Below are 57,671 nucleotides of genomic sequence, written 5' to 3'. Positions count from 1 at the left end.
GCCGTCGGCCTCGAGCACGTCGTCGGCGGCGACGCCGGCATCCCCGTCGTCCTCGGCGTCGTCGCGGCCGTCTGCGCGGTCATCTGGTGGCTGTCGCGCCGCGCGGCTGTCGACGCGCACAACGTCACCGCCGACTGGGACGGCGGCACGCCGGCACCCGCGACCGCCGGTGCGCGTGACGCCGCGGGTGCCGTCGCCGCGTCCGGCGCGACCGCGACCGCCCGGTCCGCGAGCGACGACGTCGTCCCACCCGCCCCGACGCCCGTCGCCGTCTGAGCGCCCAGGAGCACCCCGTGATCGTCACCGTCCTCACCGTCCTCGGCCTCAGCCTCGTCTTCGGCGTCGGCATCCCGGCCCTCGTCTCCGTCGCGGCCCGCGTCGCTGCGCCCGCCGTCATCGGCCCCGACGGCGCAGCCGTCCCCGTCGGCGGCAACCGCACCGCGCGCCTCGGCGTCGCCGTCGCGGTACTCGTCCTCGTCGCCGCCGTCGTCGCGTTCGCCGTCTGGCTCGTCGCGACCGGCGGCACGAAGTAGCGCCACGGCGCGACCCGGCGGCCGCGTCGCGCGCGGACCGACGCTGCGGCGTCTCATCCCAACCGCCCAGCGTGCCGATCCGTTCTAGTGCACGCAGGTGCCCGGGACGATCGAGGAGGCGCGCGTGGCGCGGTGGGAACCGCTGCTCGACGAGCTGGTCCGTGAACGACGACGCGCGCTCCTCGCGCGGGCCGTGATGCTGACCGGAAGCCAGGCCGACGCCGAAGACCTCCTGCAGGACGCGCTCGTGGCGACGTTCGGCAGCCGCGCGCGGTTTAGCAGCGTCGCCGCGGCCGAGCAGTACGTGCGCCGCGCGATCGTGACGCGCTCGATCGATGCCGCCCGGTCCCGCGCGAGCGAGCGTCGGGCTGTGGACCGGCTCGGCGGGATGGCGTCCGCGACCGTCGAGCTGCCGCTCGTGGGCCTCGAGCGCGACCTCGTCGCCGCCCTGCAGAGTCTCACCGCACGGGAGCGGGCGTGCGTCGTGCTGCGCCACGTCGAGGACCTGTCCGTGGCCGAGACCGCCGCGACGCTCGGGCTCAGCGCCGGCGCCGTCAAGCGCTACACCGCGGACGGGATCGCCCGGCTCAACGCCGTGCTCGGCACCACCGGGCCGCAGGCCGACGACCGCGAGCCGGTGGCCGTGGTCGGCGCCCCGAAGGGAGAGGCGCGTGCGTGACCTCGGAGAGCTCCTCAGCAGCGCGGAGGGACACCTGGCCCGCGCGACCGGCACGGCGGCCACGGCAGGCGACGGGGTGCCGCCGCGCACGCGGTCGCTGATCCGACGGCGACGCGCCACGCGCCACACGTTCCAGTCCGTCGCGGGCGTCCTCGTCGTCGGGGCGGTCGCCTCGGGCGCCTGGCTCGGCCTGCGCGGCCCGGACGCACCGCCGCCCGCAACCGTGCCGTCGGCCACCCCGTCGTCCTCACCGTCGTCCTCGCGCTCGTCGACGCCTTCTGGCACCCCGACCCAGGACGTCGCCCCCGTCGTCCTCGACGAGCTCCCCGGACTCCCTCCGACGCAGCCCCTGCCCGCCGGACTCCTCGAACGGACCACGCCCGGCTGGGTCCTCACCGTCTACCGGTCCCAGCCGTACCCGGGGTTCGACGAGGAGCCCGTCGTCGTGCGCCACACCGTCGTCCTGGTGTCACCGGCAGGCGAGCGGTACCGGGTCGTCGACCTGCCGCCCACGTCGTCCGTCCAGGTCGTCGACTGGGTCGCGGGCCAGACCACCGCGCTGGTCCACGTCGTGGCCTCGGACGGCGAGCCGAGCGGAGCCGCGCGCGGACGGGCCGTGCTCGACCTGCGCACCGGCACGGTCACCCCGGCCGGGGCGGGCGTCGGCGCGGCGGACGACACCTACCTCGGACGCAGCGCCGACGGTGCGGAGATCTGGACGAGCTCCGCGGGGCTCGCGAACGACGTCCACCGGGTCGACGACGGCAGCGCCCGACGCATCGGGGTCGTCGGCCAGTGGCCCTCCCTCGACCCGACGGGCCGGTGGCTCGTCGCGACGGCCCCGGGCACCGGGTCGAGCGCCGGGTCGTTCACCCTGCTCGACCTCGGCGGCGACGGTGGCGGCGCACGGGAGACCGGCCTGGCGGGTCTCGGGTGCGACGTCGTCGGGTGGCTCGACGCCGCGGACGTCCTGCTCGTGTGCTCGGACTCCACGACCGACGAGCTCCCGACGTCCGAGTCCGCGCATCCCGCCCTGTGGCGCTGGGACGTCGTGGCCGGCGGCACGCCGGAGCACCTGACCGACCTGCGCACCGGTGACCCGTACCCGTGGCCGGGTGGCTCCTGGGTCCGGCCGGGCGCCCTCGCGCTCGGGGCCGGTGAGGTCGGGACCGACGGCTGCGGCGTCGGCGCCTACACGTGGGACGGCTCGTTCACGCTGATCCAGGCGCCGACCGACCGGCTCGAGAACACGTTCCTCACGCGGTCCCAGGGCGGCGACACGTACGTCGAGTCGAGCCCCGGCTGCTCGGGAGACGCCGCACCCGCCGAGGTGACCCTTCACCGGGCGGACGGGACGTCGAGCGTGCTCGCACCGGTCCCCCCGACGACGACCGACGTGACGCAGTGGGCATCGGGCGTGGTGACGTGGGCGGTCGCGCGGTGAGGCCGTGCGGGTGAACGCGCGCACCGGCCCCTAACCCCGGTCGACGTCCCGTCGTTCTCCTGGTGTGAGCGTGACGGACCGGCCCGGTCGTCCGGGAGACCGCGACGGACGACGCCACCGTCGTGCGGCGGCTCACCGCACCGCGCACCGGGGAGACGTGGCACGCCCCCGAGCCGGCGCCCGACGCCCCCGCGTTCCTCACCGTCCCGCAGGACACCGAGTCGCTCGTGCCCGTGCGCGTCGGCGCACGCGGGGACGCGACCGTCTACGCCGTCTTCCAGAACGGCTTCTTCTGGGACAGCCGGGTCGTCGGCCTGTTCGAGGTCGACGCTGCCGGTGTGCGCTGCATCGCGTGCCCCAGCCCGCGCGCCGACGACCCGTGCGTCGAGCCCCCGAGCTCCGAGTGGCGCGCCCTCGCCCCGGGCGTCGTGGTCGACCGCGACACCTTCTACGACACGCTCGGCGTGCCGTCCGCCGTGGACCTCGGCGGCGGCTATGTCGTCCGCACCACCGCGACGACCTCCGACCTCCGCTCGCAGGGCTCGGAGAACGAGCCCGGCCGCCTGCTGCTCGGCAACGCCTGGCTGCTGCGCGACTCGTCGGGGCAGCCCGCCGCCCGCACCTCGACGAGCGCCGTGGCACGGTTCGGTCCGGCCGGGCTGGTCGAGGTGCGCTCGAAGGCGCACGTGGCCGGCCTCGTGCCGATGTTCCACGCGTGGCAGACGCCGCTGGGCACCACGATCCGGCTCCTGGGCGGCGACGTGCCGGGCGGCGACTTCAACGCGATCGCCTGGACTTCAACGCGATCGCCGGGGACGACGGCGTCGACCGCGACCTCGGCGACGAGCAGACGTGGAACGGCGTGGCGCAGGTCGCGTCCCCCGGCGGGCAGTCGTGCATACCGTCGATGCTGTCCGTGGACACCGCGTTCGACCCGGCGGCCTGGCGTGCGGCGGGTCGCACCGCGGAGGGGCTGCGCGTGCTCGTGCCTGTCGCCGGGGGGAACGAGCGGTCCCGGGCGGTCCGGGCGTGGCACGAGGCGGAGTCGTGGATGTGGGACGGCGTCACCGATGAGGACGTCACGGGGGCCGTGGTCTACGCGGAGACGGGTCGGGACCGACCAGGCGTTCCTCGCCGCGAACGCGCTGTTCGCGGTCGAGCACCAGGACGGGGAGCGGCCGCTCGGCATGATCCCCAGCGCGGCCTCCCGGGTGTTCGCCGATCGCTCGCGTGGAAGGTGCGTCGCGCCAGATGCGACAGACCTTCCACACGCGGTCTGGCGTGGGGGGTCATGGCGTCAGGGTGCAGTCGCGGGCGCAGCGGCGGGGTCGGCCCTGCCAGCCGCGGGCCGTGAGGGCGGCCGCGACCTGAGCCGCCGTTCGGCACGGATGCGCGACGACGTGACGCCAGCGGTACCGCAGCGTCAGCTCCGAGCGCTCCACGGCGACGGCGTTGTCGCGCCACACGTCGTCGTCGGTGCGCCCGTGCGGGTGCGCGAGCTGACCGTCGAGCTCGACGCGCACCCCGAGCCCCACGTGCACCCGGTCCGCCCGGATCCATCGGCGGCCCACCCGCTGCCGCTGCTGCGCCGCCGCGGGCGGCAGGCCGTGCGCCCGCTCGACGTCCCGGAGGTAGCGGTGCTCGAGCGGTGACTCGACGCCCTGGTCGACCAGCCCGTCCGTGCCGAGCATCCCGACGAGCAGCCCACGGTGCCGCAGCGCCCGACGGTCCTCCGCGTGCAGCAGCACGACGCCCGGCCGCACACCGGCGCGGACCACCTCGCACACCAGACCCACCACGTCGTCGGCGGTCGGGAGCGCGTCGACGAGGTCGAGCACCGTGACCTCCGCACCGACGGCCCGCAACCGGCCCGACGCGAACGGCATGCTCCGCCGTCGGTGCACGACCAGACCCGGCTGTGCCGTCACCCGCCGGCCGGCCGGGACGCTCACGTGGACCGTGCGACCCGGCTCCGGCAGGATCCCGTGCGCGAAAGCGGCCGACCGGTGCGACAGCGCCGCACCGGCCCCCGCGTAGACCAGGGCCGCACGAGCCTGCTGCCGCCACGTGAGAGGCCCGGGATGGACGACGAGGACCCCGGGGAACGCGCGGGTCCACTCGCCGGAGGCGACCCGGCGGCTCATCACCGAGCGACTCACCCCCCAGCGGGCCAGGTCCGCGGCCGTCGCGACCAGGTCGTCCCGCGCGAGAGTCGCGCGCGCGGCCGCGGCGGCGTCGCGAGGGAGCCGGACGGGTGCTCCCGATCGAGCCGGCGCCGGGCGCGCCGGCCGGCCGGGGCGTGGAGGGGTTCGCGGGGCGCCGGTGACCATGCCGTCAGCATGGCGAGACGCCCGCGACGACGTCGGCCCCCCTGTGGACGAAGCCCCCTGCCCGTCCCGATGTACGTCCCAGCCGCCGACGCCGCGCACCCGTGGTGTGGAAGCTTCGTCGCTCCTGGCGCAACACCCCTTCCCACCGAACGGATCGCGCCGGCTCCGATGCTGTGCGGTGGGTGGTGTGGAAGGTTCGTTGCGTCTGGCGCGACGTACGTTCCACGCCAGATGGATCGTGGGCGTAGCGCGAGGGGCCGGACGCTGATGCGTCCGGCCCCTCAACCTTCGTTGCGCTCCAGGTCAGCGCTCGACCTCGCCGCGGATGAAGGACTCCAGCTGGGCGCGGCCCTGCGTGTCCTCCATCTGCACGGGCGGCGACTTCATGAAGTACGTCGACGCGGACAGGATCGGACCGCCGACGCCGCGGTCCTTGGCGATCTTCGCGGCGCGCAGGGCGTCGATGATGATGCCGGCCGAGTTCGGGGAGTCCCAGACCTCGAGCTTGTACTCGAGGTTCAGGGGCACCTCGCCGAACGCGCGACCCTCGAGGCGGACGTAGGCCCACTTGCGGTCGTCGAGCCACGCGACGTAGTCCGACGGGCCGATGTGGACGTTGCGGTCCTCCTTCTTGCCACCGAGCGGGCCGGTGAGGTTGGAGGTGACGGCCTGCGTCTTCGAGACCTTCTTGGACTCCAGGCGCTCGCGCTCGAGCATGTTCTTGAAGTCCATGTTGCCGCCGACGTTCAGCTGGTACGTGCGGTCCAGCACGACGCCGCGGTCCTCGAAGAGCTTCGCGAGGACGCGGTGCGTGATGGTCGCGCCGACCTGCGACTTGATGTCGTCGCCGACGATCGGGACACCGGCGGCCTCGAACTTCGCGGCCCACTCGGGGTCGGACGCGATGAAGACGGGGAGGGCGTTGACGAACGCGACGCCCGCGTCGATCGCGGCCTGCGCGTAGAACTTCGCGGCGGCCTCCGACCCGACGGGCAGGTAGCAGATGAGGACGTCGACGCGGGCCTCGCGCAGGGCGGCGACGATGTCGACCGGCTCCGCGTCCGACTCCTCGATCGTCTGGGAGTAGTACTTGCCCAGGCCGTCGAGCGTGTGACCGCGCTGGACGGTCACGCCGGTCGGCGGGACGTCGGCGATCTTGATGGTGTTGTTCTCGGAGGCGACGATCGCCTCGGACAGGTCGAAGCCGACCTTCTTCGCGTCGACGTCGAAGGCCGCGACGAACTCGATGTCACGCACGTGGTAGTCACCGAACTGCACGTGCATGAGACCCGGCACGGTGCCGTTCGGGTCGGCGTCGGCGTAGTAGTGCACGCCCTGGACCAGCGACGCGGCGCAGTTGCCGACGCCGACGATGGCGACGCGGATGGAGGTCATCCTCGCTCCTTCTCGGTGGTGTTCGCCGTGTCGACGGAGTCGGACGGCACAGCGGTGGTGTCGGCTCCGGCCGGGCGGCCGGTGCCTGCGGTACGCGCGCGACGGTGGCCGCGCTCGTTGTCGATGAGCCCGTCGAGCCAGCGGACCTCTCGCTCGACCTGTTCGAGGCCGTGCCGCTGGAGCTCGAGCGTGTACTCGTCCATGCGCTCGCGGGTGCGGGCGAAGGACTGGCGGATCGTCTCGAGTCGTTCGGTCAGGCGGGTGCGCCTGCCCTCGAGGATCCGGAGCCTGGTCTCGGCGTCGGTCTGCCCGAAGAAGGCGAACCGGACGTCGAAGTTCTCGTCCTCCCAGGCGGACGGCCCGGACGACGCGAGCACCTGCTGGAGGTGCTCCTTGCCGTCGGCCGTGAGCTGGTAGACGATCCGCGCGCGCTTGCTGCCGACGCCGTGAGCGGCGCCGGGGGCCGACTCGGTGCCGACGATCCAGCCGCGGTCGACGAGGGACTTGAGGCAGGGGTACAGCGACCCGTAGGACAGCGCGCGGAACGACCCGAGCACGAGGTTGAGCCGCTTGCGCAGCTCGTACCCGTGCATGGGGGACTCGTGGAGGAGCCCGAGGATGGCGGGCTCGAGCACGTCGGAACGACCACGCACGGCGCTACCTCCTCGGGGCTTGGTACGGTCCGGGGCGCGGGGAGCGCACCGGGGCGAACAGGACGACGTCCGGACCGCTTCGTCGGGGCGGGTGTCCGTCGATGTATCAACTCGATACATCCGGAGAGTATGTCGACGCGATGCCTCCGGACAAGTCGTGCGCGCCACGGCGCCGCTCGAGGCGCGTCGGGACGCCTTCGGTGGCGCGTCAGGACGCGGCGTCACCTGCGACGTCGTGACCCAGGCCACACAGGAAGAGCCCGACGCGGGGGAGCGCGGGGCACCCCGTGCCGATCGTGTGAAGGGTCCGCCGGGAGGGCACTCCCCTCCCTGGGCGGACACAGCGCGTGCCCCCATACTGGGCTCCGCGGTAGACGTGCGTCCGGATCCGGCCGACCCCCTGGCCTTCCGGGACGACGTCCCGCGGACCAGTCGTCGTCAGGAAGGCACCGCCTTGGCAGGCACGAACCGGCGCGCCGCGCCCGCACGGTCGCGGCGCGGTACGCGCACCCGTCCGGCGTCCAGCGCCACCACCGCCTCCACGGGCGCCGCAGGCGTCGCACCGCGCAAGCGGAAGTTCTTCGACTACCCGCGCTCGGGCTACACCGGCCTGCACCGCTGGCTGCCGTCGTGGCGCTTCGTGCTCGGGTCGTTCGTGACCCTCGTCTTCCTCATGCTCGGCGGCGCGGTCGCGGCGTACAACAGCGTGACGATCCCGGACCCCAACGCCGACACCGCGGCCCAGACCACGACCGTCTACTTCGCCCCCGAGAGCGCCGACCAGCCGCACGGCGAGGTCATGGGCACGTTCGCGGTGCAGAAGCGCACGATCGTCGGGCTCGCGACCCTTCCCGAGTACGTCGGCAAGGCGGTCATCGCCGCGGAGGACAAGACGTTCGAGACGAACTCCGGCGTCGACCCCGTCGGCATGGCGCGCGCGTTCCTCAACAACGTGCGCGGCGGCAAAACGCAGGGTGGCTCGACGCTGACGCAGCAGTACGTCGAGCGCTACTACTTCTCGACGACGACCGACTACGTCGGCAAGGCCCGTGAGGCCCTGCTCGCGTTCAAGCTCGCGCGGACCGAGGACAAGAGCAAGATCCTCGAGCGCTACCTCAACACGATCTACTTCGGCCGTGACTCGTACGGCATCGAGGCGGCCGCGCAGTCGTACTTCGGCAAGAGCGCGAAGGACCTGAGCGTCTCCGAGGCGGCCGTGCTCGCCGGGATCATCCCGTCGCCGAACAACTGGGACCCGGCGGTCAGCCCCGAGAAGGCCGAGGCCCGCTGGAACTACGTGCTCGACAACATGGTCGAGATCGGTGCGCTGCCCGCGGCCGAGCGCGCGACGCTCGTGTTCCCGTCGGCCACGCTGATCCCCGAGCAGCCGTCGCAGTCGAAGATGGGCCCCAACGGCCTGCTCCTGCAGATGGTGAAGAAGGAGCTCGGCGGTGCGCCGTTGAAGATGTCCGAGGACGACATCAACCGCGCCGGCATGAGCGTCGTGACGACGATCCGCAAGCCGCTGCAGGACATGGCGGTCGCGACGGCCGACGGCTTCCGGGCGGGCACGCTCGAGGGCCAGGACGGCGCGGTGCCGGGCGAGCGGACGAAGTACTCGATCACGTCGATCGACCCGCAGACCGGCGGGATCGTCGCGCTGTACGGCGGCCCGAACAACGAGACCGACCAGCGCAACCACGCGACGTTCGAGAACGTCCAGGGCGGCTCGACGTTCAAGCCGTTCGCCCTCGTCGCCGGGCTCGAGAACGGCATCCCGCTGAAGAAGACGTACAACGGCCGTTCGGGGCAGAAGTTCCCCGAGTGGGACGGCGGCAACACCCCGGTCCGCAACTTCGACGGCGACAACTTCGGCAACATCGACCTGGTGAAGGCGACGGAGGCGTCGGTCAACACCGTCTACGCACAGCTCAACATCGAGGTCGGGCCCGACAAGACGGCGGACGTGGCCGCCCGGGCGGGTGTGCCCGGGGTCAGCCCGCAGAACGTCTCGAACGTGCTCGGCACCGACGCGATCCACCCGATCGACCTGGCGCACGCGTACGCGACGTTCGCGAACCAGGGCGTGAAGTTCCCCGTCCACGTGGTCGCGGTCGTCACGAACCCGGACGGCAGCACCGCGTACACGTCGCCGAGCGAGGGTGAGCGTGTCTTCCAGGCCGACGTCATGGCGGACACGAGCTTCGCGATGCAGCAGGTCGTGCAGAGCGGCTCGGGCAAGACGTGGATCAAGCCGCTCGGGCGCCCGATCGCCGGCAAGACCGGGACGACGAACGACAACAAGGCGGCGTGGTTCGCCGGCTTCACGCCGAACGTGGCGACGGTCGTGTCGATGTCGCAGAAGGCACCGGACGGCACGTCGGACGAGTCGATCTCGCCGATCGGCAGCATCAAGTACGTGACCGGCTCCACCTGGCCGGCGTTCATCTGGCAGTCCTACATGAAGCAGGCGTTCACGCTGCCGCAGTACGCCGAGGTCCTGCAGTTCCCGCCGCGCGCGAACGTCGGCGGCAAGGCCACCGCGACGCCGATCCCGACGGAGACGGCCACGGAGGCGCCCGCGACCGAGGCCCCGCCGGAGCCGACCGTCGTCGACGTGCCGAACGTCGAGGGCAAGCTCGAGGCGGACGCCACGGCGACGCTCGACGCGCTCGGCCTGGTCGTCGTCGTGCAGAAGGAGTCGTCCGACACCGTGACGACGGGCCGGGTCATCCGGGCCGACCCGCGCGGCGGGCAGGCTCCGGCCGGCAGCACCGTGACCATCGTCGTCTCGACGGGTCCGAAGCCGCAGGCGACCCAGCCGCCGCCGACCCAGCAGCCCACGCCGCAGCCCACGCAGCCCGCCAACGCGGGCGGCAACAACGGCGGCGGTGGAGGCAACGGCGGCTGACGCCGCCGACCGCACGTCCGGGCCTGCCGGCCCGTCGTCGACCCGCGATTTCGGCGGTCGGCGGCGGGCCGGTAGGCTTAGCCCTTGCTGTGCCTGTGCCCGGCGGCCGCCGATCGGCCCGTCGAGCACGCGCAGCGACGCACAGAACCCTCCTGTCACGGAACGACCGTGACCGCCGAGACCAGAGGAGGTGGGTATGAGCCTGCGTCAGTACGAGATCATGATCATCCTCGACCCCGAGATCGAGGAGCGCACCGTCGCCCCGTCGCTCGACAAGTACCTGTCGGTCGTCAAGACCGACGGTGGCACCGTCGACAAGGTGGACATCTGGGGCCGTCGTCGCCTCGCGTACGACATCAAGAAGAAGTCCGAGGGCATCTACGCCGTCGTCGACTTCACCGCGGAGCCCGCGACCGCCAAGGAGCTCGACCGTCAGCTCGGCCTCAACGAGGTCGTCCTGCGGACGAAGGTGCTGCGCGCCGACGCGTGAGTGTCGGTCGCCGCGCGTACCGTGCGGAACCGACGTGCGGTCCCCAGGACCGTTTCCGACTGATCGAACGAGCGAGGAGCTGGCATGGCTGGTGAGACCACCATCACGGTGATCGGGAACCTCACGGGGGACCCCGAGCTCCGCTTCACCCCGTCGGGTGCGGCGGTGGCGAACTTCACCGTCGCGTCGACGCCGCGCACGTTCGACCGCCAGAGCAACGAGTGGAAGGACGGCGACACGCTGTTCCTCCGCTGCTCGATCTGGCGGGAGGCGGCCGAGTCGGTCGCCGAGTCGCTCACCAAGGGCACCCGCGTCATCGTCACCGGCCGGCTCGTGCAGCGCTCCTACGAGACCCGTGAGGGCGAGAAGCGCACCGTGTACGAGCTGCAGGTCGACGAGGTCGGCCCCTCGCTCCGCTACGCCACGGCCAAGGTCACCCGGACCCAGCGTTCGGGTGGCGGCGGCTTCAGCGGTGGCGGCGGCGGTGGCGGCGGCTACTCCGGTGGCGGCGGTGGTTTCGGCGGCGGTGGCGGCGGCGGCCAGCAGGACGACCCGTGGGCGACGCCCGCGGGTGGTTCCGGTGGCGGCGGCTACTCCGACGAGCCCCCGTTCTGACCGGCGGGTCCCCAACCCCCAGACATCCCATCCCCGGGTCCGGCAAAGCCCGGGGCTCCGAACGAAGGAGCACCACGATGGCCAAGGCCGTTGTTCGCAAGCCCAAGAAGAAGCAGAACCCCCTCAAGGCCGCCAAGATCGAGACGGTCGACTACAAGGACACCGCCCTGCTGCGGAAGTTCATCTCCGACCGCGGGAAGATCCGCGCGCGTCGCGTGACGGGCGTGTCCGTGCAGGAGCAGCGCGCGATCGCGCGTGCCGTCAAGAACGCCCGCGAGATGGCCCTGCTGCCGTACTCGTCGTCGGCCCGCTGAGAAAGGAGACCTGACATGGCGAAGATCATCCTGACCCACGAGGTCACCGGTCTCGGTGCCCCCGGCGACGTCGTCGAGGTGAAGGACGGGTACGCCCGCAACTACCTCATCCCGCGCAACCTGGCCACGCCGTGGACCAAGGGTGCCGAGAAGGACGTCACCGCGATCCGCAAGGCCCGCAAGGCCCGTGAGATCGCGACGCTCGACGACGCGAAGGCCGTCCGCGACTCGCTCGAGTCGAAGGCCGTCGTCATCACCGCCAAGGCGGGCGACTCGGGTCGCCTGTTCGGTGCCGTCACGACCGCCGAGATCGCGGACGCGGTCAAGGCGTCGGGCGCCCCGGCGATCGACAAGCGCAAGGTCGAGATCGGCCAGCCGATCAAGGCGACCGGTGAGTACAAGGTGTCCGTCCGCCTGCACGCGGACGTCGCCGCCAAGGTGACCGTCAAGGTCGTCGCCGGCTGACACCCGCTCCCGCACGACGAAGCCCCCGGACCGACGGTCCGGGGGCTTCGTCGCGCGTGCCTCAGTAGTGCATCACGTCGTGCTGGGGGAAGTACGGGTCGCCGGCGCAGTAGGCCACAGGGCCGAAGTAGCCCCGGAAGAAGTTGATGTGGTCACGCGTCTCGTTGCCGTACAGGCCGTCGACCTGGATGCCGAGCTGCGCCTGCACGTTCTTCAGGGCGGCCATCGTCTTGTCGCCGTAGTAGCCGTCGGCGCTGATGTTCTGGCCGTAGCAGATGACGAGCGACCGCTGCAGCAGCAGGACACCCGGGCTGTACCCCATGTTCTTGTACATCCGGCAGTCGGTCATGTGCCCGCCCTCGGGGATGTAGGGGTTGTTCCTCGAGGGCACGCGGTGGTTGTCGAACCCCGCGAGGCCGAACGTCGAGTTGCACGGGTCGTTGGACGTGGCGGAGCTGGGAGCCGCGGGGCCGACGGCGGCGACCACGGCGAGGGCCGCGACGACGAGCAGGGAGCGCGCGCGAGACAGCTTCGGCATGCGGGAGAACTCCTTCAGGGTCGGGAGTCGGCGGGCGGCGCGTGCCGGGTCGCCGGACGTCAGTTCTGGCCGTCGTTGATGTCGTTGTTCGGGTAGTACGGCTGCTTGGCGCAGTTCGCGACCGGTCCGAAGTAGCCCATGAAGAACCGCAGGCTGTCGCGCGACTGGTTGCCGTACATGCCGTCGGCCGAGATGCCGAGGCTCGCCTGCACGGTGCGCAGCCCGGCGGCGGTCGCCGGGCCGAACGAGCTGTCGATCGCGACCGACGTCTGGCCGTAGCAGATGCGCAGCGACTGCTGGAGCGCCTTGACGCCCTGTCCCGTGATGCCGGCGCCCGCCTTCATGTAGCAGTCCGTGTAGTGACCGCCGATCGGCACGTACGGGCCGCCGTTGGCCGGCACCTTGACCTCCGTGCTCGACAGCGTCCCCCAGGCGGTGGTGCAGATCCGACCGCTGGTCGCGGTGGCGGAGCCCGCCGGCACGACGATCGCGGCGACGACGAGCGCGAGGGCTGCGGCGAGGGTGCTGAGGCGGGTGGTGTGCGGCATGCGGAGCATCTCCGATCTGTGGCTCCGGCGGGCTCCGTCGGCCACGTGGCATGCCACAAACTATGACAAGCGCACCTCGTCCGGGGCCGGTTTGGCACACCGGATCTGCGCCACGAGCGACAGTGTGGTGGTCCGCATGCGGTTGGAGGTGCCCCTGAACTGCGCCGACGGTCCGTCCGGGCGCCCCGGCGCGCGTCGGGCTGAGGTCACCGCGCAAGTCATGGCACGTCCCACCCAAGGGGTGTGGACATGTCACTCGTGGGACTCCGGTCAGCGGTGAGCGAGCGTCGAGCGGGTGGGCGGGTGCGCAGGTGCGGGCACCGGCGCGGGTGGGTCTTCGGTGTCGGCGAGCGTCGTACGAGCGTGGGCAGGGGAGGGCGACGGGGAGCGCGGCGGTCGTCCGCACGAGCGTCTGCCCTGCGCGGATCCGCCCACGGCAGACGTGGGGCCGACGCGGGCGGTCGCGGTGGCAGCGTCGAGCGCATCGTCCCGCCGCCCGAGAGGACCTCACCGTGACCGACACCGTCCCGACCACCGCCCGCACGGCGGCCCCGCCGACCCGCCCGTTCGACGACGACCTCGCGACCCGCCTGCTGCACCAGCGCATCGTCGTGCTGGGGCAGGAGGTCGACGACGCCGTCGCGAACCGCGTGTGCGCGCAGCTGCTCCTGCTGTCCGCGGAGGACCCGCGCCGCGACATCGCGCTCTACGTCAACTCGCCCGGTGGCTCGGTCAGCGCGGCGCTCGCGATGTACGACACCATGCGGCTCATCCCGAACGACGTCGCGACCCTCGCGATGGGGCTCGCCGCGTCGGCGGCGCAGTTCCTGCTGAGCGCCGGGACGCCCGGCAAGCGGTTCGCGCTGCGGCACGCGCGCGTGCTCATGCACCAGCCGTCGGGCGGTATCGGCGGCACGGCCGTCGACATCGCGATCCAGGCGCAGAACATGGCGCACGTGAAGCGCACCATGCAGGGCCTCATCGCCGAGCACACCGGCCAGACCGTCGAGACGATCGAGCGCGACTCCGACCGGGACCGGTGGTTCACCGCGGCCGAGGCGCTCGAGTACGGGTTCGTCGACAAGGTCGTCGAGCACCTCGACGACGTGCGGCCCGACGGTGCGCTGCGGAAGGCGGGGCTCTGATGGCCGGCCAGTACACGATCCCGTACGTCGTCGAGCAGCGGCCGACGGGGGAGCGCACGTCCGACGTGTTCTCGCGGCTGCTGTCCGACCGGATCGTCTTCCTCGGCACCGAGATCGACGACGGCGTCGCGAACGTCGTCATCGCACAGCTGCTGCACCTGCAGTCGGACAGCGCCGAGCTGCCCATCCACGTCTACGTGAACTCGCCGGGCGGGTCCCTCACGGCGCTGCTGGCGGTGTACGACACCATGCAGTACGTCCGGCCGCCCGTCGCGACGTTCTGCCTCGGGCAGGCCGCGTCCGCGGCTGCCGTGCTGCTCGCCGCCGGGACGCCCGGGCAGCGGCACGTCCTCGAGCACGCGCGCGTGCTGCTGCACCAGCCGTCCGGGGGAGCCGAGGGGACCGCCGCCGACCTGGAGATCCAGGCCGCCGAGATCCAGCGGCAACGCGCGCAGGTCGAGCAGATCCTGTCCCGGCACACGGGTCAGCCCGTCGAGCGGCTGCGCCGGGACACCGACCGCGACCTCATCCTCACCGCCGAGCAGGCCGTCGCGTACGGGCTCGCGGACCGGGTCGTCACGACCCTCAAGGAGGTGCCTGCTGCACTGCCCGCGGCGTGACCGCGCGTGCGGTCGGGACCGTCAGGGGACCCGGCCGCACGCCCGGCTGCCGTCGCGGGCACGCAGGCGAGCGCGATCTGGCGCGGTCGGCGCACGACACCCACCCTCGGCGCACGGCCCGGTGTGCGGCGGGTGATCGGAGGCGACGGAGCCGGGTGGTGCCGGGCCCGTCGCGGGCTCAGGCCGCCAGGAGGACGGCGTCGGTCGTCGTGGTGCCGCGTCCCGGGCCTGAGGTGCGGGCGTGCAGGTCCACGACGACGGGCCGCGTCGCGTCCGCGGGCTCCGGGTAGCGCGAGGATCGCCGGGGGTCGGCCAGGTCGACGACGACGCGGCCCTCCGCGCGCGCGAGCTCCGCGTGCGCCGCGCCGACGAGGTCGACGAGCCGCATCCCCAGGGCTCGGCACACCGCGACCAGCACCTCGGACGACGCCTCCTTGCGACCCCGCTCGATCTCCGACAGGTAGGCGACCGAGACGCGGGCGTCGACGGCCACGTCGCGCAGCGTGCGGCCCTGGTCCTCGCGGCGCTCGCGGAGGATCGCGCCGACGAGCCGCCGGAGCAGGGGCTCGACGCGGTGCTCGACGACGTGGCCGGTCGGCCCGGCGCCGCTCCCGGCCGGGTGCGCGACCCGGTGCGGTCGGGCCGTCAGCTCGTGCGTCATGGGGGCTCCCGTCGTCGTCGCGTCTGTCCGCCACGCTAGACCCGGGTCGCCGGCGCGCGGGTGGGTGTCGTGTCTGCCCTCAGCGGACAGGCGCGAGCGGGTCCGAGGGGAGGTCCGTGGAGACCGTCGGATCAAGGACTCAGACGGCGACCGTCGCCCGCCGGCCGAGCGCCGCGAGGGCGCGCGTCTGCCGGTCCGCGTCGGGCGCCACCTCGAGGGCCGGCCCGCAGACGCCGCTCGCGTAGATCATGTCGCCCATCGCCGCGACCACGCCCTCGATGACGTCGAGGTCGGCGTCGTCGAACGCGTAGGCGCGGCCGTCAGCGGCGGTGACGTCCCAGCGGTGGGCGATCATGTCGAACCCGTAGAACATGTCGACCGTGGCGCCGACGGTCGTCGTCGACCCGAGGCTGTCGTACTCGCGGTCGACGAAGCCCGGTCGGGCGAGGACGTCGCGCACCTCGGCCGTGTGCGTGCGCCACGCGGCGGCCGGGTCGGCCAGGTCGGGGCGCGTTCCGAGGTCGGCGCCGTGCGTCGTGAGGAAGTCGCGCTGGGTGTCGACCAGGTGGGCGACGACGTCGCGTCCCGTCCACCCCGCGCAGGCGGAGGGGGTGTCCCAGGACGACGGGGCGATCGCGTCGAGGGTCGCCTGCATGCCGTCGGCGTGGCGGGCGTAGGTCTGCAGGGTGGCGTTGTCGGTCATGACTGCGACGCTAGGCGGCGAGGGGAGGGGTGGCTTGATGAAACCCGACAGCGGGACGGGCGGTGCAGCGGGGCCCGCGGCTCGTGCGGTCGGGGGCGCGGCCGTCGACGAGGTCGAGCGCGCGCACCTCGTCGACCCGGCGGACCGGTCGTTCCGCATCGGACGGTGGGCGCCCGAGCCCGACCTCGCGGACCTGGTGCGGCGGTACTGGGTGCCGACGTGGCACGTGCCCGGCGGCGGGTCGGCCGTGCAGCAGGTGCTGCAGTACCCCGTCTGCCTGATCGTGGTCGCGGACGAGTACGCGCGGTTCTACGGGGTGGCGCCCGGGCTCTCGACGACGACGCTGACCGGCAGCGGCTGGGCGGTCGGCGTGCTGCTCCAGCCATCGGCGGGCGCGCTGCTGACGGGCGGGACGGTCGCGGCGTGGAGGGGCCGGCACGGTGACCTCGGGCCGGCGTTGGCGACGACGACCGCTCCGGCCGACGCGGAGGCGCTGGTCGCGCGCGTGCGCGCGGAGATGACGCCCGACCCGGCGGACGAGTCGCGGCAGGGCGCGGCCACGGACCTGGTCGGGGACTTCCTCCGGCGGTGGCTGCCCGTGGACGACGAGGGTCGGCAGGTCAACGCGATCGTCGACGCCGTCGAGCACGACCCCGAGCTGCTGCGCGTCGCCCAGCTGTGCGACCGGTTCGGCATGACGGAGCGGTCGTTGCAGCGTCTGACGCGGCGGCGGCTGGGGCTCTCGCCGAAGTGGCTGGTGCAGCGGCGTCGGCTGCACGAGGCGGCGGGCCTGCTGCGCGCGGGCGGCACGACGGTCGCCGACGTCGCCGCGCGGCTCGGGTACGCCGACGAGCCGCACCTGTCGCGCGACTTCCGCCGCGTCACGGGCATGACGCCGGGCGCGTTCGCCTCCCGGTACGCGGCGGAGTCGGCAGGCGCCTGACGCGCGGCGCGTCTTGGGGCTAGGCGCCGGTCACCATCCACGCGGTGCCGCGGGCGCGCCAGCCGGTGGTCAGGGCCCTGGCCAGCATGAAGACGCCCGCGAACGCCGCCCAGAGCCAGGCGAGACCGGCGACGCCGTCGGGCGCCCACCCGCGCACGGCCAGCGCGACCGGCACGTAGGCGACGAGCGTGAGGACGCCCGCCCAGGCGAGGAACCGCCCGTCGCCCGCGCCGATGAGGACGCCGTCGAGCACGAAGACCCACCCGGCCATCGGCATCGTGACGGCCGCGACGACGAGGGCCACGACGGCGGCGCGCTGCACGTCGGGGTCCGTCGTGAACGCCCGGACGTACAGCCACGACGCGCCGCCCAGGACGAGCCCGAGGACCGCCCCCGCGCCGACGCCCCACTGGAGCGTGCGGCGCAGGAGCGCGCGGGTGCGAGGGACGTCGGCGGCGCCGAGCGCGTGCCCGACGAGGGCCTGCGCGGCGATCGCGAGGGCGTCGAGGGCGAACGCGGCGAGCCCCCAGACGGCGTTGACGACCTGGTGGGCGGCGAGGGTGGTCGCTCCGAGCGCGGTCGCGACCCAGACGGTCAGCAGGATCGCGGCGCGCAGCGTGAGCGTCCGGACCAGCAGCGGCGCTCCGGCGCGGGCGTTCGCCCACAGGCCGGCCGCGTGCGGGGTCAGCCGGGTGCCGGCGGCGCGGGCACCGCGGACGACGACGCCCCCGAGGACGGCGCCCATGGCGAGCTGCGTGAGCGCGGTGCCGAACCCGGAGCCCGCGATGCCGAGGTGCGCGCCGTAGACGAGGACCACGTTGAGGACCGCGTTCACGACGGCGCCGGCCGTGGCGACGACCAGCGGTGTGCGCGTGTCCTGGAGGCCGCGGAGCGCGCCCGTCGAGGCGAGGACCAGGAGCATCCCGGGCAGACCGGGAGCCGACGAGCGCAGGTAGACGACGGCCTGGTGCGCGGTCTCACCGGTCGCACCGAGCGCGCCGATCAGCCAGGGGGCCGCGAGCCACGTGAGGGCGCCGAGCGCGATGCCCAGGCCGAGCGCGAGCCACATGCCGTCGACGCCGACCTGCAGCGCACCGCCGCGGTCGCCCGCACCGAGCCGTCGCGCGACGGCCGCCGTGGTGGCATACGCGAGGAAGACGCACAGGCCGACCACCGTGACGAGCACGGTCGACGCCAGTGCGAGACCGGCGAGGGACGCCGTCCCCAGGTGGCCGACGACCGCGGAGTCGACGAGGACGAAGAGCGGCTCCGCGACGAGCGCACCGAGCGCCGGGACGGCGAGGGACAGAATCTGCCGATCGACGGCGGACGTGTGATGTCCGTCAGATGAAATCTCGTCCAACCTTTCTCGCATCCACATGCCGTGCACAGCGTCAGGGCCGGTCAGGGGTTCGTGAGGACTCTTTCATCCACCGTATCCACAGGACTGTCCACGGACTGTGCACAAGCGGGTCCGCCGCCGTCCACAGGAGACCCCACAGGGTTGTCCACAGGCCCGTTTGGAACCCCGCTCGGACCGTCCTAACCTCACGGGCGAGGCAGGACCGGACGCGAGTGCGGTGCGAGCGTGCGGGGTTGTCGGTGGCCCCTGCTAGAACAGATGTTCGACGGTAACGGACGACGGGGATGGGCGGCCAGTGACGATCGAGGAGCTCGAGTACGGGGCGCCCCCGGACTCCGGTCGCGGCAACGGCGGCTTCGACCGCACCCCGCCGCAGGACCTCGACGCCGAGCGTTCCGTGCTCGGCGGCATGATGATCTCCAAGGACGCCATCGCCGACGTCATCGAGCAGATCAAGGGCACGGACTTCTACCGCCCCGCGCACGAGGCGATCTACGACGCGATCCTCGACCTCTACGGCCGCGGCGAGCCCGCCGACGCCATCACGGTCTCCGACGAGCTCACCAAGCGCGGCGACATCGGCCGCATCGGCGGCGCGCCCTACCTGCACACGCTCATCGCGTCCGTCCCCACCGCCGCGAACGCCGGCTACTACGCGCGGATCGTGCGCGAGCGCGCCATCCTCCGCAAGCTCGTCGAGGCCGGCACGCGCATCGTCCAGCTCGGCTACGGCACCGACGGTGGCGACGTCGACGAGATCGTCAACAACGCGCAGGCCGAGGTCTACGCCGTCACCGAGCGGCGCGCGTCGGAGGACTACCTGCCGCTGGGCGAGATCATCGGCGGCACGGTCGACGAGATCGAGGCCGCGGGTCATCGCGGCGAGGGCATGATCGGCGTCCCGACGGGCTTCTCCGACCTGGACCGCCTGACGAACGGCCTGCACCCCGGCCAGATGATCGTCGTGGCCGCCCGCCCGGCCATCGGCAAGGCGCTGGCCCTCGACACGCCGCTCCCCACCCCGACCGGCTGGACGACGATGGGCGACGTCGCCGTCGGCGACTGGCTGATCGCCGCCGACGGCACGCCGACGCAGGTCGTCGCCGCGACGCCCGCCATGACGGGTCGCCCCTGCTACCGGGTGACGTTCGACGACGGCACGGAGATCGTCGCCGACGCCCAGCACGAGTGGGAGACGCGGAGCGACGGCACAACGGGAATCCAGACCACCGAGGCGATCCACCGCGCCCTCGACAGCGAGGTCGCAGCGGTGGTGCGGGTCGAGCTCGCACGGCCGCTCGTGCGGCCGGAGGTCGACCTCGACGCCGACCCGTACGTGGTCGGTGTCGCTGCGGCCGTCGGCTCTGGGGAGGTCGACGACGAGGTCGCGATGAGGGTCGCCGTGCGCGGCGGTCGCGGATCGGCTGCTCTCGCGGACCGCATTCCGGCGCCGTACCTGCGGGCGGCGGAGCACCAGCGTCGTGACCTGCTCGCCGGTGTGCTGGACGCGGTCGGAGCCGTCGAGCCCGACGGGGCGATCCGCGTCACCGGTCCCGAGGCGCTGCTCCGTGACGTCGCCGAGCTCGTCCACTCGCTCGGCTACCAGGTCGACGCCGGACGCGACGGTCTTCGGTTCACGGCTGACGACGACGTCTTCCTGCACGCGGACAAGCACCTCGCCCACAAGAGGGCGCGGCAGGTCGCCCGCCGGAGCCGTCGCGTCGTGTCCGTCGAGCCGATCGAGTCGGTGCCCGTGCGGTGCGTGCAGATCGACCACGAGTCGCACCTGTACCTCGCGAGCCGGTCGATGATCCCGACGCACAACTCGACGCTCGGCATCGACATCGTGCGGTCGGCGTCGATCAAGCACGGGATGACGTCCGTCGTGTTCTCGCTCGAGATGAGCCGCAACGAGATCACGATGCGTCTGCTGTCCGCCGAGGCCCGCGTGCACCTGCAGAAGATGCGCACGGGTCAGATGGGCGAGGACGACTGGGCGAAGGTCGCCGCGACCATGGGCAAGATCTCCGAGGCGCCGCTGTTCATCGACGACTCGCCCAACATGTCGCTCATGGAGATCCGTGCGAAGTCGCGGCGGCTCAAGCAGCGGCACGACCTCAAGCTCGTCATCATCGACTACCTCCAGCTGATGACCTCGGGCAAGCGCGTCGAGTCGCGTCAGCAGGAGGTCTCGGAGTTCTCGCGAGCGCTCAAGCTGCTGGCGAAGGAGCTCGAGGTCCCCGTCATCGCCATCTCGCAGCTGAACCGTGGTCCCGAGCAGCGCACGGACAAGAAGCCGCAGATGAGCGACCTCCGCGAGTCCGGCTGTCTGACGGAGGACACGCGGATCCTGCGCGCGGACACCGGTGCGGAGACGACGCTCGGCGAGCTGTACGCGCTCGGTGCGAAGGACGTGCCGGTGTGGGCGCTCGACGAGCGGCTGCAGTACGTCCGTCGTCACATGACGCACGTCTTCCCGACCGGCGTGAAGCCCGTCTACCGGCTGCGGCTCGCCTCCGGCAAGGAGGTCACCGCGACCGCGAACCATCCGTTCCTCACGTACGAGGGCTGGACGCCGCTCGGCGAGCTCGAGGTCGGATCGCGGCTCGGGGTCCCGCGGCACGTGCCCGGCCCGGAGCAGCGGGCGGCGTGGGACGATCGCACGGTCGTGATGCTCGCGCACCTGCTCGGCGACGGCTCCTTCGTCAAGCGGCAGCCGGTGCGGTACGCGTCCATCGACGAGGCGAACCTGTCGGCGGTGTCCGACGCCGCGACGGCGTTCGGGATCACGCCGATCCGCGACGACTACGCGGCGGCCCGCGTCACGACCCTGCGTCTGCCCGCGCCGTACCGGCTGGCGCGCGGCAAGCGGAACCCGATCGCCGAGTGGCTCGACGGCTTCGGCCTCTTCGGAGCGCGCAGCCACGAGAAGTTCGTGCCGAACGCGGTCTTCCACCTGCCGAAGGAGCAGATCGCGCTCTTCCTGCGGCACATCTGGGCGACCGACGGTTCAGTGACGGTCAACGCGAACGGTCAGGGCGGGCGCATCTACTACGCCTCCACGTCGCGTCGGCTCGTGGACGACCTGTCGCGGCTGCTGCTGCGCTTCGGCATCTCGACGCGCGTCCGCAGGGCGACGCCGAAGGCCGGCGACCGGGACGGGTACACGCTCGACATCTCCGGCGTCGACGACCAGCGACGGTTCCTCCAGGAGATCGGCGTGCACGGCGCTCGCGGCCTCCAGGCGGAACGGTTGCTCGAGATCGTCCGCGCGAAGAGCGGTAACCCGAACGTCGACACCGTGCCGCGCCAGGTGTGGGACGACGTGCGGCAGCTGCTCGTGGAGAACGGCATGACGCACCGCGAGTTCGCTGCCGCCCTGGGCACGCAGTTCTGCGGGTCGACGATGTGCAAGCACGCGCCGTCGCGGCAGCGACTCGGCCGGATCGCCGAGGTTCTCGGGAGCGAGGACCTGGAGATCATGGCCGTCAACGACCTGCTGTGGGACGAGGTCGTCGCCATCGAGCCGATGGGAGAGCAGCCGGTCTTCGACGCGACCGTCCTCGGCACCCACAACTTCGTCGCCAACGGCATCGCCGTCCACAACAGCATCGAGCAGGATGCCGACATGGTGATCCTGCTGCACCGCGAGGACGCCTACGAGAAGGAGTCGCCGCGCGCGGGCGAGGCCGACCTGATCGTCGCCAAGCACCGAAACGGCCCGACCGACACCATCACGGTCGCCTTCCAGGGGCACTACTCGCGGTTCGTCGACATGCAGGCCTGAGCATCGGCTGCCGGCGCCCACCGAGTTCGGGAACGAGGTGCCGTTTGGGGAATCGGTGGGACGGACCGTGCGGGATGAGCGGCGGTTCTGGGACGAAAGAAGCCCGCCAGGGGCGTCACGTGAACGGTCGAGTCGTCTTCCTACGGGAATCGCGCCGCCCAAGGTCCATCGTCGGCGCCACTACGCGTTCTTGCGGAACGTGCGACGAAGGGCTCGCGGCACTTCACTTCGCGCGCACGTCGTCCACGGCAGCGCGACCCTGTGTCCGGAGCTGGCTCGACGGACCTGCACTTCGTGTCGACCGCCGGCGCTGATGGGGACGGCACACACTGTCAGGTGGGACGTCCCACGGACTCCTTCAAAGCACGCGGTGTGCCCCGGGTGCGGGGGCAACTGGCTCCAGACGCGCCTCGGAGGCGTGAGGCGTCCGTGGGCGCTGTCGAGTTCTGCAGGCGTCGAGTAGCGATCGCCGGGGTCGCGCGCCATCGCTGTGATGATGACGTCGCGGACGCCCTGCGGCACGTGCCGACTGCTCGCCGACACGACCACGACGCAGAAGATGGCGATCGCGGATGCGCTTCGGGCGTGCGCCGCCACGCCAGGGATCGAGAAGCCAGTCCTGGCGGCCGTTCAGGCGTAGCTCAAGTCCTTCGGTGGTGCGCCGTCGGCCGTATCTGATGTTTGTGACGCCGGCGTCGTACGCCCCCAACGAGCCGGTCGGTGGGGGCGTCATCGTCGGCGGCGCTGCGGCGCTGTTCGCGAACGCGAACGGCAAGCACACGCGCGTCGACAGCGAGAGCCGGAAGCGTCCCGCGTCAGTCACGCCGGCCGGAACGAGGTGGCCAGCCCACCAGATCCGAGCGTGAGTCGCCGAAGCGAGGTCCGAGTTGACGGCGCTGCACGCGACCCCGTCGGGCCTTGAATAGTCACAGTAAGACGCCCGTCCGTTTAGCGCGTATCGCCTGATCCGCTCCAGTATGTTCGCGGTTGCGTCATCTGTACCCAGCTGCAGTTCAGGAGCCATCGTTCACTCGACAACTAGGTCACACCGGCACTCGCTGGCTCTACCGCCGAGCGCCGACTGCTCACGGCGCAGGTGCGGACGCCCACCTATCACCCTGATGAGCCCGTCAGTGGTGTGCCCCTGTTCGTCCCGACCGAAAGCAGGTCCCATGCGTCGCAGAACAACCAGCGGAATCGCCGTCGCCGCCATCGCCGCAGCCATCGCGCTGATCGCCCCGACCCCGGCGATGGCTGCCAACGCCAGCGGCACCGGCTACACGTGCACTCCGTCCTCGACCGGCTACTACGCGCACGTGCGAAGCACATCCAAGGGCTGGGTCGTGCACGAGACTCACGGCACATATACCCAGCGCGTCGTGGGCTACAAGTCGGCGTACACCTACGCGGACACCGGTCACCGCGTGTCGTCGATCTCCAACTGGTCTGTGACGGCCACCGACTACGCCGGAGTTGCCGGAGCCATCAAGGCGGGCTCGGCCTCCTCTGGCTGCGGGCCGTACTGACAGACCGCAGATTCCTCGCTCACGCCCCCAGCGCAAACGCCTGGGGGCGTGAGGCGCTTCAGGGCACCCGCAAGATCCGCACGGGATCGCGCGAGGCTGCCGTCAGCGCGGGCGGGGCTGACCCCACGAGCGTGACCAGCACAGCTAGGGCGCAGAGGCCCATCACAAACTGCCACGGAGCCAACGGCAGGCCGCTGAGGAGCGACCACCCGAGCGCCGTACCAGCCCCCACCAGGGCACCTATCGCCCCCGCCAGCGCGGATTGCACCAGCACCAGCGTGACGATCGCCGAACGAGAGGCACCCAACGCGCGCCGACGGCCGAAGTCCCTGCGCCTGGCCGCGACCGCACCGAGCATCGTGACGCTCACGAGAACAAGCCCGCAGCCGAGCACCGCAGCCATCAACTGCCGTGACGCTGACCCCAGCCGCCCGGCCACCACGTCCCGAAGCGCAATCGCCCCGTCCGACGTCTCGACCTCCACGCCGCCGGGAGGCAGCAGGGCGGTCACCGCGGTGGCGACTTCCCGAGCGTTCGTCGCGTCGTCGACCAGCACGTACACGTATCGCACGGGCAGTTCCTCGTCGGCGGCTGGGATCCGCAGCACCAGCTCGTCCACGAACGACAGCGGTCCGATGGCGTCTACCTGCCCGACGACCCCGACAGACGTCTGGCCGTCGGAGACTCGCCCCACCACGTCCGAAAGTCGCAGGACGTCGCTGGCCCCCACGCCCGCGAGCGCTTCTCCCGGTTGGACGGCTGGGCGACCGGACGTCACCGGCACGTCGGCGGGTAGCGACCCGAAGAGGGCTCGAACCGCGACGCCAGCGCCGGCCTGCTCGAAGTCGCTGTTGCGCGCGTCCGTCGCGGGGCCCAGGCCAAACGCCCACGTCACTCCAGCCAGGCGTTCAACGTCGCCGACGACTGAGGGCGCGATACCCGCGTTGCCCGTCGTGTCGGTCACGGTGACCAGCCGAGTGCCGACAGACTCGATCGACGCGACGACCTCTTGCTCAGTCGCCGCCGACCGGCCGGTGGTCAGCAGGACCACCAGGCACACGATTGCGACAACACCAGCCGCTGTCGCTGTCGCGACCGGCTGCGAGCGGGCCGACAGCAGACCGTCGCGCAGCAGGGCGACAGGTCGTGGGCGGCCCGGCCAGCCGGCCGCACTCATAGGTGCACCTGCTCGTCCGCCGTGGCCGCGAGCCTCAGGTCGTGCGTCGCGATGATGACCGTCGCGCCAGCCATCGCGCGTTCGCGCAGCGTGTCCCACACCACCGCGGCGGACGTCTCGTCGAGATTCCCAGTCGGCTCGTCACCGAAGATCACCTGCGGGTCCGTCACCAGTGCCCGGCACAGCGCGACGCGTTGGGCTTGGCCTCCCGAGATCTCGCCCGGTCGATGATTGACGCGGTGAGCCACACCGAGGCGTTCGAGTAGCTCGACGGCACGTCGATGGGCGACCTTCATCGGAACGCCGGCGAACAGCGCTGACTCGCACACGTTGTCGAGCACCGTGCGCGAAGGATCGAGCATCGCGTCTTGGAAGACGAATCCGGTGCGCTGGGCGCGCCACTGCGCACGCCCACCATCGGTCAGGGTGCTCGTCGGTGAACCGTCCCACAGCACCTGACCGCGAGTAGGTGTCAAGAGGGTCGCGAGCACGTAGAGAAGCGTGGATTTTCCCGAGCCCGACGAGCCCGTCAGCGCCGTCAACGCTCCCGCCCTGAAGTCGATGTCAACCGCTTCGAAGACAGGTGCGGCGTTCCGGCGGTAGCCGAAGGTCAGGTCGTGCGCGCGCAGCGTGGCGCTCCCGGTCACGGTGAACTCCTGCGGTCCGCCGGCTCAGAAGCTGCCTGACCGCCCCGCTGGTCGTCGCTCGTGCGCTTCCCGAACAGCTCGACGACATCACCCACGTCGACGCCGTCGACCACAGCGCGCGCCCCGTCGCTGGCAAGAACACGCACCCGCACACGCTCGCCATCGCGGATGACGAACGTGGAGCCGTCGGACCCGGTACCCATGGTGGAGATGGGCACCATCGGACCGGTGACCTCCGGTGCAATCTGCGCGGTGCCCGCGAAGCGTTGTTCCTTGAGGGAGAAAGGCACTGTGTCGCACTGCGTGCCGCACAGCGGCCCTCCGCCGACGGCGGTCAGCACCAGCCGCACAATGCCCCCGTCTTCGGTGGGTTCCACCGAACTCACGACACCCTCGAGCGCCGTGCCGTCGACGTCCACGGTGACGGCGGTGCCGACTTCGGGGACGTCCGACCGTTGCTCGAGGTTGCCGCTCACGGTGAACGTCGGACTGGAGTCCACCGCGCTCACCAGCGGATCGCCGATACCAACTGTCGCGCCGACCGTGATTGTCTCGTCCAACGCGACACGCACCGGCAAGTCGGGCAGGAACAGCACGGTGCCACGAGCGACGGTGCCGGACTGCTCCACCCCCAATGACTTCTGCCATGCCCTGACCGCAGAGGCCGTCCGCTCATCGAACTTCCCGTTCACGGCGACCGGACGAAGATGCCCCTTGGCGGAGAGCATCTGCTGGAGCTGCCGCACGTCCTCTCCCGAGATCCCGACGGTCAGGTCGCGGAACGCAGGCACGGCTCCCTTCGCGACCACGACCGGTTGCAGGTTCACCGTGACCAGCGTGTCGCCGCTGTCCACGACCTGCCCCGGCTGGGTGGCCAGAGTGGTCACGACGCCGTCGAACGCTGCCGACCCCACCGGCCGTGCCGTCCAGGTCGCGACGACTGTCAGATCTGCGGTCTTGCCGATGGTGCCCTCAGCGACCGTGAACGTCTGCGTCGCGACCGCTGAGGCTTGCGGTTGCGGCGGGGTGAACGTGGCTCGGCTCGCCCACCATGCGACTGCTGCAGTGACCGCGATGGTCAGGCACCAGCCGACCGCGACGACAGTGGTTCTGCGCACGTGACACGCTCTCTGTCAGGACCAGTTCTGCGGGCAGGTGCGTTCGAGCTCGACGAGCCCGTCCGCGCTCAACGACCCGGACTCGAGCGCACCCTGCACGGCGGGATCGGTGTACGGCACCCACAGGTCGTCCGGCGGCGGGTCGGCCAGGCGCGACTCGACGTACGTGTCGACCGTCGGCGGGTCGGCCATGTCGAAGCCTTCGTTGCGCAGGCACATCATCGTGTCGACGTCACGGGTGTACGCCTCGCGCAGCTCGTCCTCGGTCAGAGCGCCCAGGCGCCGACCGGCTTCTTCCTGGCACGCCATCGAGTCCTCACTGAATCGATTGGCCTCGTCTTCGGAGGTGAACGGTTCGGCGGCGCCGCCGTACTCGTCGAGGGTGACGGTCCATCCCTTGGCGTCCATGCATGTCTGCATCTTCGCGGCGACCTCTTCACGCTCGCGGGCCTGCTCGGCGAACCACGCCGGGGGCTTCCACTCCGTCTCGACGGGCGCCTCGTCGGCGCTGCATCCCGCGGCCGTGAGCGCGAGGATTGAGACGACGGCGGCGCGGACGGCGGCTCGCGCCATGCATGCGGCGGCCGGGCGTTCAGCCATGGCATTGCTCCCAGTGGATCGGGAGAGTCAGGTTGGGCATGGCGGGCTCCAAGGTCAGAGGTCACAACGGCTGTGACCGGCCCGAGGGTAGCGAACCACAGATGGCGCCCGGGTCGGTTCACCGACTGAACTTCCCATCGGCACTGACCTCGGACGACGTGCGATCGGCCACTAGTCCGGATGGACGCGGACCGGTGGGTCGGGCCGGTGTCGGAGCATGGCCTGCTGTGAAGCTGTCCGACATGGCGGTGCTCCCCAGCCGACGAGCGTTGGCCGCTGTGACTGGGGAGCACCATCATCAGGCCGCGTGCCTACAGCGAGCAGTAGGACGTGTTGCCGTTCACCTTGGCGAGGACCGACTGGCCCTCCACCACCCAGTCGTCAGCGAAGATTCGGTAGTCGCGGCCCGACGAAGCATTCGTGTTCGTCGAGAAAGTCGTGTAGTAGCGGGTGTACCCCTTGACGTACACCTTGGTGTCCTGCGGGTTGAATACCCAGTACATGTGCGTTGTCTTGCCGTTCGAGGGCGCGCGGATCACCCACTTGATGCCAGTCGAGCTGTTGCAGAGCCACGGCTTCTCGCCGCCGCCCAGTGGCTCGGAGTCGTTCGCGTTCGCGGCGGAAACGCCGCCGGCCAGGAGCAGTGCTGCCGCGACCACGACCATCGCGGTTCTACGCAGAGCATTCGTCATGCAGATCCGTCCTCCTAGACAGGGCAGCAGTCAACCCAAGCCGATGGATTGTCTGGGCGGCTATGACAGCGCGCACGGAGAACGTAGCGGACAGTGTCCCTGCGGCGTGGCCGCTTTTGCCGCCACATTCCGCAAGGCAACGAGGCGCCAGCGTGTCACTGCGCCCTGCGGACGATGGACGGCGGTGCGTGGCTGGTCATTGACTCGTATGGCCAGCCCGAGAGCCGAATCCGCTGAGACCGGTCCGCGCCGGTTGAGAGGACTCCGGCCTCAGACTCAGCCGCTAGCCGGTTCACCGGCTTCCTGCCCACCCCGCGGTTCGCTGCAGCCCGGGGATGTCGCGGCTGATCGACCAAGACAACCGCAGCGCGCTATGAGAAGACACGTCCGTCCGTGGCGCGCGCCGGACGAGCTCGGCGGCGCGTCCACGTGGCGCCCTGGATTCTTCCGCGAAACGCCGGACAGCCACATCAGCGCGCTAGTAGCCTCCCCGCATCACAGCAATAGCGGGGCTGACACGCCTCCCTGGAGCCGTGACTCACCCGTCCACGGCCCAACGGAGGTCTCCGTGAACCTGCGCATGCGCGCGCTGCTCGTCGCCCCCGCCCTCGCTGTCGTGCTGACCGCCGGAGCGACGGCTGCCCACGCCGAAGACCCGCCGCTGCCGCAGGTCGACGCGGGCGAGCCGACGACATGGCAGGAGCGCATCGACGCCGCCGCCGCGTCCGGCGCTCTCGACGTTCCCAGCGCGCCGCGCGCGTTCACGCCCGACGCGACCCAGAAGAAGGCGATTGCCGACGCCCTGCGGGCGTACGTCGCGACCCCCGGCATCGAGAAGCCCGATCTGGCGGCCGTGCAGGCCCAGCTCAAGACGCTCGCCGGGAACCCGATCGGGGGTGGCGGGAACGCAGTCCAGGTGAACGCGTCCCCGACGTACAAGAACTTGTACATCCCGCACCAGGCGCAGCAGAAGGGCTATTACTGCGGCCCGGCGAGCGCGGCGATGATGCTCGGCTACCTCAACCGCCCCACGAGCCGGTACGACGGAGTCGCGCTCAGCCAGGCGAATCTCGCCACGGCCACCTACCTGCGCACCGAGGCGAACGGGGCGACAACCTGGGCGAGCGGCGCGATGGCCACCGGGATGAACCGGTGGATCGGCGGGACCTGGTACGCGCAGATCACGCGTCCGTCGTCCGCGACCACCGTCGGTGCGTTCCTCTCCACCATCGGGACGCTCGGGCAGCCGCTGGCCATGAACACCGTCGAGTTCGAGGGCGGTGCCCACTACAACGGGCACCCGAACCGCACCATCGGTCACTGGATCGTGGGGTACGGCTACGGCAGCAGCGGTGCGACGTCCTGGTACAACGACCCGGCGACGAGCTACTACCCGAACGCGTCGGCCACGTTCCAGGCGGACACCGCGTCGTTCTCGAACACGTACCTGCAGAGCAACGGGATCATGTACTAGTGACCAGACGTCCGCTCATGGCGGCCGGCGCACTGGTCTTCGCGCTGGCCGCCACGGCGTGCACGGGCGGTACACCGACCGCTGATCCGACGCCGACACGCCGCCCCAGTCCGACGTCATCCCCGACGGCGTCGGCGCAGCCGAGCAGCCCCGTGGGGCTGGCCTGGGACGGCGGAGACCCTGTCGTCGGCAACGTCGTCGACCCTGACTCTGCAATCACCGTCGACCCCGCCTCGCTCGCGATCGTCAACCGCACCCCGAGCGCGCTCGTCGGTCAGGAGTCGTTGTCCACGCTCGCGCTCCGACCCGACGGAAGCCTGGTCGTGGCACGCGTGCCTGGTAGCGGCCTCGACGACGAAGGGCGTCTGGCCCACGGGAGGACCGTCGGGCTGTGGCAGCACGACGAGTTCACGTCGTTCGGCGACGTGGCCGGACTTGTTCCCGGTGATCCGGCCCGACAGGCGTACGCGGCCGACGCGGAGGGCGACGTGGTGGTCTGGGCCGAGACTTCCTCGGTCGATCTCTACCAGTCGCCGTGGCGGATGTTCGTCTGGGATGGCGCGAGACCGCGCCTGTTGGCGCGCTCCGAGCAAGTTCACCCGCCGGGGTTGCCGATCGTCGACGGCGACTCCGAGCCCGTCATCAGCAACGGCCGCGCGTACTGGGCGACCAGCTATCCGCTCGTCCCCAACCCAGCGGAGGGGAGCACTGACTGGGGCATGGAGGTCGTGTCGACACCGCTGACGGGAGAGAACCAGCCCTTGCGCATCGAGGCGTCCGGGGTCAGCCGGCCGCTGCCGTTCGGTTCCGGAGTGCTCGTCTCTGCGTTCCAGACGGTGCCGACCGAGCACGTTCACGACGGCCTGGCAGTCATGGACGGCGCGGGGACCGGAGGATCGGCGTCGCTCGTGCGGGCGTCCCGGACGGGCACGGAGATCATCGAGTCGGACACCGACGGTTCCCGTGTTGCGCTAGTCGTCGCGCACGCCCGTGGCAACGCTGTCGTCACGCTCGACACCGAGGCCCGAAGCGCCACGATCTTCCCGGGAGTGCGATCACGCACTGCATCTGTCGCCCAGTGCGGGCCGCGCACGGTCTGGTCGTTCGCAGACGGCTCGGGCATCGACAAGCAACCGGTCTGGCTCTACGACAGCGACACGCAGGCACTTACCAAGATCGACGTCACGGGTAACTACGGAGCGGTGTACTGCGCGGGCGATCTGATTGCCTGGAAGTCCCTGTCAGACCCGGCTAACGCTCTCGCGACCACCACCGTGGTCGATGCACCCTAGAGCGCGTCTGGAGGAGAGACGAAGTAGCCCGCAGGACACGCGCGCTTTGGGCATTGGCCTCACGTCGGTGACCGCAGGCGGTCAGGTGAAGCGCACCGGCTCGCACATCGAGCCCGCGACCGTATCGTGAGGCAAGCCCTCGACGGCGGGCAGAGCCGACCGGCACCTCGAGGCGTCAGCGCACGTCGTAGCCGGCGCTCCAAGTCGGCGCCGCCGCGGGCGCCCATCGTGGTCGTTGGTACCCACGACCTGTGGTCGGCCACTTCGGGGAGAGGCACGAGCGACTTGTGTGACGTCGCCCGCGAGGTGCGGGTTCCCGCATAACGGCACGCAACGCGCGGTGGACTGAGCAAGAGGTGCGATGACTGCTGTCACGGGAGTGACGCAGGTCACACCTGATTCGGGTGATCGGGCGGCGACGTGCCCCCTAGCGTCTTGCTGCCCGAACGCCCGACCCAGGAGCCTCCACGATGCCCGCGCGCCGCACAGTCGCCACCGCCGTAGCCCTCGCAGTCGGCGTCGGCGTCGCCCTCATCCCGACCGCGGCGCACGCCTTCCCGAAGGAAGAGGGCACGATCTCGTGCGAGATTTTCCAGTACGCGAAGGGGCGCGTGAGGGGCACCGAGGGCATCTCGATCACGGTGCCGGGACTGGCGTCCCCCGCGTTCTGGCAGTGGGGCACCGACACCTGGCAGACCAAGTACGCGACGGGCGCTGCCGGCGGCTCGGGAGCGTACAAGCTCACCGCCCAGAACCGGTATGACTGGGCAATCAGTACCGCATACTGCGGTTAGCCGAGACCTTCGACCGATAAGGCAACGGATCACGATGCGACACCACACCTCCATCGCTGCTCGGCTGGTAGTGGCAGCGGCGGCCGTCCTCGCACTTGCGTCGTGCAGCGCGGGCACAGACGACCCCAGCGACGACGCCACGTCCGCCGCACCGTTCGTCGCGCCCGGCTGGATGGCCGAGCAGGCCCAGGCGAACGAGGACCTCGTCGCTCACCAGCAGGCATGCCTGACCGAACGCGGAATCTCGTTCACCGTCGACAAGACCGGCATGTACACGTTCGCCGGCGACGACCCCGCCACGGCAAACCAGGCGCTGACCGAATGCACGAAGGAGTTCCTCGGCGACCTCTACGGGGCAGCGCCGACCCCAGACCAGCTCCGGGAGATGTACACCCGCGCGCTCGACGTGCGGCTGTGCCTGATCAACGAGGGCTTCGACATCGACGAGCCGATCTCGGAGGAGGCGTACGTCGACAGTGGCGGCCGGTGGTCTGCTTACGAAGGTGTCGGCAGCGCCTCGCAGGAGCGCCTCGCCGAGCTCTACAAGACGTGCCCTGAGCCAGACCTGACCACGCTGTGACCTGGGCCCTGATGTCGAAGACGGAATACGGGTGACGCGTCGATCTTGGGTAGCCGCCGGCTGGGTCGCCACTGCGCTGATGGCGGCCGCGGCTGGGGTGTGGGCGGGCCGCGCGACGCTCACGCCTCCCGACGTGGACGACACCGCTGACGCGCCGACGCTGTACACCGTCACCGAGCAGACTGTGGGCCGGGCGATGTCGTTTCCGGCGTCCGCGTCGTGGGCGCAGACACCGCTGGCGACGAGCCCCGCCTCTGGGACTGTGACTGCGATCCGTCTGCCCGCTGACGGCGTCGTCAACGTCGGCGCCGCGCTCTTTACCGTCGACTTGCGCCCCGTCGTGGTTGCACAAGGCAGTACGCCCTCCTTTCGGGACCTGAGCGAAGGCGCCACTGGCGACGACGTCCATCAGCTGCGGCAGATGCTCACGACCTTGGGGTACCTCAAAGGGCTCGACTCCTCGAAGTTCGACGCCGCCACCACTGCTGCGGTGAAGAAGTGGCAGAAGGCAAACGGCGTCGAACAGGACGGAGTCGTCCGGGCCGGCGACGTGGCCTACGCACCGTCGCTGCCCGTGCGCGTCCGCCTCGCGGACGAGATCGCTGTCGGTACGCGGCTTGACACCGGCACCACGATCGCGTCCGCACTCGCTGCCACCCCGGACTTCGCCATCATCCTCGACTCCAGTCAGGCCCCGCTCGTACCCACGACCGGAGCCGTCGAGGTGGACGACACCACCGGCGGGACGTGGCTGGCGAAGATCAGTTCCGCGACGACCAACGCCGACGGGCAGCTGGTCCTGTCGTTGACGAGCCCCGACGGCGGCCCCGTCTGCGCCGAAGCGTGCGGCAGCGTGCCCGTCGGCAGCGAGGCGGCGATCTACCCCGCGCGCATCGTGATCGTGCCTGACGCGACCGGCCCGAGCGTCCCCATGTCCGCCGTCGGCACGAAGCCCGACGGGTCCGCGTACGTGGTCCTGGCTGACGGGACGGATACCCCCGTCGAGGTCGTCGCATCCGGTGACGGGCGCGCGGTCGTCAGTGGCGTTGACGTCGGAGATCAGGTGCGCCTGTTCGGGGCCGGCGCCGGCGACCAGCCCCCAGAACCCGCCGAGTTCGAGGGCGACGGGCCGTGACGGCGAGCGCCGAGGTCCCGACGCCACATCCGCCGCATGGACGCTGGCCCGGGTCGCCTCGTGTGCTCGAGCTTGCACGCGACGGCGTGAAGTCCGCCGTCGGGCAGCCGACCGCTACCGCGACTGCGACGTTGGTGATTGCAGTGGTCTGCGTGGTAGTCCTGCTCACCACCGGACAGGCCGCCGCCGCCGAGCGTGCCGTCGTCGCGCACATCGACAGCGTCGGCACTCGGATGATCGTGACGTTCGACCCATCCGGCGAAGCGCGCATTCGAGGCGACAGTGTTGCCAGCGTCAATAACCTCAGTAGTGTCGCGTGGGCCTTCGGACTCAGCGAGGCGGTCGACGTACAGAACGCCAACCTTGCCGGCACAGAACGGGTCGGGCTGCGTTCCGTTCTCGGCGACCTGCCCGATGACGTTCACCTGGTCACCGGCCGCACACCACGCGCCGGTGAAGCCGTCCTCGGAGTGCAGGCGGCCGAGAGACTCGGGCTGCGCGAGGGGTCAGGCGGGGTCACCGGCGCTGCACGGACCTGGCCGATCGTCGGAGTCGTCTCCGCGACGGGCCCTCTGGACCGGCTCAACACCATGGCACTTGCTGTGCCGACGGAAGGAGTCGAGGCCCGCTACGTGTACACCCTGGCAGACGACGTAAGAGACGTCCCTGCGCTCGCCGATCAACTTCCGTCGGTCGTCTCTGCGGCCCGCGCCAGCGACCTGCAGGTCGATGAACCTGCGGGTGCGCTCGCGTTGCGCGACGTCGTCGCAGGCGAGCTCGGCCGATCGTCACGCCAGCTCATGATGCTCGTGCTCGGGGTGGGCCTCGCGCTGGTGAGCGTCACCATTCTGGGCTCCGTAGCGCAGCGCCGCCGGGACTTCGGTCGGCGGCGTGCTCTCGGAGCATCGCGATCGGCGATCGTGACCCTGGTCATGATTCAGACGGGCGTCGCGGGGTCGGCGGGCGCAGTCCTGGGAACCGTCGTCGGCGTTGCCGTCCTGTCAGTGCGGGACACCCCGCCGCCGTGGTCGTTCAGCGTCGGAGTAGCCGCCCTCGCGATCCTCGTCGCTCTCGCCGGCGCGGTACCGCCAGCACTGGCGGCGGCATGGAGGGACCCGGTGCGGATCCTGCGAGTGCCGTGACACGACTTGGGCGCGAGCCCGGCTTCGGCGGAGAGGGGAACGAGCGCGGTCCAGCGGTGCTGGTGGTCCCCGCTGTGCTCCGCTGTCTCCCGGTCAGGGCAGTGGAGGGCGCGACTTCCCTCCCCGCGCGACAGTGATCCACGTCACATTCGACCGTCTTTGAACGGCCCTCGGCACTCGGCGCGCGTCGCTACAGTCACATTCGGCATTACTCCCAAACCCCCTCAAACCAGGAGAGAATGTGCAACTCGCGCGCAACCTTCGCAGGTCCGCAGCGGGCGTCGCCCTCGCGCTCGTGGCCACGTGCGCCGTCGCGACCGCCTCGCATGCCGAGCCCGGCGAGAGCGGCTCGGTCAGCTGCCCCAGCACCATGACGCCCCGCGTCCGGACGTACACCATCCAGAACTCCTACGGCTGGGCGCCCGTGAGCAAGCACTTCAACTTCAACTGGGGCACCCAGACATACCGCTATCAGTACGCGAACGGGACGCGGGGCGGGTCCGGCAGCTGGGCTGCGTTCTCGTCGGTCTGGATCGACACCGCGTACACGAGCGCTTACTGCGTGTCCGGCTCCGACCCGGTCTGACCTCCAGGCTGCTCGAGCAGCAACTTCGCTCTCCGACGCGGCTGCGACTCAAACGTTCCAGGGAGTCGCAGCCGGGCGAAGCGCTCCGGGCCGGTCTCGTCGGTGGGGCAAGCCGACCGGTTCGACCGGAACAAGCTCGTCGTCTCGGGAGCGGCTGCGCTATCGACCTCACGCCGTCCCGCTCGTCGAAGCGGTCGGCCACCGCGTCACCGCGGTTTCGCGGGCGCGTCCTGTGCCTGCTCCGCTGCATCTGTTGCTGAGCCAGCCAGGTGGATCGTCGCAGAAGCGGTTCCACTGGCCGCTACAACGATCTCGCGAACGAGTTCCACGACCTGAGGCGCAGTGTCTAGGTCGAGTTTTGAGACGAGTACGGGGATCAGCTGATTGGCGACACGCGTCTTCAGATTTCCCCAGCGGAGGCGGTCGAGGACGACCTTGAAGTCGTGGGCGCCCGATCGTGCGTACGCGAGATGTTCCGCAATCTCGGCTCGCAGGTCATCGGCGGGCGCTGCGTACCTAGGGGCGACCGCGGTTAGCGCCTCGACGAGCTCGTCATCGGTGAAGTTAGCGAACTCGTAGGTCGCCCCTTGCCACGTGCGCACCTTGAGGAGTTCATCGAGCTCGCCGTCCGTGATACTGCCGCCGTGCTGCTCGACTTCCTCCCGAAGGTGTTGGCGCAGCGTCTTCTCGGTCCCTTCTCGCTTCTCTTCAGCCCAAGGGCCTTCAGGATCCATCACCACGAACATCGTCGTCGGGTTACGTTCCAGGACCTGGCGGTCGGGAAGGACGTCGCGCACCTGAGGCGCCACGAATCTCGCGATTTCGTGGGGGTGGTCGCCGGAGGTCTGCTGGTTGACGACTCGCACCCGCCGGCTCCAGCCGAGCTCTTCCAACAACGTGGTGACGTGCAGCTCCTCAGTGGCCCCCTCGACGACGACGATCGCCGACGGGTGGGGGGAGATCGCCATTCGCTGGAGGGCGTGGTCGAGGTGAGGAGCTGCCGGGCCCGTCGCGCTGATTCGATCCATCAGTGGCATCCACCAACTCCCCGTCACCTCGGGTAGGGGAGCTACGTGCCCCGCCTCCGCCAGCTCTTCGTGTGCGCGGAGCAGGACCTCCGCGGCGATCCTCTGCCAGACGGCCTCTAGCGCCGCCTTCTTCAACTGGAACCAGCCGCGGTGGTTGGAATGGCGCGCCACCTGCCACCATCCGCCAAGGGGGTCATGTGCATGCGCAACGCTGAGCATCCACTCTGCCTCGCGTCGGAGGGTCTCCGGCTGGGCGTGTACCGCGCCCAGTCGTGTCTTCGCATCTAGATCGCGCGCCGCTCGTCGGAGAGAGACGAAGTCTGATCCCCTCGGTGCGGTCAGCTTGCCGATGATCGCGGGGAAGAACCGGTTAGTGAGCGCGGCCAACGCGATGTGGGTCGAGCGCTCCCGCGCAGCGGCGCTTCTCGCCGCCGCCTCCAGATCGAGGCCCATCTCGATGTTGCGTCGCGTCGGCAACGCCGTTCGAAGAGCGAGCAGTTGCCAGTGGGAGTACAGCGGTTCGTCGCTACCTGGTGTGCCGTTGTCAGTTGCCCAGGTGTCGCCAAGGCGTCCTTCGCGCGCCAGTTCGGCCTCATAAGTCTCATCGCCGTCTGCTGTCGTGAGTGGATGGCCGGGTGTGCCTCGAAGCCGCAAGAGGGGGACGAGCAGCCTGTGCTCGTCGAGCCAGCTCAGGTCGCCGGCAGTCAGCCGATGGCCCCAGGCCTCTGCCTGCTCACGGAACTGCCTGCTCGACAACAGACCGACCTGGGTGAACGTGTACGGGAGGCTCAGGAGCGGCACAGCGCTGATCGGAGCTTCCTCGTCCTCCGATATCGACACCTTTGCAGCGTAGATGCACGTCCTCGTTCGTTTGAGCCCGGCAGTGTGCGCTCGCAGCGCGGTCGTGGGTTACTCGCAGCGACTCGGCCGGTCGTCTCCTCAGACCGAGGCCACCGCGCTGTCCAGGGCACGTGCAGGCGTGTCGAGATTCTGGACGAGCGCGATGCACGCCGGGTCGCGGCGTTGCTGCATCGCAGAGCCGACCGTGTGCCACTTCGGCATGCGGGCGGTGCTGAGGTCGGTTTCAGTCGGCGCTGACGTGCACTCGACCGGCGGACGCGAAGCCGCCGGCCGTATCGGTACCGTCGCGGCGGTGCCGCACGATCCAGCCCTGCTCGCCGCGTTCAACGCCGACGCGGACACTCGCATGGTCTGGGCGACGGAGCGGGCAGACCGGTCGCGGGTCGTCTACCTCGAAGACGGCACCGCACGGGAGATGCGCGCCCGGACCAAGTCCGAACTCGCCTGCATCGTGCCTGAGTGCGATCTGCGACTGACAACCCATGCACGCAGCACGAAGCGTGACGGGTTCGCTCATCTTGGGCGAGTAGACGATGCGTTGCACTCGGCTGAGTCGCTCATGCACCAGCAGGCGAAGGCCGTCATCGTCTCGTGGTTGCGGAGCAAGTACCCAGGCGTGATGGTCGACCCTGAGGTTCTGCTCGTGAACGGCGAACGGCGTCCCGACGTCTACGCCGAGAACCCCCAAACTGGAAACCGGCTGGCCTTCGAAGTGCAGTACAGTGCCCTGACGGTCAGGGAGTGGGAGCGCCGGCACGAGTGGTATGCCGACCACGGCATCGTCGATGTCTGGGTGTTCGGGCACGTGGGTAGCCAACGGGGTCGCGCGAGAAGTCCCGAGTTCGACGTCGCGACGAACGCTCTGCAGCAGCACTTGCTCGCGCAACGCGAGCTGTTGTGGTGGATCGAACCGATCTCCGGGATCATCGCGACGCCGTACGAGTTCGTGTTTGACGACCTTCTGGCGCGGGACTACAAAGCGCCCCCGCGAGTCGGGGCTCGTGACCTGCTCTTCGACCTGAGCGTCCTGGCCGACGCCTGGCTGACGGCGCGTGGATTTCGGACTCGGGCCCTGCTTGAGATCGACGAGCTGGCATCCCGGCGGGCGGTCGATCGCGCTCACGCGTGGCGTGAGAGCGAGAAGGAAGCGGCTATCCGCCGCGAGCAGGACCGCGTCGAGCGCCTGGCCGCGGCCGCCGCCCAGGCAGAGGCCGTGCGCGTGGCGCAGGAGCGGGCAGCGGCCGCCGAGTCGGCGCGGGCGGCAGCGGAGGCAGCCGAGCGGCGCAGAGCCGAACTCGAGGAGCAGCTCTGGCGTGCTGCGCTGCAGCGGGTTGTCGCTTCCGCCGAGTCGATCAGCGCGGCTTTCGCCGCCTCAGACGTCGTCGGACAGGTGGGCGCTGTGCTCGGCACCAGGCCGCACTGGCTCTACGTGAACTACTCCGACCAGGTCCCAGAGACAGCCCTTGGCATCGCACACCACCATTGGCAAGCGGCGGCATTTCTCCACGTCCTGCGGTTGAGCCTGCACGACCGCGAGGGACGGGCGCGTCGGCCAGTCACGACGGCTGACTTCGAAGAAGGCGTCTTGCTCACGGGGCTTCAAGTCGAGCGGCGACTCCTCGAGCGTCTGGTCGTCGACTGGTGCGGGCACTTGTGGGAACAGCGCCAACTCAGCGACCGAGACGCCCAAGGTCGCGCGCGGCTCCTGACGCGAATCAGCCCGGAGCGACGCGCGCTCCTTGGACCGCTCGCGGCAGCTGCCGCGCCTACGGACAGTGCCGCGATCAAGCGATGACAAACAGGCCAATAAGAGACGATGGCCCTAGCGATCGGGTGGCGACGTGTCACCCACGTCGTCCCGTGGTCCAGGTCCAGTCACTCGCCGGTGCCGTGGGCATCTCCGGGGCCGTATGCGGCCAGTGCTTCCTTGACGATGGACGTCACTGAGCGCCGTTCGCTCTCGGCGCGTGACTCTACAAACGCCCGCGTCCTCGGCGTGAGGCCAGCTAGGAGCGCGTCGCATTCGACACCTGTGGGCGGCGCCGTGTGGTCGTCGCCACCGCCAAGCCTCGCGGGCACTAGCTTCTCCTTCGCGACGGTCAGTAGGGTCCGCCAACCGTAGCCAAGGCGCGGGCGAAGCCGTCGGAGCGCTGCCGAAGGAGTTTGCTTGAAGAGGCCGCCCAAAGCTTGGGGTGACCCCGGTTCCGGGCATCTACGATCCCGGATGTGAGTCCCATCCAGGCCGGGATACGTGCGACGGTCCACCAAGACCCGCCCAAGAACTTGCAAGTCGATGTCATGACCGGCCGCGCGCCGCACAGGCATGGCTAAACACCCGGTCTCGGGCGCGGGACTGGACGGCTCGGACGTCGCGCACGCGTTTCCCGAAGCGTGGAGGCACCTACGCGCCGCCGGGGATGCACGAGCGAGTCTGGTCGCGGCCTGGAACGGCTCAGAGGACGGTCACTTCGAACTGGACGTCGTTACCGAGCATTCCGGTGCGGGCGTGATCGTGGCGTTGCCGCGCTGGCCCCACGCCCGGCGGCGAGGCCTCACAGACGCGTTCTCTGAGAGCGTTCGCGAGTTGTGGGCGTCACTGGATGCCTTGGTGGTCGAGTCCGTGGCCGCATTGAGCGTGCAGCATCGGGTCCGCGACCCGAAGCGACCCCGGTTCTTTCCCGTCACCGCCAGCGTGGAAGGGTTCGAGGATCTCCTCGGCGAGGGATGTGTCGACGGGCTCCTGCGTACGCAGGTCGCCATGGTGCGTGATTGTCAGCCGTTCCATGAGTTGGAAGGCGACGAGCGAGTCGACCCGCTGCGCCAAGGCCTGGCCCTTCTCCTCGCGTGGGACAACGCGCTCGATGCGGGTGTGCTCGTCGACGGATGGGCGTCGCCGGGCGCGCCGCAAGTGCAGTCCGACCCTTCGGGTGACATCTCCGTGGAGGCGGCGCCCGCCGGGTTCGTCCACGACAGGCGCGTCCTCGCAAACTTCCAGATTGCCGGCTACACGGATGCCCACAAGCTGCAGGCCGAGGCGGACACATACATCGATCTGGGCTATCCGGCCAGTCCCGTCCTGGCGGCACCGGACCCGACTCTCCCGGCACAGCTGACGCTCGCGTTCGAGACCGTGGTTCGGTTCGCTGCGCAGTTCACCTGGCTGCTTGGGCTCGTCCCGGGGCGGCGACGGGTTCTGCTCGAACACGGTCGCGACGCAACCGACTGGGCATCGCTCGCGGACGAGTCCGACGACTGGGCGGCTCCGGCCGCGCCGCCGCTCGGCCTGTCCAGCGTGGACGACGCAGGCGACGCACGACATCTTCTAGTGGTCACAGACGAGGGCATCTTCCAGAGGAAGATCCCCCACGCGACGCCGTTGCGTGAGCACCACCGTCGCGGAACCGCCGCTGAGATCGCCACACAAGACGCTGCGGCGACGTGGGGCATGCCGGACTTCGTACTGTCGCCCCTCGTGGAGAAGAAGGGGGCCGCGCTCCGAGAGGTCAGCGACGGATTGCTCGTCGTCGGCTCGCGGGGGGCCATCGTTCAGGTCAAGGCACGAGAGGGCGAGGTTGGGACTCCGGCGCGAGAGGAGTCGTGGGTTCGCAAGAAGGCCGCCGAGGGCGTTAGGCAGGTCGGCGGCACGGCCCGTCGGCTCAAGGCGGACGCGCTCACGATGGTCAACGGCCGGGGTCGACCCGTCCTGATCGACGGGGCTCACATCAGCTGGGTCGGGGTGGTCGTCATCGAACATCCGGAGCCTCCAGACCTTGACCTGGACGCGGTCGCGTCCGTGACGCCCTACGTGGTGCTCACGCGGGGCGATTGGGAGTTCCTCTTCGATCAGCTGCGGTCGACTCACGCGGTCGTCGGCTACCTTCACCGCGCCGCCGCCGTCCCCGGCCGGATCGGTGATGAGCCGGCGCGCTACTACCGCCTCGCCGCAGCCGATGCCGATGCCTCGCCTGGACCTGTCGACCCGTTGATCAGCGCGGGCGGCGTCGCCGCATCCGTACCGCTCCTGCCGACGGAGCCGGTGACCGCCGGCGACGCCAAGGCGAGCGCCGTGTACCGCTTCATCCTCGAGGACATCGCCACGTCCCCGTTCGACGAGGCGCGTGAGGACCAGCGTCTGACAGCGCTCGCAACACTGGATTCACTGCCCGTTGGCTACCGCACCGCGTTAGGTCGGCTACTGCTCGACAACCTCGAACTCATGCGCGTGCCAGACCCCGGCAACACGCGCTGGAGGCTGCGGACGTATCGAGCGGGTGCGGAGCTCAACCAGATGACCTTCGCTGTCTGCTCGACGCACTCCCGGACAACGCAGACCGCTTTCTCGTGGCGGGTCATGCTCCTCCATCACGAACTGTGTGAACTCCTCAATCGCACCGACCTTTCGACAACGGGTGTCATGCTCACGCCTCGCTCCGACCGAGCCGGAGAGTGGGACACGACGCTCATCTGGGCGGAGGGCGACCTGGAACTCACCGCGGAGGACATCGCGGACTACCGCCGTTTGTGGTCCGGCAACCACCGCGTCGACACGACGGACTAGCAAGGACCCGCAGCGCAGCGGCCCTCGACTGTTCGGTGGGCGTTGGTAGTCCCCGATATTCGCGCTCAGCGCGACGTGCCATCGGGCAGGCTGTCCGATATGGCGAACGATGTGATGCGTCCCCGAGCATTGAGCGGACTCGCTCAGCTGTCGGAGGCTGAAGCCTTCCCGATCCTCGCGGAGGGGCTAGAGCTACTTGGGCAACACGTGGACGCCTTGGCTCGATCGATGAGCGTGTTGTCGACAGGGGACACGGCGCGTGGACACCAAGTGATTGACCTTCTTGCGTCCGAAGAAGCGGCCAAGGCCCTCATCTTGCTCGACCTCGCCCGGTGTGGGTGGCGAGACAATGTGGCTAAAGCGCGGTTGCTCAAGGCTTTCTATAATCACACGATTCGGTTGGTGTACGCGCAAGTCCATCAAGGATCACCGGCCGACTTCGCTGAGATCGCCGACTACGTGAAGGACCTCTGCGCCAGTCACTACCTCGATGGGCCAAATGACTTCGACTGGATCTTTCGGAACTCGCTAGATGCGCTGCGAGAAGACACGCTCTATGTCGACAGGGTCGCGTGGGGTGACGGTGAGCCAGACACCTGGAGCAGCCCGCTCCAGCGGGTGAACTCATCCTGTGATCCTCGCCCGGTCGTCGAGCTTGTCCGGGCGTTGAGCCGACTCGGCTTCTTGAGTCTGAGCGGGCTGCGGCTATGCCAGGAGGCATGGGCTGGCCAGGACTTGGTGTGGGTGCGTCGCCGCAGTTCCGCGGCTCCCGAGCCGACTCGATGGACGATATGCAGAGGCCGGAACCAAGCAGTTCTGAACAAGTTGGCCGATGCGGGCATGGTCTCTCCCGCGGCGACAGAGGACGACGTTCGACTTGCGCTCGATCAGTGGACGTTCCCGCTAGGACACCTCGATCTCACCGTCCGCCGGGTCTCACTCGATGACCTGCGTGCCGCTCAGTCGCGGGCGTTGTCTCGGATGGAGGGCTGAGTGGCCCGCGAGACAAGGAGCAGTCGAAGCTTCTCAGGTCGCTGCTAGCCCGGCGATTGAGCTCGCCTGCCTTGGACTTGCACACCTCGCTGCCGGACATCCTCGGGCTCAGGCAGGTGTTCCGGTTCAAGCAGAGCGCGGATGAGGACGGCGATCACAGCGGTTGCCGGGTTCGACAGTTCGTAGAAGCCGGTCTTGTCCCGCTGATCGCGGAAGCTTGCGAGGGCCGGAAGAGTTGCCGTCTCGACGCTCTGCTCATCCGGCATCTCCCTGAGCGGGGCTGCGCCGCCGAGAGTCGTCTCGAACTCCCGGACGAGGCGCCCCAAGTACTCTTCGACCTGTTGGAAGCCGCGCTCGAGGGACACGAAGTGCCGATTGTCGGACAGCCCGTTCCAGGCGCGGATCGCGGCCTCGATTCGTTCGTCCGTGAGTAGTGGAGAAGTGCGCCTGAGCCGCTCGAACTCGAGTTGCAGGTCGCTGATGCGCTCGCCGAACTCCGCGTACCGCCTAACCGGAATCCCCCGGCCTCCAGCCGTGCGGATCATCCGCCGTTCCTTCTTTACGGCGTTGTACGCGGCAAGGGTCTCGTCGAGCACTCCACGAAGGATCGCGTCTCTGCGTTCGAGTTCGGCGCGCTTCTCGCTCACCTGCCGGCGCCAGACTTCCCTCTGACGCTCCGCCTCCCGGTCTCGTTTCTCGGCCGCCAAGCGGTCGGCCTCGCGCTCCTCCAGGCGCACCTGCTCATCAGCCTGGCGCTGCTCAAGGCGGTCGCGTTCGAGCTTCTCCTGGACCTGCCGGTCCCCATCGCGCTGCACGCTGATCTCAGTGAGAAGGGTCTGCTGCTGAACAAAGAAGGCGTGTCCGATGAACCCGCCAACGATGCTTGCTGCCAAGACGGTTACCGCTGCCTTGCCGACCTCGTACCCGAGAGTGTCAGGGTCGGGACTGGCCAATCCGACGATGAGCGCTATGCCGGCGGACACGGCGGCGACGCACACAAGACCAACGAGCGCGTCGCGCTTGGCCTTGCGCAGGCGCGTGAGGGCAGGGTCGTCCCGCACCTGCCGCGGTGCGTTCGGCGTGCTGATGTCGTGGGGACGAGTCGGCTCATCTGCGAAGCGTTGAGTGCTCTGAGGTGGCCTCCAGAAGGATGCGGGTGCGAAGTAGTCGGTCCAGCGCTCGCCGTCCCAGTAGCGCAGTCGCGACTGGTCGCCCGCGGATTCGTGGTACCAGCCAGCGGGTGGGGTCGTCACTGTCGCACCGCCGGGATGGGACTCACTCCGATCGTGGACTCGTTCGTCACGGTTCACTTCTCCGATGCGTGAGCGGGCGCACATGGCCGTCAGGAAGAAGCGTCCCACCAGATCGGCTCCGGGCAGAAGGCTGCGTGGACGGGCGCGTAGGAGATACCACCCGGGTAAATCGCCGCCTACCCCGTGCCGCCGCGCAACAGACGTGGAAACCGCCGCCTTGGTGCCGATCCTCGGGACTTCTAGACGGAATGACGGTTGCAGGAGCGGGCGGAGCGAGTCGGCACGACGAAGGGATTCAACGAGCCTGCAATCGACGTCCGCGCCAGTCGGTACGGCCGGACGCGTTAGCGGCTGCGATCGGCGCCCAGCCGATCGACCCGCGATCCGGCGACCACGCGCCCTGGTCGGCCGGCGCAAGCCGCACTACCCCGCCGGTCAGATTCTCGACGCCGCGCATCTCGAGGTCCCGACGGGCACCGCCGATCACGCGGGCTGATCACCCGTCTTAGTGCGGGCGTCCCGCTCCTGCTGCAGGCGGAGCAATGCATGCTGAATGCGGTTCTCGGGCGTAGCGGGCATCCGGAAGCTGCCGCCGCTGAATGCGACGGCGGCGTCAAGGGCCCGGGCGCGCCAACGCCGAGAACGTCGCTCGGGCAAGAGCGCGAGCCGCGTGGCGTAGATCGGGATGTCGGACCTGCGCGCGACACTCCACGCCATGTCAACAGGCCGCCCACCAGTCTTCGACGAGCTCCTCCGAACGGACTCGACGCCCGCACGGCACGGAGAATCGTCGTACGAGTTCCTCAACCGAGTCGCCGGCGACTTCTGGTCGCACGAGCGAGACCTGGTGCAGGCGTGGGCTGACCGCGTCGGCGACCCGCACTACGCCGACCTGCGCGCGCGGCTCCGCAGTCGAGATAACCACGAGTTCAACAGCGCCTTCCTCGAGCTCTACCTGCACGAAGCGTTCCGCGCCGGTGGGTACACCGTCATCGTCCACCCCGCGGTTGCTGACAGTCCTCGCAGGCCCGACTTCTGGGCGGAGCGCGATGGCCGCGGCATGTACGTGGAGGCGATCGCACCCGGCGCCACACCGCGCGCGAAGGCTGCCGCGAACCGGCGACGCGTCCTATTCGACACCGTGAACAGCGTCCGAGACCCCAACTTCTTCTTGTGGCTCGACGAACTGAGCGATGGCGAAGCACCACCGAGCGGGGCCGCCCTCCGACGCGATCTGCGGGCGTGGTTGCGCACGCTTGCCCCAGACGACTACGCGGACCTCGACCAGGCCCCCACGTTTCGATGGGTCCAGGACGGCTGGTCTGCGACCTTCAAGGCCATTCCCAAGGCGGAACACGCTCGTGGTCCCGCCGGGGCTGACGAGAGAGCCATCGGCGTCTTCGCGCACCAGCCCGTGCAGATCGTCGACGACGCCCCGGCCATACGCGCCGCTCTCGTCGAGAAGGCGGGCGCGTACGGCAACCTCGAGGCGCCGTACGTCATCGCCGTCGGGCTCTACATCTTCGATCACGACCACTGGCACAGCACAGCCGCACTGTACGGAGCCGAAGCCTTGCAGATCGGCGTCACCGATGACGGCGAACGAACGTCGCGCCTCGTCAGGAACTCAGACGGCTTCTTCGGAGCACCGCCAGACTGGGCCAACGCCGACGTCTCAGGCGTCATCCTGGTCAATCAACTGCAGCCGCACAGCGTGCTCAGCGCTGACGTCATCCTGTGGAGACATCCCGCCCCGCTTCACCCTCTGCCGGACGACCTGCAGCTTCCGGTGCACCAAGTGAGGTTCGTTGCGGGCCGCCTAGTTGGCGACGAACCGAAGTGTGCGGCGGCCGCCCACTTCGGCCTGCCCGACCCGTGGCCGCCGGGAGAGCCCTGGCCCAACACGCCAACCCGTAAGGGGTGAGTCGTAGAGGAAGAGTGCCAGGACGCTCGGGGACGCCTACCGCCGTTGCGTTGGCGTGGGCCGGCTGCGCTTCGGGGCAGGGCAGCGGGAGGCGAGGACCCGTGGTTCGTGCATGGCAGGCCCGCGCCCTGTCGCTCACAGACCGGAGTTCCCCGTGAGCAAGGCGCGATCCACTTTCGCCGAAAGGGTCGATCGTCGCTCACGCTTGCAGTCCTCTCGTAGGCAGTGACGCCCTCGGTCGCGTCCCGCTCCCTGGCACACGGCGCATGCAGAATCGGCGTGTGAGCGGCTACTACAAGCGTCGGCGTCGGAACTTTGCGTACTGGCCGAGTGATCCGAGGCCAGGTTGGCGGGAATCGCAGCAGGGCGCGCTGGGGGCTCTGATTGCGCACTGGTCGATCCGGCCGCTCGAGCCGGCGTTGCTCTCGCTGCCTACTGGTGCCGGTAAGTCCGCCATCGCGACCGCCGTCCCTCACTTATCCGGCGCCTCCCGAGTGCTGGTGGTCGTGCCAAGCCGTCACCTGCGCGATCAAATGGTGGAGACCTTCTCCCGTCAGGGCGTTCTTCGAGAGATTGGAGCAGTAAGCGGTCCTGACAACCCCGATGTGCGTGCCGTCACCGGCCTCGTCAAAGACTGGGCAGCGCTTACCTCCGCAGATGTCGTCGTCGGGCTCCCAGCCTCGCTCAGCCCGCTGCTGTACGACACGCAGCCGCCGTCAGACCTGTTCGATCTCGTCATCATGGACGAGGCACACCACGCACCGGCCCGGTCTTGGCACGCCATCCTCGAGCACTACGCCCAGGCGCGGCGAGTACTTCTGACGGCTACTCCATGGCGCCGCGACGGCCAACGCGTACCGGGTGAGCAGGTCTTCCACTATCCGCTGGCGAAGGCGATCGCGGACGGCGACTACCGGCCAGTTCGCGCGACCCTGGTGGGTGACGGCTCCGCCACCAGCATCGACCACCAGGACGCGTCGATCTGCGAGAAGGTAATGGCAGTACTGGATGACCCGAGCCACGCATCGAGCACGTTGCTTGTTCGGGCATCGACGCAGGAACGAGCCCACGTGCTCGCGCAGCTGTACACCGAGGCCGGTCGCCCGACGGTCGTCTTGACGAATCTCATGAAGGAGAAGGATCAAGCGGCCGTCGTGGCGGGGCTCCACGATGGATCGGTGAAGTCAGTCGCCGTCGTTTCCATGCTCGGCGAAGGCTTCGACCTGCCAAGCTTCCGCGTCGTCGGATACCACGACAAGCACCGCTCCATCGTGGCCACCACCCAACTGATCGGTCGCCTCGTGAGGCACAGCGCTTCGTATCCACAACAGCCGGTCTTGGTGACCGCACGTGGTTCGGATGCCTCCGCCGGCCTGGCAGATGCGGTGACGTCGTTGTACGCGGAGGACGCCGACTGGGCGCAACTGCTTCCGGACCTGCTCGACGAGCAAGCCGAGAAGGCGCGCGCCGAGCGGACTTATCTCGACGCGCTGGCGCCTTCGCCTGCGGAGCTCTCGGTGGCCGACTTGCGTATACCAGTGCGCGCCGTGGTCTATGAGACCCACGTACCGGCGTGGAGTCCTGACTTCACGAAGGCCGTAGGTGAGCTGGAACCGGGAAGCGTCGTGGCGGGCAGCACGGAGATCTTCTATGCGGCACTGACGACGACCCGAACCACGCTGGTCATGGTCACTCGCAGAGTGGAGTCGCCGCGGTGGCACGCCCATCCCGGCCTCGACTCGCACCGGTTCGAACTACATGTGATCACGTGGGTTCCGCCGGAGGGCGGCGCAGGTCCGGGGCTCCTGTTCATCAACTCGACAGACCACCTTGTGCGACAACTACTCGAGAAGCGCTTGGGCACGGCGGCAGCATCGCTGCGCCCAGCTAGTCCCGAGAGCCTCCATGGAGCGTTCGACGCCCTGACACGCCTGTCCGTATCGAACGTCGGCGTCCGCAACACGAACGTCGTGGCTCGGCAGGGCTCGGCGAGCTACAAGACCTTCACCGGTAGTGGCGTCGACCGAGGTCTGCGAGAAGTCGACACCGCATCGGGTGCTATCGGCCACGCGATGGCGCGGGTGTCCGGTGGGGCTGGCTCGTACACCGCTGGCATCGCCATCGAGAAGGCGAAGATGTGGGAGTCGCGATATCTCTCGCTCATCCAGTACGAAGACGCGATCGCCCGCTTCGCCAGCAGGTATCGCTCGTCCGATGTGGCCTACCTGCCGCTGCTGCCTGCGGTGAGCCGAGGGCGGGCTGTGAGGGCCTTCCCCGACGAGCCGGGCGCCGCCGAATGGCACCCGGACCTGATGGGCGGCGACCGAACGTACGCCGGCGAGCCGGTGGAGTACATGGACCTGCGGATGGTCTGGGAGGAGTCCACATCCGAGAAGGTGGTCCTCGAGTTGCGCCAGCGCCAGGACGACGTCCCTCCGCTCTGGCGCGGCGAGCAAGCGCTCGACGGTCAGGTGGTGGACACGGATGGGAGCCTGAGCGTCCGTCGCGGAGCCGCCTACGAGGACTTGGCGGATCTCCTCTCAGAGTTCCCGCCGACACTCCGTTTCGCGTGCGGCACCACTGTGGTTGGAGCCGTTGAATACGAGCGCCCCAGCGTGCGTGCGGATCTCGCCCACCTGATCAAGCAGGAGTCCATCGACTGGTCAGGCGTCAACATCAAGACGGAGACGGATCGGTCGGCCAGTGAGGCCCGAAAGGGGATCTCGGTACAAGCGCGCATCCAGTCGCACCTCCGAGCGGACTCGCCGCGGCTGCCGCACCGGTGGGTTCTGCACAACGACGGTCAAGGCGAGTTCGCTGACCTCCTGGTGCTCGAGACCGACGTCACGTCGCAGGTGTATCTCGAGTTGTGGCATTTGAAGCCGTCCATGAGCCGGCGGCTCGGCACCCGTGTGAAGGACATCGAACTCGTCGGCGCCCAGGCAGCCAAGAGCCGGCGATGGTTCATCGATCCCGGTTTCTACGCCGAGCTCGGGGCGCGACTTCGGGGGAAAGCCCCCGTGGTGACCGTAATCTCGGGGAACGTGGTGATGCTGCACCAGCTTCTTGCCAACCCCCCCAAGGGCCGGTCAAGGCCAGGGCCGTTGGTGGCTGCCGCGCCACCTGTGCGCGGGGAGATTGTCATCGTCCAGCCCGGACTGTCGTGGGGGCTGCTCAAGTCTCGACTCGACCGTGACCCTCGTTCCTTGCAGCAGACGACCTCCCAAGATCGGCTCTCCGCCCAGCAGACGAGAGACTTGCTCAGCGTCGTCGGTGACGCCGTGGGCAATCTTGCCGACGTCCGCGTCGTCGCCTCCAGGTAGCAGACGGCCGGCGAAAGGCGGGCGGCCGTCGGGTAGGGCCTACAAAGACTGTCCGCACCGTGGCATCGAGAGACTGGTCCTCGTGATCATGTGCCCGCACGCCTGCCACAAGCTGGGGCACAACGAGTCTTCGGAGGCTCTTGCATGACTGGAAGCCGATACACGCGTAAAGATGAGCCCGGCCACGAGTTCCGCGGGGAGTTGATGCTGCAGACGGCCGCTGGCCGGTACTTCCGACCCGGCGTGCCCATCGGGGAAATCCTTCACCGCCGGACCCTCTATACCAACGCCTGGCTCGTGGACACCGCCTCCATCGAACTGCCCGTCGGGACGCTCATCGTCGGCACCGAACGCGACGACATCTCCACCGTGACCGTAGAAGCGATCGACCGACTAGAACGAACCCGGCCTGATGGAAGCAACGAGTTCATGATCGCCACCGGTGGTGACGAGTTGATCGACGACATCGCTTACGTCCTTACGTTCGTGCTGAACGTGACCCGCAGCCGCGATATCGACCTCGTTCGCAAACTCGTGCCAGCGAAAGATTCCGGCGGGCGCGACAGGACCGGTGCAGCGCTCTTTCCCCAACTGTTTGACCCCGGTCAGGTGGTCCACATTGAAGCGATCTCCGATGCCGAGGAGTTCATGTCGGCCCTGCTCGAACTGAGCAGGCAGAACTTCGCTCGCGTCATGCGGGTCGTCCGGGCTTCGGTAGATGCCACCCGACGCGCCATCGACGACCCAACGGGCGCCTACACAGACTTCGTGGCAGCACTGGAGTCGCTCGCAGACGACGACTCGACTACACCGACGTCCTGGGATCGCTACGACGGTCGCAAGCGCAAGATCATCGACGCCGCCCTCGACAGCCTGGAGAGCGCCCAGCGAGACGAAGTCCGAGCAGCCATCCTTCACGCCGATCGCGCAGGCCTCAAGCGCCGCTTCGTCTCCTCAACCCTCGCGCGTGTAGCGCGCGGGTACTACCGGGAAGAAGCACTTGGTGCTCACCTCCCGCCCCAGTCGGCGGATCTTGAACGCATGCTGGGGATCGCCTACGACATCCGCTCGCGTCGGAGCCACGTCCTCCAAGACCTCGGACGCGAAACTTGGGTGTTCAGCCACGGTGCCGAGGTGGCATACGAGCCCCGCTTTGACCGCATCTTCACGCTTGCCGGCCTATGGAGACTGCTGCGTCACGTCGTTCGTCAGTACGTCGCCGATGCCGAGAAGGTGGCGCCAGAGCCGTGGGACTACCGACTGTCGCTCCCCGGGATCGTCACCGCGAGGCTCGCACCCCAGTACTGGGTCGGAAGTGACTTCGATGCGAGCCACGCGCTTGGACGACTTAACGGAGTTGCCGACGCGCTGATTGCGTGGCTCGAGAATAAGCGGTCTAGTGACAGCGGGTTCAACTTGGCCGAGATGGCAGCAAAGATCGAGCGTCTCGTACCTACGATGCCCCACTCCGACGAGCGGACGGCGCTCGTCGCAATCCACAGGCTTTCGCACGAATGGACCGACCCCAGTGCGCACCGGCCCGAAGCCCGAGCCTTCGTCGAGGCCTACGAACCGTGCCTTCGCGAGCCCACACCTATCAGTTTCACGGTCCGCGTGCTGTCGAACTTCGTCCCGCGGGAGTGGACCTTGCAGGAGTGGTTCGAGTTGGCTACGGAACGCCGGGCAGTCCGTGTCCGAGGCAAGGGAGCTCCGTTGCCCGCCAAGATCGATGCACTCCTCCAGCTCCAGGCGGCGGAGGAGCTAGAGGCAGCAGGCAGCCACGACGACGCGCTGATCTTCGCCTCTAACGCTGTCGAGGAGTGCCCGGGGAACGACCTGCTTCTGCGGTGGGAGGCGAGTCTGGCCGCCGGGGATCACGACATGTCGTTCCACGTGCATCAGTTCCTGTTCGGCCGCGATGCCGCGGACGAGGCCGGCGAGGAAGAACGCGAGCGCGAGCGACCGAGCCGCGACAGCATCCTGGGGAGCGCCGAGGCGGCTGAGTAACTCCGGCCCGCCGGTGCTGAGGCATGTAGTTGTTGAACCTGATGAGCGAAGCTGGACGCTGCCCGACGCCTGAACCGGCCTGACCATCAAGGGTTTCTGACATGCGTGGAGACAGCCTGATCCGCCGAGCTGTGGCGCTCCGCACCGTTAAACGGCACGTCACCTTGAGCTCGGCCCAGCCGGAACGGCTCTGCACGACCGTCGAGCGGAAAGCGATGCCGGTCACGCTAGAGGCCAGCCCGTCGATTCTCAGGTGGTACGCCCTCGAGCAGATTCATCGGAAGGATCAGCGCGTCCGACTTCTTGTCGAGCGCCGCGAGTAGGGCTCCGTCGTCGGTGAGATGAGCGAGAATCCAGCGCACGAGCATGCAGGCGACCGCCACGGCGTAGCTGAGCTGGTACGGATACGGGTATTCCTGCTCGTACTTGGGGTGCATTTGGTCGTCGCCACCGCCGAGGAATGACGTGACGGCTGAATGCGTGACATGCACTTGCTGAGACAGCACGTGGTACGTCGTCTCGAGAAACTTGCCTATGTCGAGGTCCCGCAACATGTTCATGAACGGTGGCAGCCGCTTGCCCTCGGCCGCCGGCTCGAGCCGCTCGACTGCTGCCTGAAGCTCGCTGTGGTTGAGCCAATCGGCGAGCGTTGCGTAGTAGTCTCGCTGGCCCTGAACGGCGGACCGGTGGTAGCGGGCTACGCCGCCCTTCACGATGTATACCCACTGGGCGGTGACGGCGTGCTCCAGAGCGACCCGCGCCAGCGGGACGGCCTCGCTCATGCACTCGAGCTCGCATAGCTTGAGGTAGCCGTCTGCGAAGCGTGCGGTCCGTCCCACAAGACCGAAGAGCAGCAGGAACTCACTCTGGCGGGCCTCCAGCACTGTGAACTCTTCACGGCCGCAGACGTCGGTGATGCACTCCTGAATCCAGATGCGCAGCTCGGACTCCGTGGGTCTGCCTGTTGTCGTCCGTGTGCTGGCCTCACCTGCCGCGGGCATGATCCGGAGTCTGGCACGAGGCGGCCCGCCGGGCGGGCACTCGATCACATGGGTCTGCCGCACGGGTAGGTGACAGTCCCGCACACCGGGATCGTCCGATCGAACCTCCCGCCGATCGAGGCAATCGGGTTGGCCACGGTAGGCAGCGCCTGCATCACCGCCTGCGGTCGCCCTCCTCCGGTCGTCGGGTACGCGTACGCCGGCGCGGCGAACGATCTCACGATCAGCGGTGCGGCACCTGCTGAAGGGCTGGCAGCGAAGGAGGTGGACCGCGCTGGTTGCGCGAGCAGTGATTGCAGGACCCGCTCGGTGTCTGTCTCGGCGCCCTTGAGCGTCAACCGCACGACGGAGCGACTCTCGCCCGGGCATGGGCATGTCCCAACGCGTTCAGCCTTCGCATCATGCGCGTGGGGGATGCTTACCCAGTCCTCGGGATCGGACGGCGCGAATGCGATGAACCCTTCGGACTCCGCACTCTTCACGACGCCGACAAGGCTCACAGTGCCGGCGCTCGCGGACAGCGAGCGGCCTGCCCCCCTGACATCGCTGCCGTCGCCATCGACGGGCCAGCGCGCAACCGCCGCTCACGAAACTACTCCGGCCCGTCGGCCGCCGGAAGGTGACCAAAGGTAGCCGCCGATCGCGTGGCATGTTCCCGGAGCGCCAAGCTACGGCACGCTCGAGCGCTACCGTCGACGCCATGTACTTGACGGCGAACGGCGGCGGGACCGACAACCCGATGATCTGGGTCCACGTCGGCCCGCGCGGCGCGCACCCGATGGGCTTCCACGTCACCCAGCAGGTCTGGGACTACGTCGTCGAGCACCCCGTCATGGACCTCGTCTACAACCGCAAGGCGATGCAGGCACGCTTCGACGCGATCAAGACGATGCTCGAAGCACCGCCGGTGACCGAAGCCATCAGCGCCGCCACCAAGGCCGCGACCGAGGCCGTCAAGTCCTCCCGAGCCCGGATGGTCCCGACCCCGCTCGGCTGGGCGCTGGCCGGTGGAGCGGTTCTCACGGCTGGGGCGCTCGCGGTCCGTCAGGTGCGTCGCCGTCCGAGCTCGATCCCGCGATCTGTCTTCTCCTCCCCGGTGACGGCGGACCGTCCCGACGGCAACGCAGCCGCTTCCGAGGGCAGCGCGCGACCGTAGCTGCACCGGCCGTGCACGGTGCGGCCATGATGATCTGCACCCGCGGCTGCACCGAGTCCACCTCGACACAGGCGGTATGTCCCTCGTGGCCGGAGACAGTGGCGTTCGGGCATGTTCACGAGCACCCGGCTGAGCTCGTCTGGGTGTGCCGCCACGGGGAGGTGCTCGGCACCGGCCTCGAACCGTGACGGGCCGCCGTCGGGACGGCTCTACCCGCCGGTGACCTACCGGCCGGCGAGCCAGTCCTTGATGAGCCACCGGCCACACCGACGACCGCGACCCCGAGCAGGGCAACTGCGGCGATCCCGGGGGATCGGCCGCGGGTTGCTGTCGGGATGGCGACTGGGGCGCTCGCGGACTGGGGTATGCCCTGATCTTCCCGCACCCGCTGGTGGTATATCCCCCGCCGGATGCGGTGACGGCCAGCCGTCGTTCCGTCAGCCCTTCACTTCCACGGGGTGTTGGCGATGACGGCCGCGATCAGCACGGCGAGCGCGACGGCACCGAGCACGCCACGCACCTTGGTCGCCCACGTGGGCCACACCCGAAGTGCTCGCGCTGAGGAGTTGGTCTTCGCCATGCCGACCCAGACTGCGAGGGCGAACCCGATCCCGAAGATCGCAGTGAGCGGCAGCAGGGTCAGCAGGAAACCGGCGGGCGGGAGCTGCTGCGGAGGGATGTCCTTGTGGTCGTCGACGTAGCCCTGCGCGATGACCGGGCCGGCGATGAGCACGGCGGCGAGGGTGCCGGTGACGCCCGGGTGTCGCAGCGGATGTCCGCGACGCTGCAGGAGCGCGTTGATGCCGGTGAGAGTGTCGTGGACTTGGCGGGTGTAGCGGTCGGAGGCCCAGGTGCGTCCCTCTTCGGTCATGGTGATGTTGGCGCGTCCGCCATCGGGGGTGATGAAGCCGAACTCGACGCGCTGGGCGCCGCGTATGTCGGCGGGGGTGGTCTTCTCGTCGAGGTTGTGCAGGGTGACGGGGCCGTCTGCGTTGGTGGCGCGTAGCTGGCGCTGGCTCCCGGGTGGGAGCTGGTCGGTGAGCGCGCTGATGAGGGACCAAGGGCTGCGCAGGTAGACACTCGTGAGCACCCCTTCGTGGAGCGGGGCGCTCGCGGCTTGGTCCATGTCGGCATGCTGCCGCATTTGCCTGGTTTGGTCGTAGACCTCGGCGGGGTGAAGCGCCGGTATGTCCCTGTCGGACCCGAGCCGGCCGGCCGCGTGCGCGAGTCCGGGCCGGCGCGCGTCGAGCAGCGGCCGGATGGCCCGGTGGTAGTTCTCGGCCGCGAGGCCTGCTCTGGCCAGCGGCGCAGATCCCCGCGGACCCGCCGATGCCGCCAGACCGGAGCGCCGGTGGCGCAGAGGTTCCAAGCCGACCGAGCCGGTACCGTGGCTGTGACGGGAGTGACTCGTGTGACGAGATTCCCAAGACGTTGGACGCGCTGCGCTCAGAAGCCCGTCCCGCTGGAGGTGTTCTTCTCAATCTCGGCGAGCCCCAGCATCGGCGATCGTCGAGATGCTGCCGACTCTGAAAAAAATGCGAGCACCACACGCGAGAGACGGCTCCCGACAAACCGCTTGGTAGAGCCGGTGAACCAGCCGAGGAGGCAGGATGCGCGCGGGTCAGAAGGTCCACTGGAACACCTCGCAGGGCCGCACGACGGGGACGACGGTCGAGCGTCGGACATCCGACTTCACGTTCGACGGGCAGCAGTTCCGGGCCTCCGACGACGAGCCGTTCTGGATCGTCGAGTCCGAGAAGTCCGGCGCTCGCGCGGCGCACAAGGAATCAAGCCTCACGCCTGCGTGAGAGGTTGGTCTCCATCCCCTGGCGACACTCCCTGGAGTCCAGGAGAACGCTTCCCCTGCCCGGGACGGTGGGTCACCCACACCTCGACGTCGTCGCCGGCGCCCTCGTGCTGCTCGTCCTCCCACGGCTCCTGTCGTGGCTGGCATGTCGGTGTGCGGACCTAGTGTGCGGAGCATGACGCGGTACGTCGACGAGGATCTGCGCGGTGCGGAGTTCCGGGAGTGCGATCTGACCGGGGCACGCCTGGTCGGCGTCGTCATGCAGGACGCCGTGATCGACGGGCTCGTCACCAACCTCGTGGTGAACGGTGTCGACGTCACCGAATACGTCGAGGCGGAGCTCGACCGGCGTCATCCGGTCCGGGTGCTCATCCGCTCCGAGGACCCGGCCGATCTGCGCGAGGCAGCGCGTCAGCTCCGTGCCGGCTGGGCCGCCACGATCGAGCGAATCCGTCGCACGCCCGGCATCGAGCGCCGCAGCGTGAACGACGAGTGGTCGGCGGTGCAGACGCTGCGCCACCTGGTCTTCGTCCACGACTCGTGGTTCCGCCGCTGCTGCCTGGGCTCGACGGAGCAGTTCACGCCGATGGGCATCGGGCCGACCGTCGAGCCCTACCGTGGGGCGCACGGGCTCGACCTCTCGCTCGATCCGTCGCTCGACGAGATCGTGAGCGTGCGTGACGCCCAGGCCGCCGAGCTCGAGGCCTGGCTCGACGAGGTCACCGCTGTGCAGCTCGCAGCGCGAGCGCCGGTGCCCGACGACGACGTCTGGCCGCCGTACGCCCGGGGCCGCTCGGTGCGGCAGTGCCTCGGAACGGTGCTCGACGAGACCTTCGAGCACCACCGCTTCTGCGTCCGCGACCTCGACCTCATCGAGGCACAGGACGCCGAGTAGGGCGGGCTACGGACTCAGCATCGCGGATGCGGGCATCGCTGACCTTCGGCGCGGTGCCGATCTGGTGGGCCTGCGTGCATGCCGTTGTCGAGACGCACGACAGCGCGCAGAGCGAGGGACGGGAGAGGGTGGGCTCGATCGGATCGAGCCCACCCTCGTCGGCTCCCACGGTCGTGGGTGCGACGTTCCGTGCCCGTCAGTGACTCCGGGCGGGACCCCGCACGCCGGCTGTCACCGCTGGAGGGTCAGGAGGCCCGGGCGGTAGGGGAGGTTGTTGTAGTCGGGGTTCTGGTTGGGGTCACGACCCTGGTAGAGCAGCTGCAGGTTGCACGGGTCGATCGTCTTGGTCTGGTCGGGGTTGGACCGGACCAGGTCACCGTGGCTGATGTCGTTGGTCCACGTCGCGCCGCTGTTGGCCTTGCCCGCGAACGGGTTGCTCTCGGTGGCCGCCTGCGGTGTCCACGTGCCCGACAGGCTGGACGACGTGAACGAGCGGAAGTACCGCCCGCGCGAGCCCATCGCCTCGACGAGCATCAGGTACTGGTTCTGACCGGCGACCTTGTAGACCTCCACGCCCTCGAACAGGTTGGCCTGGGTGTCGCTCATGATCGTCGTGTAGTTCGAGCCGAAGCTGCCCGGGAAGTTCCCGATCGGCATGCTCGCCCGGTAGATGTTCCCGTTGTCGCCGGCGAAGAACAGGTACATGTTCTGCCCGTCGGCGATGAGCGTCTGGTCGATCGGACCGGTCCCGGAGTTGGAGATGCTCCCCGTGAACAGCGGCTGCGGCGACGACCACGAGTTCACGTTCGTCGGATCGGTCGAGGTCCGGTAGATGAACGGCCACTGACCCCACTGGTACGCGAGCACCCAGATGTTCTTGGGCGCGAAGTAGAACAGCGTGGGAGCGACCGTGCCCGACGGGAGCGCGTTCTGGCTCGCGGAGGCCATGTCCGACCAGTTCGTGAACGGGCTGAACGCCATCGAGCCGTAGCTGCCGTTCTCGACCTTCGTCGCGTAGACGAGGTGCTTGCCGTTGTGGACGACGTTCGTGAAGTCCTTGAGCGACGTCCAGCCGGACCGCGGCTGGGCGAGGGGACCGGAGGAGGTCCACCGGTAGGTCGACGGCAGCGAGCACGTCGGGGTGCTGGTCGGGGTCGGGGTCGGCGTCGGGCTGGTGGTCGGCGTGGGGCTGGTGGTCGGCGTGGGGCTGGTGGTCGGCGTGGGGGTCGGCGTCGGGGTGGGTGCGACGCCCCCGTCGCACACGGTCCCGTTCAGGCTGAAGCTCGTCGGCGACGGGTTGCTGCCGCTGTACGCGCCGTTGAACCCGAACTCGACCGTGCCGCCTGCGGGGATCTGCGGGTTGTAGCCGACGTTCTTGGCCGTGACCTGGTTGCCGCTCTGCGTGGCGGTCGTGCTCCACGCCTGAGTGATCGTCTGGTTGCCGGGGAACGCCCACGTGAGGGTCCAGCCGTTGACCGCCGAGCCGAGGTTGGTGATCTTGACGCTGGCGGTGAAGCCGGTGGCCCACGAGTTCGCGGTGTAGCTGACCGAGCAGCCGGTGCCGGGGTTCGACGTCGGGGTGGGTGTCGGCGTCTGCGTCGGTGTCTGCGTGGGCGTCGGCGTCTGCGTCTGCGTCGGCGTCGGGCTCGGCGTGGCCGAGTTCAGCGTGTCGAGGACCGCGGTGTAGGCGGCCTTCTTGGTGCCGGACCCGTCGAAGAGCAGCGGTGTGCCGCCCGAGCGCCAGGAGTCGGTGTCGCGCACGCCCCAGACGGTGATGCCGGTGCAGCGCGAGACGTTGAGGCAGGCCTGCACGACCCGCTGGTAGTTCTGCGCCTGCGAGGAGCCCGAACCTTCGATGTCGAGCTCGGTGATCTGCACGTCGACACCCAGGTTGGCGAAGTTCTGCAGCGTGGTCTGGTAGTTGCTCGGCACCGGGCTCTGGGAGTTGAAGTGCGACTGGAACCC

Annotated in this window: 48 protein-coding genes (1 of these 48 running past the window's edge); 30 read left to right on the top strand and 18 right to left on the bottom strand. The window is 69.6% G+C overall.

Features of this window, described 5'->3' with window-relative positions:
* From KOV94_RS17940 to KOV94_RS17925, 4 genes are all read left to right on the top strand, one after another.
* On the top strand, positions 1–276 hold the end of the coding sequence (locus tag KOV94_RS17940) for an inorganic phosphate transporter (RefSeq protein ID WP_124343327.1). The gene continues 963 nt to the left of window position 1, outside the view; the window shows 276 of its 1,239 coding nt (coding positions 964–1,239); its start codon lies beyond the left edge, outside the window; the stop codon is at positions 274–276.
* A gap of 17 nt (positions 277–293) precedes the next feature.
* A complete protein-coding gene (locus KOV94_RS17935) occupies positions 294–533 on the top strand; it encodes a hypothetical protein (RefSeq protein ID WP_124343326.1) in 240 nt (79 codons plus the stop codon).
* 124 nt (positions 534–657) lie between these two features.
* Positions 658–1,212, top strand: coding sequence for a sigma-70 family RNA polymerase sigma factor (locus KOV94_RS17930; protein ID WP_124343325.1), 555 nt, complete (start codon positions 658–660; stop codon positions 1,210–1,212).
* The gene (locus KOV94_RS17925) at positions 1,205–2,656 is read left to right on the top strand and encodes a hypothetical protein (RefSeq protein WP_124343324.1); all 1,452 of its coding nucleotides are present in this window, start codon (positions 1,205–1,207) and stop codon (positions 2,654–2,656) included. The genes KOV94_RS17930 and KOV94_RS17925 overlap by 8 nt, the downstream gene beginning before the upstream one ends.
* Positions 2,657–3,945: 1,289 nt before the next feature.
* Here KOV94_RS17925 and KOV94_RS17920 read toward each other — a convergent pair.
* The 3 genes from KOV94_RS17920 to KOV94_RS17910 all read right to left on the bottom strand — a co-directional run bounded on the left by KOV94_RS17920 (position 3,946) and on the right by KOV94_RS17910 (position 7,034).
* A complete protein-coding gene (locus KOV94_RS17920) occupies positions 3,946–4,800 on the bottom strand; it encodes a hypothetical protein (RefSeq protein WP_200829737.1) in 855 nt (284 codons plus the stop codon).
* A gap of 489 nt (positions 4,801–5,289) precedes the next feature.
* A complete protein-coding gene (locus KOV94_RS17915) occupies positions 5,290–6,381 on the bottom strand; it encodes an inositol-3-phosphate synthase (RefSeq protein ID WP_124343323.1) in 1,092 nt (363 codons plus the stop codon).
* On the bottom strand, positions 6,378–7,034 hold the full coding sequence (locus tag KOV94_RS17910) for a PadR family transcriptional regulator (protein ID WP_124343322.1): 657 nt from the start codon (positions 7,032–7,034) through the stop codon (positions 6,378–6,380). Before KOV94_RS17910 ends, KOV94_RS17915 begins: the two co-directional genes overlap by 4 nt.
* Before the next feature lie 454 nt (positions 7,035–7,488).
* On the opposite strand from KOV94_RS17910, the gene KOV94_RS17905 reads away from it, so the two are divergent.
* From KOV94_RS17905 to rplI, 5 genes are all read left to right on the top strand, one after another.
* The gene (locus KOV94_RS17905) at positions 7,489–9,945 is read left to right on the top strand and encodes a transglycosylase domain-containing protein (RefSeq protein ID WP_124343321.1); all 2,457 of its coding nucleotides are present in this window, start codon (positions 7,489–7,491) and stop codon (positions 9,943–9,945) included.
* 196 nt (positions 9,946–10,141) lie between these two features.
* The gene (gene rpsF / locus KOV94_RS17900) at positions 10,142–10,435 is read left to right on the top strand and encodes a 30S ribosomal protein S6 (RefSeq protein ID WP_013772912.1); all 294 of its coding nucleotides are present in this window, start codon (positions 10,142–10,144) and stop codon (positions 10,433–10,435) included.
* Between the two features lie 84 nt (positions 10,436–10,519).
* The gene (locus KOV94_RS17895; protein ID WP_124343320.1) at positions 10,520–11,050 is read left to right on the top strand and encodes a single-stranded DNA-binding protein; all 531 of its coding nucleotides are present in this window, start codon (positions 10,520–10,522) and stop codon (positions 11,048–11,050) included.
* A 77-nt stretch (positions 11,051–11,127) separates the two neighbouring features.
* A complete protein-coding gene (gene rpsR, locus KOV94_RS17890) occupies positions 11,128–11,364 on the top strand; it encodes a 30S ribosomal protein S18 (protein ID WP_124343319.1) in 237 nt (78 codons plus the stop codon).
* Between the two features lie 15 nt (positions 11,365–11,379).
* Positions 11,380–11,829 carry a 50S ribosomal protein L9 gene (gene rplI / locus KOV94_RS17885; protein WP_124343318.1) on the top strand — a complete coding sequence of 150 codons (450 nt, stop codon included), beginning with the start codon at positions 11,380–11,382 and terminating at the stop codon, positions 11,827–11,829.
* Between the two features lie 61 nt (positions 11,830–11,890).
* Here rplI and KOV94_RS17880 read toward each other — a convergent pair whose 3' ends face one another.
* Positions 11,891–12,367: a peptidoglycan-binding domain-containing protein gene (locus KOV94_RS17880; RefSeq protein WP_218052791.1), complete on the bottom strand. Its 477-nt coding sequence runs from the start codon at positions 12,365–12,367 to the stop codon at positions 11,891–11,893.
* Positions 12,368–12,426: 59 nt separating this feature from the next.
* The gene (locus KOV94_RS17875; RefSeq protein ID WP_218052790.1) at positions 12,427–12,915 is read right to left on the bottom strand and encodes a peptidoglycan-binding domain-containing protein; all 489 of its coding nucleotides are present in this window, start codon (positions 12,913–12,915) and stop codon (positions 12,427–12,429) included.
* Positions 12,916–13,427: 512 nt separating this feature from the next.
* Here KOV94_RS17875 and KOV94_RS17870 point away from each other — a divergent pair.
* Positions 13,428–14,060 (top strand): ClpP family protease, encoded by a 633-nt coding sequence (locus KOV94_RS17870; RefSeq protein ID WP_124342116.1) that lies wholly within the window; start codon positions 13,428–13,430, stop codon positions 14,058–14,060.
* Complete coding sequence (locus KOV94_RS17865; protein WP_218052789.1) at positions 14,060–14,680, top strand: ClpP family protease; 621 nt, start codon at positions 14,060–14,062, stop codon at positions 14,678–14,680. Before KOV94_RS17870 ends, KOV94_RS17865 begins: the two co-directional genes overlap by 1 nt.
* Before the next feature lie 178 nt (positions 14,681–14,858).
* Here KOV94_RS17865 and KOV94_RS17860 read toward each other — a convergent pair whose 3' ends face one another.
* Both KOV94_RS17860 and KOV94_RS17855 read right to left on the bottom strand, forming a co-directional pair.
* Entirely contained in the window at positions 14,859–15,341 is a 483-nt protein-coding gene (locus KOV94_RS17860; protein WP_218052788.1) for a helix-turn-helix domain-containing protein, read from the bottom strand.
* Positions 15,342–15,480: 139 nt separating this feature from the next.
* Positions 15,481–16,044 carry a maleylpyruvate isomerase N-terminal domain-containing protein gene (locus KOV94_RS17855; RefSeq protein ID WP_218052787.1) on the bottom strand — a complete coding sequence of 188 codons (564 nt, stop codon included), beginning with the start codon at positions 16,042–16,044 and terminating at the stop codon, positions 15,481–15,483.
* Between the two features lie 37 nt (positions 16,045–16,081).
* Between KOV94_RS17855 and KOV94_RS17850 the strand changes: the two genes are divergently transcribed.
* Entirely contained in the window at positions 16,082–16,987 is a 906-nt protein-coding gene (locus KOV94_RS17850) for a helix-turn-helix domain-containing protein (RefSeq protein WP_218052786.1), read from the top strand.
* A gap of 19 nt (positions 16,988–17,006) precedes the next feature.
* Here KOV94_RS17850 and KOV94_RS17845 read toward each other — a convergent pair whose 3' ends face one another.
* Positions 17,007–18,368 carry an MATE family efflux transporter gene (locus KOV94_RS17845; protein WP_218052785.1) on the bottom strand — a complete coding sequence of 454 codons (1,362 nt, stop codon included), beginning with the start codon at positions 18,366–18,368 and terminating at the stop codon, positions 17,007–17,009.
* A 277-nt stretch (positions 18,369–18,645) separates the two neighbouring features.
* On the opposite strand from KOV94_RS17845, the gene KOV94_RS17840 reads away from it, so the two are divergent.
* Entirely contained in the window at positions 18,646–22,137 is a 3,492-nt protein-coding gene (locus KOV94_RS17840; protein ID WP_218052784.1) for a replicative DNA helicase, read from the top strand.
* Positions 22,138–23,387: 1,250 nt separating this feature from the next.
* Positions 23,388–23,663 carry a hypothetical protein gene (locus KOV94_RS17835; protein WP_218052783.1) on the top strand — a complete coding sequence of 92 codons (276 nt, stop codon included), beginning with the start codon at positions 23,388–23,390 and terminating at the stop codon, positions 23,661–23,663.
* 58 nt (positions 23,664–23,721) lie between these two features.
* On the opposite strand, the gene KOV94_RS17830 is transcribed toward KOV94_RS17835, so the two are convergent.
* The 5 genes from KOV94_RS17830 to KOV94_RS17810 form a co-directional block, all read right to left on the bottom strand.
* Positions 23,722–24,714, bottom strand: a complete 993-nt coding sequence (locus tag KOV94_RS17830; RefSeq protein ID WP_308160638.1) for an FtsX-like permease family protein — start codon at positions 24,712–24,714, stop codon at positions 23,722–23,724.
* Between the two features lie 122 nt (positions 24,715–24,836).
* Positions 24,837–25,487: an ABC transporter ATP-binding protein gene (locus KOV94_RS17825; RefSeq protein ID WP_308160637.1), complete on the bottom strand. Its 651-nt coding sequence runs from the start codon at positions 25,485–25,487 to the stop codon at positions 24,837–24,839.
* Positions 25,484–26,605: a peptidoglycan-binding domain-containing protein gene (locus tag KOV94_RS17820; RefSeq protein WP_218052781.1), complete on the bottom strand. Its 1,122-nt coding sequence runs from the start codon at positions 26,603–26,605 to the stop codon at positions 25,484–25,486. Before KOV94_RS17820 ends, KOV94_RS17825 begins: the two co-directional genes overlap by 4 nt.
* Positions 26,606–26,620: 15 nt before the next feature.
* Positions 26,621–27,205: a hypothetical protein gene (locus tag KOV94_RS17815; RefSeq protein ID WP_218052780.1), complete on the bottom strand. Its 585-nt coding sequence runs from the start codon at positions 27,203–27,205 to the stop codon at positions 26,621–26,623.
* A 311-nt stretch (positions 27,206–27,516) separates the two neighbouring features.
* On the bottom strand, positions 27,517–27,897 hold the full coding sequence (locus KOV94_RS17810) for a hypothetical protein (RefSeq protein ID WP_218052779.1): 381 nt from the start codon (positions 27,895–27,897) through the stop codon (positions 27,517–27,519).
* A 568-nt stretch (positions 27,898–28,465) separates the two neighbouring features.
* On the opposite strand from KOV94_RS17810, the gene KOV94_RS17805 reads away from it, so the two are divergent.
* The 7 genes from KOV94_RS17805 (at position 28,466) to KOV94_RS17775 (ending at position 34,900) form a co-directional block, all read left to right on the top strand.
* On the top strand, positions 28,466–29,371 hold the full coding sequence (locus KOV94_RS17805; RefSeq protein WP_218052778.1) for a C39 family peptidase: 906 nt from the start codon (positions 28,466–28,468) through the stop codon (positions 29,369–29,371).
* 152 nt (positions 29,372–29,523) lie between these two features.
* Complete coding sequence (locus tag KOV94_RS17800) at positions 29,524–30,663, top strand: hypothetical protein (RefSeq protein WP_218052777.1); 1,140 nt, start codon at positions 29,524–29,526, stop codon at positions 30,661–30,663.
* Positions 30,664–31,133: 470 nt separating this feature from the next.
* The gene (locus KOV94_RS17795; protein ID WP_218052776.1) at positions 31,134–31,457 is read left to right on the top strand and encodes a hypothetical protein; all 324 of its coding nucleotides are present in this window, start codon (positions 31,134–31,136) and stop codon (positions 31,455–31,457) included.
* A gap of 34 nt (positions 31,458–31,491) precedes the next feature.
* On the top strand, positions 31,492–32,037 hold the full coding sequence (locus KOV94_RS17790) for a hypothetical protein (RefSeq protein WP_218052775.1): 546 nt from the start codon (positions 31,492–31,494) through the stop codon (positions 32,035–32,037).
* Positions 32,038–32,170: 133 nt separating this feature from the next.
* Positions 32,171–33,172, top strand: a complete 1,002-nt coding sequence (locus tag KOV94_RS17785) for a peptidoglycan-binding domain-containing protein (protein WP_218052774.1) — start codon at positions 32,171–32,173, stop codon at positions 33,170–33,172.
* A 62-nt stretch (positions 33,173–33,234) separates the two neighbouring features.
* Positions 33,235–34,314 (top strand): FtsX-like permease family protein, encoded by a 1,080-nt coding sequence (locus KOV94_RS17780; RefSeq protein WP_218052773.1) that lies wholly within the window; start codon positions 33,235–33,237, stop codon positions 34,312–34,314.
* A gap of 370 nt (positions 34,315–34,684) precedes the next feature.
* Positions 34,685–34,900 carry a hypothetical protein gene (locus tag KOV94_RS17775; RefSeq protein WP_218052772.1) on the top strand — a complete coding sequence of 72 codons (216 nt, stop codon included), beginning with the start codon at positions 34,685–34,687 and terminating at the stop codon, positions 34,898–34,900.
* 206 nt (positions 34,901–35,106) lie between these two features.
* Here the strand turns inward: KOV94_RS17775 and KOV94_RS17770 are convergent, their stop codons facing one another.
* Positions 35,107–36,768, bottom strand: coding sequence for a hypothetical protein (locus KOV94_RS17770; protein WP_218052771.1), 1,662 nt, complete (start codon positions 36,766–36,768; stop codon positions 35,107–35,109).
* Positions 36,769–36,907: 139 nt separating this feature from the next.
* Here KOV94_RS17770 and KOV94_RS17765 point away from each other — a divergent pair, with 139 nt between their 5' ends.
* The 3 genes from KOV94_RS17765 to KOV94_RS17755 all read left to right on the top strand — a co-directional run bounded on the left by KOV94_RS17765 (position 36,908) and on the right by KOV94_RS17755 (position 42,340).
* Complete coding sequence (locus KOV94_RS17765; RefSeq protein ID WP_218052770.1) at positions 36,908–38,584, top strand: competence protein CoiA family protein; 1,677 nt, start codon at positions 36,908–36,910, stop codon at positions 38,582–38,584.
* A 711-nt stretch (positions 38,585–39,295) separates the two neighbouring features.
* A complete protein-coding gene (locus KOV94_RS17760) occupies positions 39,296–41,347 on the top strand; it encodes a hypothetical protein (protein ID WP_218052769.1) in 2,052 nt (683 codons plus the stop codon).
* Between the two features lie 99 nt (positions 41,348–41,446).
* Complete coding sequence (locus KOV94_RS17755; protein ID WP_218052768.1) at positions 41,447–42,340, top strand: AbiV family abortive infection protein; 894 nt, start codon at positions 41,447–41,449, stop codon at positions 42,338–42,340.
* 44 nt (positions 42,341–42,384) lie between these two features.
* Here the strand turns inward: KOV94_RS17755 and KOV94_RS17750 are convergent, their stop codons facing one another.
* Entirely contained in the window at positions 42,385–43,701 is a 1,317-nt protein-coding gene (locus KOV94_RS17750; RefSeq protein WP_308160636.1) for a DUF2510 domain-containing protein, read from the bottom strand.
* 607 nt (positions 43,702–44,308) lie between these two features.
* Here KOV94_RS17750 and KOV94_RS17745 point away from each other — a divergent pair.
* From KOV94_RS17745 to KOV94_RS17735, 3 genes are all read left to right on the top strand, one after another.
* Positions 44,309–45,517 (top strand): hypothetical protein, encoded by a 1,209-nt coding sequence (locus KOV94_RS17745; protein WP_218052767.1) that lies wholly within the window; start codon positions 44,309–44,311, stop codon positions 45,515–45,517.
* Positions 45,518–45,798: 281 nt separating this feature from the next.
* Entirely contained in the window at positions 45,799–48,840 is a 3,042-nt protein-coding gene (locus KOV94_RS17740) for a DEAD/DEAH box helicase family protein (RefSeq protein ID WP_218052766.1), read from the top strand.
* Between the two features lie 204 nt (positions 48,841–49,044).
* Positions 49,045–50,847 (top strand): hypothetical protein, encoded by a 1,803-nt coding sequence (locus KOV94_RS17735; RefSeq protein WP_218052765.1) that lies wholly within the window; start codon positions 49,045–49,047, stop codon positions 50,845–50,847.
* A gap of 227 nt (positions 50,848–51,074) precedes the next feature.
* Here the strand turns inward: KOV94_RS17735 and KOV94_RS17730 are convergent, their stop codons facing one another.
* A complete protein-coding gene (locus KOV94_RS17730; protein WP_218052764.1) occupies positions 51,075–51,848 on the bottom strand; it encodes a DUF5677 domain-containing protein in 774 nt (257 codons plus the stop codon).
* A gap of 700 nt (positions 51,849–52,548) precedes the next feature.
* Between KOV94_RS17730 and KOV94_RS17725 the strand changes: the two genes are divergently transcribed.
* Entirely contained in the window at positions 52,549–53,004 is a 456-nt protein-coding gene (locus KOV94_RS17725; RefSeq protein ID WP_218052763.1) for a hypothetical protein, read from the top strand.
* Positions 53,005–53,449: 445 nt separating this feature from the next.
* Here KOV94_RS17725 and KOV94_RS17720 read toward each other — a convergent pair whose 3' ends face one another.
* Positions 53,450–54,130 carry a hypothetical protein gene (locus KOV94_RS17720; protein WP_218052762.1) on the bottom strand — a complete coding sequence of 227 codons (681 nt, stop codon included), beginning with the start codon at positions 54,128–54,130 and terminating at the stop codon, positions 53,450–53,452.
* A 484-nt stretch (positions 54,131–54,614) separates the two neighbouring features.
* On the opposite strand from KOV94_RS17720, the gene KOV94_RS17715 reads away from it, so the two are divergent.
* Both KOV94_RS17715 and KOV94_RS17710 read left to right on the top strand, forming a co-directional pair.
* On the top strand, positions 54,615–54,812 hold the full coding sequence (locus KOV94_RS17715; protein WP_124344078.1) for a hypervirulence associated TUDOR domain-containing protein: 198 nt from the start codon (positions 54,615–54,617) through the stop codon (positions 54,810–54,812).
* Between the two features lie 174 nt (positions 54,813–54,986).
* On the top strand, positions 54,987–55,706 hold the full coding sequence (locus KOV94_RS17710) for a DinB family protein (RefSeq protein WP_218052761.1): 720 nt from the start codon (positions 54,987–54,989) through the stop codon (positions 55,704–55,706).
* Between the two features lie 231 nt (positions 55,707–55,937).
* Here KOV94_RS17710 and KOV94_RS17705 read toward each other — a convergent pair.
* Positions 55,938–57,671 (bottom strand): non-reducing end alpha-L-arabinofuranosidase family hydrolase (locus KOV94_RS17705; RefSeq protein WP_225916947.1); only part of this gene is annotated, 1,734 nt, incomplete at its 5' end.

The sequence above is a fragment of the Cellulomonas algicola genome (assembly GCF_019024305.1).
GTDB classification, from domain to species: Bacteria; Actinomycetota; Actinomycetes; order Actinomycetales; family Cellulomonadaceae; genus Cellulomonas; species Cellulomonas algicola.
Note: the sequence above shows the minus strand (reverse complement) of the source record. Positions and strands in the feature narration are given on the sequence as shown.

Excerpts from the sequence above, each read along its gene's own strand:
- KOV94_RS17875 (WP_218052790.1), bottom strand. The coding sequence starts at position 12,915 with ATGCCGCACACCACCCGCCTCAGCACCCTCGCCGCAGCCCTCGCGCTC.
- rpsF (WP_013772912.1), top strand. The coding sequence starts at position 10,142 with ATGAGCCTGCGTCAGTACGAGATCATGATCATCCTCGACCCCGAGATC.
- rplI (WP_124343318.1), top strand. The coding sequence starts at position 11,380 with ATGGCGAAGATCATCCTGACCCACGAGGTCACCGGTCTCGGTGCCCCC.
- KOV94_RS17815 (WP_218052780.1), bottom strand. The coding sequence starts at position 27,205 with ATGGCTGAACGCCCGGCCGCCGCATGCATGGCGCGAGCCGCCGTCCGC.
- KOV94_RS17755 (WP_218052768.1), top strand. The coding sequence starts at position 41,447 with ATGGCGAACGATGTGATGCGTCCCCGAGCATTGAGCGGACTCGCTCAG.
- KOV94_RS17810 (WP_218052779.1), bottom strand. The coding sequence starts at position 27,897 with ATGACGAATGCTCTGCGTAGAACCGCGATGGTCGTGGTCGCGGCAGCA.
- KOV94_RS17745 (WP_218052767.1), top strand. The coding sequence starts at position 44,309 with ATGTCAACAGGCCGCCCACCAGTCTTCGACGAGCTCCTCCGAACGGAC.
- KOV94_RS17855 (WP_218052787.1), bottom strand. The coding sequence starts at position 16,044 with ATGACCGACAACGCCACCCTGCAGACCTACGCCCGCCACGCCGACGGC.
- KOV94_RS17725 (WP_218052763.1), top strand. The coding sequence starts at position 52,549 with ATGTACTTGACGGCGAACGGCGGCGGGACCGACAACCCGATGATCTGG.
- KOV94_RS17880 (WP_218052791.1), bottom strand. The coding sequence starts at position 12,367 with ATGCCGAAGCTGTCTCGCGCGCGCTCCCTGCTCGTCGTCGCGGCCCTC.
- KOV94_RS17895 (WP_124343320.1), top strand. The coding sequence starts at position 10,520 with ATGGCTGGTGAGACCACCATCACGGTGATCGGGAACCTCACGGGGGAC.
- KOV94_RS17775 (WP_218052772.1), top strand. The coding sequence starts at position 34,685 with ATGACGCCCCGCGTCCGGACGTACACCATCCAGAACTCCTACGGCTGG.
- KOV94_RS17920 (WP_200829737.1), bottom strand. The coding sequence starts at position 4,800 with ATGAGCCGCCGGGTCGCCTCCGGCGAGTGGACCCGCGCGTTCCCCGGG.
- KOV94_RS17860 (WP_218052788.1), bottom strand. The coding sequence starts at position 15,341 with ATGACGCACGAGCTGACGGCCCGACCGCACCGGGTCGCGCACCCGGCC.
- KOV94_RS17865 (WP_218052789.1), top strand. The coding sequence starts at position 14,060 with ATGGCCGGCCAGTACACGATCCCGTACGTCGTCGAGCAGCGGCCGACG.
- KOV94_RS17720 (WP_218052762.1), bottom strand. The coding sequence starts at position 54,130 with ATGGACCAAGCCGCGAGCGCCCCGCTCCACGAAGGGGTGCTCACGAGT.
- KOV94_RS17715 (WP_124344078.1), top strand. The coding sequence starts at position 54,615 with ATGCGCGCGGGTCAGAAGGTCCACTGGAACACCTCGCAGGGCCGCACG.
- KOV94_RS17915 (WP_124343323.1), bottom strand. The coding sequence starts at position 6,381 with ATGACCTCCATCCGCGTCGCCATCGTCGGCGTCGGCAACTGCGCCGCG.
- KOV94_RS17850 (WP_218052786.1), top strand. The coding sequence starts at position 16,082 with ATGAAACCCGACAGCGGGACGGGCGGTGCAGCGGGGCCCGCGGCTCGT.
- KOV94_RS17790 (WP_218052775.1), top strand. The coding sequence starts at position 31,492 with ATGCGACACCACACCTCCATCGCTGCTCGGCTGGTAGTGGCAGCGGCG.
- KOV94_RS17845 (WP_218052785.1), bottom strand. The coding sequence starts at position 18,368 with ATGTGGATGCGAGAAAGGTTGGACGAGATTTCATCTGACGGACATCAC.
- KOV94_RS17730 (WP_218052764.1), bottom strand. The coding sequence starts at position 51,848 with ATGCCCGCGGCAGGTGAGGCCAGCACACGGACGACAACAGGCAGACCC.
- KOV94_RS17710 (WP_218052761.1), top strand. The coding sequence starts at position 54,987 with ATGACGCGGTACGTCGACGAGGATCTGCGCGGTGCGGAGTTCCGGGAG.
- rpsR (WP_124343319.1), top strand. The coding sequence starts at position 11,128 with ATGGCCAAGGCCGTTGTTCGCAAGCCCAAGAAGAAGCAGAACCCCCTC.
- KOV94_RS17835 (WP_218052783.1), top strand. The coding sequence starts at position 23,388 with ATGGCTGCCAACGCCAGCGGCACCGGCTACACGTGCACTCCGTCCTCG.
- KOV94_RS17795 (WP_218052776.1), top strand. The coding sequence starts at position 31,134 with ATGCCCGCGCGCCGCACAGTCGCCACCGCCGTAGCCCTCGCAGTCGGC.
- KOV94_RS17735 (WP_218052765.1), top strand. The coding sequence starts at position 49,045 with ATGCTGCAGACGGCCGCTGGCCGGTACTTCCGACCCGGCGTGCCCATC.